Raw genomic sequence first — 57,671 nt, 5'->3', positions numbered from 1 at the left:
TATGACCCTTCCATATAGGCTTCAACGGTCAATTTTTCAAACGCATGTTGGTTTTCTATAAGCCCTTTATAGAACGTGCCAATCTGACCAACCGCATAAGGTTGTGGCCCATTGGCACCAAGCGTTGCTGCCACTTCAACCATACTATCATCTGGTAAGTTCGCAATGATACCATCATTTCTCACCATCACGATAAAGGTTTTCCGCTCATTATTGGCAATCGATGCGGCGACTTCAACCATCATATCACCATGAGCATCGTTATGAACGACTTTTGAGTCACGTGCGGTGCCATTGTCGACAATACGACGACATTCCTCAAACACTTTCTTCTCTCGACCTTCTCTTACCTCATCCGTTCTCGTCCAGTTCGGATCTAGTTTTTTCACTTTATACTCTGGATAGAGATAATATTGTAAATACGTATTCGGTAAATAATCAGGAAAATCTTTTAACATGTCCTCTACCATCGCATACGTCTCAAGCCACGATTGATCACGTTGTTCCGCATCAACCGGTCTAAAGCCACCATTTAAAATGATCTCTTTTAACTCTGGTGCCCGGTCACGTCCTGTTTCATCATAAATATGTGTAAACCAACCGAAGTGATTGAGACCAAAGTAAACGGGCTCTAATTTATTCACATCATGATCAATCAGTTTTGAGTACGATCGAAGTAAGTTGACCGGTTGATCGCAAATATTTAAGATTTTGTCTTCTTTCGGGAAGATTTTATCAAGCGCTAACGCGACAATCGCCGCTGGATTCGTATAGTTCAAAATCCAAGCATCTGGACTTAACAGGCGTACGTCACGTACCATCTCTTCCATATCACGAATCGAACGCAATCCGTAACTAAAGCCCCCCGGTCCACACGTTTCTTGACCAATGACGCCATGTTGAAGGGGAATCTTTTCATCTTTTTCACGCATATCAAATCCACCCGTACGCATTTGACAGAAAACAAAGTCAACCTCTTTATAAGCGACTTCTTTATCGGTCGTATACACAACCTCTACCTCCGGTGCTTCTTCTTTAAAGAGGATCTTCGCAAACTCACCAATCACTTCTTGACGCTTTTGATCAACATCATATAGCACGACCTGGTTTAAGCCGAACTGATCTAAATGTGTCGTCATCGCTTTTAAAATACCTGGTGTCCACGTTGAACCGCCACCGACTAAGACAATATTATTTTTTTTCATCATCAACATCCCTCTTTTATTTATTAGTGACTGACGGATGACTTAGCATTAATCCGTCAGTCACTGCTTTGCTTTTATTTGTGTGTTTAATTCTTGTGATAGCTCATTAACGCTTACGCTTTTTGTTCATACATATAGTTATCAACAATGTTACGCATCTTAGAGACCCGGCCACCATAGACAACATGTACGGTGTTAGCATCCGGACGCACAATACCATTGGGGTTGGTTTTCTTTAAATACGCTTCTTTCACAAGCTCGCCATTTTTCACTTCTACACGCAAACGACTAATACAGTTATCGACATCGACAATATTGGTAAGCCCCCCCAATCCTTCAATGATGTTTTCAGCCGTCTTACGATCCTGTTCTTTGACTGGCACGTTTTCCGTATCATCCTCTTCATCATCTTCAAAGTCGGTCTTTCGACGACCAATTGTTAAGACGTTAAACTTACGGATAATAAACGTATAACTGAAATAATACATTGCGAAGAATATCGGACCGGCAATTAAGTAAATGTACCATTTCGTTTCAAGTCCTTGGAAGACACCAAAAACTAACCAGTCAATGATTCCCCCTTGAATATTCCCAATTCCTGCATCAAAAATAGCTGGGACTAAGAACGCTAATCCCGCAAAGATCGCATTTACGATCCAAAGGACAGGTGAAATAAAGATAAAGGTAAATTCAATCGGTTCGGTAATACCGGTTAAAATCACCGCTGTTAAACCGGCTAGGAAGAACTTTAAGACTTTCTCACGTTTTTCCGGTAACGCCATCCGGTAGATCGCCAAGACGGCTGCTGGCATACCGAACACCATGTGTAAGATCTTACCTTGTGCTAAGAAGCGAGTCGCATCTGTTGAGAACGGTAAATTTTTATCTAATTGATACAGATAAATCTGTAAGGCACCGACAAGTGAATGACCATCAATATTTTCTACCCCACCCAGAGCGGTGAATCTAAACGTTTGATTTAAGATGTGGTGCAAGCCCGTTGGATTAATGATTTTTTCAGTAAATCCATAGAGGAACGTACCAAACAATCCTGTTTCACTAATTAATTCACCCATATTGATGATACCTGCGTTAACAATTGGCCATACAAACGTTAAGCCAATACCAACCACAACCATCACTAAAGCCGAGATAATCGGCACAAAACGTTTGCCGCTGTAGAATGTCAGCGCCGCATGCAGTTCTGTTTGTCTAAACTTATTGTGTAAGTAGACGCCCATTAAACCAGCGATAATACCACCAATCACGTTCGTGTTATAAACAAAGATCCCAAGCGTACTTGTAAAACGGGCATTGAGTAACGTTGCCTCCACTTGACTTAAACCTTCGGTTTCCATTAAGTAGGCAATCGATGTTGTCTCAGGCGTATATCCTTGTAACGAAAGGAAATAGTTCATCCCGATGAGCATCGCAATATACCCAACAGCGCCTGCATAAACAGCCACTTCTTTATCACGCTTCACCATGCCAAGTGGAATCGACATCGCGAATAATAACGGTAAATACCCGAATGGGAGGGCTGATATTTTTCTAATCATACCTAAAATGTTTTGTAAGAAGGTATTATCTAAAAAGGGCATAAATTCAATAATATTCGGATTTTGGAGCGCTGCGGCAAGTCCAAGGAATATCGCCATAAATGACAGTAAACTAATCGGGAATAAGAGCGACTTTCCGAAGCTTTGGAAATTCTTTTTAAAGTTTGTCATATAACTGCCTCTTTTCTTCTTAGTGATGTAATATAAACTGGATAATTTGTTGGGGCCTAACCTCTACTTGTTCAACAACATGAAGGGATTCTTCCATCGCATTCGCTATTTGCGTACCTGGAGGTAAGGTTAAGTTCTCTGTTTCAAACATTGGATTATATAACCGGACAAATAACTGATTGTCTTCTGTACATTTCACCGCTGAGACCACACACTGTCCTAAGTCTAGGGTGACATCAGCTTCGTCTAATGCAACGTTAGGTCTTGGATTAATATTAAAGCGATTAAATGCTTTTCGTTGGTAAGCAACAAATGGTGTGAGATAGCTTTTGGCTTGTTTGTTTTGCGTCTCGATTTGTTCAAAATCAAACGCACAGTTAAACGTAAAGGTTGTGTTGGTTAATTGATTATCTGGTGTTTTGATTTCAATACCTGACGGACGACCGGGTCGATTCACAAGATTTCGTTTACCTAGGTGAGAGAACGTTCTAAACAAGGTAAGATAAGCGCAATCACCAACTACTTCATATTCTTTTAGCCCTTTCGTATAGAGGTTAAATTGATCATCAGCTGTTAATGATAAATAACTTTGCATCGTTTCGATACTGACTGGTTTTTCAACCCAGTTGTCTTGTTCCCAAATCGTTAACGGTTCTGTTAAATACACTGGTTTAAATTGATCAGATAAATAACCATCTACTTTCACTTGATTGGTGACTATTCCCGTGTGAAACACAAGTCGGTAACGACTATCAGCTGTTACGTTTGTGTGATTCAGTTCAACGTATACTTTCGGATCATTGTTAAATAATCGACACGTCCCAGTAAATTCTACCTGCGTCGTTGCTTGTTTGTTTTCTCGTTCTGTCTGATGACTCGGAACATCAAAAGCAATCGTTAACTGGATCACCTCTGATAGATCTCTTTTCTCAACCTGATAGGACAGCTCACCCACGTCCTTACTGTTAAGCACCCAATCATTCACCGGTGGTGAGTAATCATAACTGTCACCCGCATCCCCACTATTTTCAATCGAAAGGACGTTGGTAAAGAGGCGATTCGTTGCTTTATGGCGGTAATGTAGTTGATTGTTTTCAATAAATAGTTGACCAAATTGATTTTCTATCATGGACTCTATTGATTGTACCTCTTCAGCTCTTTCTGTCTCAACTTCTTCGTAAGTGACGTAACGCGCAGATAGCCCAAGCATCTCGTCCACGCTCACATAGACTTTCGTGCGGTAGACTTGAATGTCTTTAAGTCTCGCCGCCACTTGACGATCAATTAAACCAGCATCTTCTATTTGTTGATGTTCAATCACGTAGTCAATCTCTTGTCCCGATTCATCATAAAGAAGAAAGTTTTTTGTACGCGTGATCATCTCAAGTGACACCATCTCATCGGTGCGCTTTTCTGGTAGTGGGTTCACAATCACGATTGTCTGATCCGTCTCTTTATTAGCCATCGTCAGTAGTCTTAAATGCAGGTCAATTTGTGTGTCAACCATTTCTTTTGCGTTAATGAGACGCTGCCTAATATCTTGATTAACCGCATCACTATTACACCCACCAATCGAGTCATGCGCATGCGCACCGAATAATAGCTTGGCGACTTTTTCAACCACACCGTGGGGGTACGGGATACCGACCCGTTCACCAATCACTGCCAGTGGCTCTAAGGTGTGATACAACTTCGTTTCAATCTCATTGTTTAAGAGTTTAATATCCATCCGAGTTGAGCCGATCGTGCGGTGGATACGCGCATGTTTACTATCAGTCAGCTCGCCTTTAACAATCTCAAGGTCTTCTTTATTTAGTGTGTGAAGATAACCTTCAAAATCTGTGAGTGAGAAGTTATCTTCTGGATACAGCTTTTCTAGCGCCGTTATGACTTGTTTAATGTCACGTTGAAGTGGCATTTGATCGTGTCCATTCATAATTAAGCGGCTATTTGAAGCAGAATAAGCATCAAGGACACTCATTAACTTTGCCATTCTCTCACTTAGTAGTGAAGCGTCACTTTCTAAATACTTTGCCCCCTGATACCCTGTCGCTAAGTTCACACCGAAAATTTGTGTCCCATCAATACCTTCCCACAAAAAGTCGGACTTCTTTGCTTTTAACTCACTAAAGCCCCGCCAAAAGAAAGTTGACTCTATACCGAAATGTTGATAGATTTGCGGCATTTGACTCGCATGTCCAAATGTATCTGGTGCATAACCGACAAGCATCGGCTCACCAAATTCTCGTGCGCGTTTAATGCCGTAATAGAGATTTCTAAAAATGGATTCCCCGTGGACAAGTAATAAATCCGTTTGTGTATACCACGGTCCTACCCTTAAATTGCCTGATTGAATGAGTCGCTTCAGCCGTGGTTCTTGTGTTGGTTCCAGTTCTAGGTAGTCGTCAATCATAACACTTTGCCCATCTAAAATATAAATGGTCTCTGGATTTTCTTCTAAATAGTCCATGACATCTTGCATATGGTTTCTTAGTAACACCTTTGTTTCATCTTTTGTAAAGTACCACTCCCTATCCCAGTGTGTATGCATTAAAATTCTAATATCTCGTTTCATGATATCCCCCTTATGTGTTGATGACACTCTAAGTATAGCGCTTACATTTATCCGTGCGTTTCAAAGAGACGGATAATTATCCAAAACAAAAAGATCTCTTTTCACACCTTTAGCATAAGCAATTAAAAGGCGTGAGATAGAAGATCTTTTAAATAGTTATTACGTCGTATGATGAAAGTAATTAAGCTTTAGTTTGTTAATGACTTCATTGATCATTAAAATCATATGTAACTGTTGTTCACGAGAAATACCCTCCATTTTATCTACGGGGACATCATGAACGAAGGTATACGTGCTGTTTTCACTAATGGAGGAAGCTTTCTTTGTGATAGATAAAATGAACATATTGGCACGCTTAGCATTCTCAAGCATCTGGAGGCAGCGCTGCGTTTCACCAGAACTGGAGAGAATGAGTAAGGTATAACCTTTAAATTGATTCAACATTTGTAGTTCAGAAACAACAATCGCCGGAATCCCAAAATATAAAAATTGTCTAGCCATATATTGAGCAGAAACATTAGAAGCACCTAAACCAAAGATGAGGATGGTGCGACGGTGCTGATAAAGATGTTTAACCAAGCTATCTACTTGCGAGAAATTAATTTTTGATAAAATATATTCTGTATTTCTAATGTGTGTTTGTGTTTCACTCGACAGTAAATCTACATCTTCTTTAATCGCATACTTTAGTTCACTAAAGCCCTTAAATCCGAGTAATTTTGCGGTGCGATTAATCGTCGCTTGAGACGTATAACTTTCTCGTGCGATTTTTACGACCGTATATTTCGGGATCTGATTGAAATGGGCTTCTAAATAATCAAGGACGGCTTTTTCGCTTTTCGTAATCGTTCGGTCAAAGTTTCGTTCTTTTAATTGATGAATGACCCGGTACATCTTGTTTCCTCCCTTTGTCAGTTCCTATGGTCACATAAGGCACTCCTTTATAGATTACCGCTTCAAGAGGGACCTGACAAGACGAACGTCAGTAATTTCACTGTTTTTTGTTTCCTTCGTCAGTGCTTTTCACATTATTTTCAGAATAGATACTAAATATAGTAACGCCTTTAATCCGTCCAGTTTTCAATGTATAATGAAAGGTGTAAATCACTTTCATTTTTTCCATGCTATTTAACATGGCCATGAAAACCTATGTAAAAAGGGAGACAAATAATGACGTCTGTATTAAATCAAATCCAACTACATTATCAATCATTAAGTAAATTAGAAAAAAAGGTCGCTGACTATGTGTTAGCCCACTACCCTAAGATTGCGAATATGCATATTAAAGACTTAGCTGAATCCGCTGGTGTATCGGTTGCGACGATTACCCGCTTTAGCCATAAAGTTGGCGCAAAAAACTTTGTCGAACTGAAAATCTCTTTGCGTGATGCGATTGAAGAAGAGGTTGAGTCGGATGATGCGATGGCCTTAGTCAATCATATGTACCAGTCGGTCGTTGAATCATCAGAATCCTTATCAACGATTGAGACCTATATTGAAGCGGTAAATATTATTAAGCAAGCGAAACGGATTCATATCTTCGGACTTGGTAGTTCGGGGTTATCAGGGGAAGAGTTTAAACTAAGACTCCAGCGGATGGGATACAAAGTCGATACATACCATGACTCGCATAGTATGATTCTCTCCAGTGCGATTATGACAGAAGAGGACTGTGTGCTCGCGATTTCGTCTTCTGGTGAGACGAGTGAGATCATTGATAGTTTTGAACTCGCCAAACAAAACAAAGCCAATATTTTAGTCATGACTAACTACGTCGATACAAAGCTAACCGCCTTTAGTGATGTCACCTTATTCACCTACAGTATGCGTGCTTTTAAAACAAAAGGCTTACTCAATAGTCAGCTCTCGATTTTATATGTGATTGATATTTTAACGCTGCTGTTGATGCAAGATGACACGAGTCAATACAATTACGATAAAACCTTAACGGCGTTAAAAAATTATAAATCGAAAAAATAAAACGAGCCTGATGCGTGTCACTACTCACGCATCAGGCTCTTCATTTATCAAATGAGAAAAACATTATTATCTTACAATAGGTGTTGTTAAGGTAAAAGCTCTAAGAATTCTAGCCACAAAACTCTTTTGTCACATTAGCCATTGTGACGCGTGTCAATCACTTCTTTAAAGCGCGCAGTAATCAGTTGTGGGCGGGTAATCGCACTACCGACTACCACAAAATCTGCGCCGTTTTCCAGTGCTTCTTTCGCAAGCTCTGGTGTGTTTAACTTACCTTCTGCGACAACAGGGATCGATAACTGTTGTTTCATTTCCTTTAATCGTCTAAAGTCATCATCAAACAGTGATTGACCTTCTGTTTCTTTTGTGTAACCAATGAGCGTGGTCGAGACACAATCAAAACCTAACTGTTCAGCCATGACTGCTTCTTCAACTGATGACACATCCGCCATTAGTTCAATATCTGGACGCTGCTCTTTCGCATAACGTACCAAGTCTTCTAACGACTCACGACCTGGACGCGTGCGTCCTGTCGCATCAAGGGCGATCATATCAACGCTTGACGTAAAGAGCTCATCAAGCTCTTTTTTGGTCGCGGTAATAAAGACGTCTGAATCGTCGTAGTCGCGTTTTAAGATGCCGACGACCGGAAGGTCAACCGCTTGTTTGATCGCATTGATATCTGATACCGAGTTGGCGCGAATACCGTCCGCTCCGCCCATCTGTGCGGCAATGGCCATCTTCGCCATAATATCAGATGAGTGGAGAGGTTCGTCTTCTAATGCTTGACAAGACACCACGAATGGTCCTTTCAACTCTTTTAAAAAACTCATATTAATTAGCTCCCATCGCTTCTTCTACTTCATTTTTAATGTTGCTGACTTGCGGTCCGTAAATAACTTGAACCCCGTTGCCTTTTAAGACAACCCCGTGAGCACCCGTTTGTTTTAATAATTGTTGATCGACGATTTCGCCATTAAAGACACTAACACGCAAGCGTGTCGCACAGTTATCGACATCTTTAATATTTTTCTCGCCGCCAAGACCTTCAATGATTTTTGACGCGCGTTCTGTTTTTGAAAATTCGACTGTCTCTTCTTGTTCGTCTTCACGACCGGGTGTTTTAAAGTTGAATTTCTTGATTAAGACTTTGAACGTGAAGTAATACAAGAAGAACCAAGGAACACCGACAATTGGTACGTAAATCCAGTTTGTTTTTTCTACCCCTTGTAAGACACCAAAGAGTAAGAAGTCAATGAAACCACCTGAGAATGTTTGACCAATTGTAATCTCAAAGATATGTGCCATCATAAAAGCGACACCATCAAAGAAAGCGTGGACAACATAGAGAACCGGTGCGATAAAAAGAAACGAGAATTCAATTGGTTCTGTGATACCAGTTAAGAATGATGTTAAACCAGCTGACAGCATTAAACCAAAAACTTTCTTCTTGTTTTCTGGTTTAGCCGTATGATAAATCGCTAAACATGCCCCGAGTAAACCGAACATCATCGTAATGTGACGACCGGACATAAAGCGTGCCGTTCCGATAAAGAACTGGCTCACGCTATCAGCTTGAGCTAATTGCGCAAAGAAGATATTTTGCGTCCCTTCGATTAAAGCACCATCGACAACCATTGATCCACCAAGTGACGTTTGCCAGAATGGCAAGTAGAAAATGTGATGTAAGCCAAATGGTCCAAGGAGACGTAAGACAAAACCATAGATTAACGTCCCTACATAACCCGTAGCTTCTACTAAGTCACCTAATCTAAAGATACCTGATTGAACGATTGGCCAAAAGAAGAACATAATAACACCAAGAATAATAGCTGAAAACGATGTAATAATTGGCACAAACCGTGATCCACCAAAGAAACCTAAAAAGCGTGGTAATTCAATCTTGTTGAAGCGTTGGTGTAACATATACGTCATGATCCCGACGAGAATACCACCAAACACGCCTGTTTCTAATGACTGAATCCCTAAGACAAATCCTTGACCGACTCCGGCGATGTTTGTCTCTGCGAGCTCCCCGCTGATGATCAGGACCGCATTAATCGTCGCATGCATGACGAGGAAACCAAGGACAGCCGCAAGGCCTGCCGTTCCTTTATCACTACGTGCTAATCCAATCGCAACCCCAACAGCGAAGATGATTGGCAAGTTACCAAAGATAATACTACCGGCTGAACTCATCACTGTAAAGATCGCTTGTAGCCAGGCGACATCTAAAAACGGATAAGCGTTTACAGTTGCTTGATTACTAAAGGCGCCACCAATACCGAGTAATAACCCTGCTGCAGGTAATACGGCAATCGGCAACATAAAAGATTTACCAAAACGTTGTGCTTTTTCAAAAAAAGCGTTGTTCATGTGACTCACCCCTAAAAGTTTTATTTGATAACAGTTTACAACTTTATTTTTATTTTGTAAATAGTTTTTATTAAATTTTTAAAACGTTTTCTTTTCTTGCTTTTTCTAATTTCAACGATAGCTGATTGACACTCCTACTTAACAATACGTAAAAATCAAGTCACTCACACTACAATTATCTTCTAGATGTCTGTTGTATCATCGCCAAATCATTTAAAAACTATTCATGGATTCGTCATATTTACACTCGCCAAAAACGATCGGTCTATACTATAATGAGAGACAGCTTTATTTTTGTGAAAGATTGTACAAAGTTGTTACTGCGTGAGACATGATGAAAAAACATCGAGAAAGGAACACCTATATGCCGAAAATGACTCTCCTCACCTCCCAACCATTTATTAAAAAATTTATTATTAGTGTGAGTTTCGGACTGATTGGTCTATTATTTAGTGGCTACGCGATCCGGATTCCGTTTGGTGATTTTCAACTTAATTTCATCTGGAGTATCGCCTTCCCCCTTGTTATTACATTAGCGTACGGGTTACGTTTTGGTCTTCTTAGTATTACCTGCGGGCTTACTTTCTTATACCCGTTTATCTTAGGATATATGAATGGTTACGGCTCATTTGTCGGGATGTTGGTGTTATACGTTTGGATTGTGTTCCACGGCTTAGGGAAGTATTGGCGCGAGACGTCACCAACACGACTCAATCACCCAATCACGATTCAACTAGCTTATTCTGTCGTGCGCTTTATTATTTATGCGACACTGTTTCAACCATTGATGACACTTAATCCACCACCGTGGAATCTAGAGGCTTTCCCTTCGATTCAATCAGAGATTGTTTGGTACTTTTCTGTGCGCGGTATCTTTATGGAGATGATGTTGTTACTTATTGTGGACACGGTACTTTTATTACCTCGCATTCGTCAACTGTTTAATTTAGAAACAGATGAGAGTATGCGTTATAACGGACGCGTTCTTACTGGATTTTTAGGCGGCGGCTTACTCTTTATTTCGTTCATTTTAGCTGTGCAATATACTCTGATTGATGAGGTCCCTTTAACTGAGTGGCTCTTACCACCAAATCCAAAGACTGCATTGACATTATTTCTTTCTAGTTTTCTGTTTATGATTATGGCCGGTGTCACAATGCGGTATGTCGAAAAGACGCTAGCGAATGAACGCGCCTTTAAGACGACCTATGAACGCTATCAAGCCATTTTTGAACAGATGCAGGATATTTATTTAGAATTAATGCTAGACGGAACGATTGTGAACGCCTCCCCTTCAATCTACTCAACCTTAGACTTAACAGAAAACCAACTGATTGGCACAAATTTTTGTCAGTTATTTAGCGAAGTGAAAGGAAAAGCTTGGCTACAAGAACTGGAACAGCAAGGTGGCTTTATCGAAAAGAAAATGACGGTACTAGCACACAGCGGTAAGACGTTAGTTTGGTCGATTCACTTGAAAAAAATCCAGTTAAAAGAAGGTGAGCCTAGGCTCGTCGCGATGATTCGGGATATGACGGATATTGAAGAAGCGATGAAGGAAGTGACACGCTTAAATAGTGATTTAGAACGACGGGTCAACAAGCGTACGAAAGATTTACATGCCTCAATTGAGACACTCGAACGCTTTAACTATGTCGTCTCACACGACTTAAAAACACCGATTCGTGCGATTGATGCGTATACGGAAATGATTGAAGAGGATGAACATAATCTATCAGGTGAGACTAAAGATGCTCTCGCTTCTATCCGTCACATTGTTGCTGATATGATTCGTCTGATTGAGCGGTTGCTTCACTATTCACGCGTCAATCAAGCAACGATTGAAAAAGAGCGTGTCCCACTACAACCGTTCATCACCGAGGTGTTAGATCAACTCCGTCTCTCACATGACTTCACGGTTATATTCAACAAGCCGTTACCAACCGTATTAGGTGAGGCGGTGTTAATCAAACAAGTGTTTCTTAATGTTTTAGATAATGCTGTCACCTATAAAACAAAAGACGAACCGCTATTACTTATGATTGATTCCGTTGAAACAGAAGATACACTTTCTGTGTTGGTCACGGATAATGGTTGTGGGATTGCCAAGGATGATTTACCACATGTGTGGGACTTGTTTACAACGGGACATCAGAAAGGCACCGGTATTGGTCTTTCAACGGTCAAACGGATTATGGAAGCGCTCGGTGGTTCGGTTCAGCTTGAAAGTCGCCTGAAAAAAGGAACGACGGTAACGTTAGTCTTTCCAAAAGCGTGATGAAGGCATTGAATTGACTAACTGAAAGTAAAAATTAAAGCGCCAGACTATATATATGTATTTATATCTATCAAAGCGAAAGGATGTGTCGGCCATGTATCGGGTGATGATTGTCGATGACTGGGAGATTTTTTTAAAACAACTCAAACGAAAGGCAGACTTTGAAGCACATGGCTTTACCGTTGTCCATGAAGCCGCTAACGGACAAGACGCCTTTCACTATCTGTTGGAACATGATGTCGATCTCATTATTACAGATATCAGGATGCCAGGTTGGGACGGGATTGATTTACTCAAAGCGATGCGCGAAGCGTCGATTCATACGCATGTCATTTTCTTAAGTGAATATGAAGACTTTCAATATGCTAAACAAGCGATTCACTACAACATTACGGACTACTTAGTGAAACCGGTCAATGCGCATGAATTACAACGGTGCTTAACCGCATTAAAACAACAATTAGATCATCAAGCTATCCAGCAACATGTGGTTGATGATGAACAAATAGCCGCTATCATCCAATGTATCACCCTTAAGCAAGACGCTCTGGCATGGATCCAACCATTTCTTAAAGACTTAGGTGAAACGACTGACATGGAGCGTCTTAAAGTACAAATAGACACGTATCTCGAAGCCGTGACAGAAGGTATTCTAAAGAGATTTCCTTGGTACTTAAGGTTTCAACTGCCTTTTACCGTAACAATAGATAACAAAGAAGCGATCAAACAAGTCCTTACCGATGCGATGGAAACCATCGCTTGTCCAGTGAAGCGGTTGTTTTACACATCCGCTAAGCAGCCTCTAATTGAAAAAGTTTGTCAGTTTGCCTTAACAACGGATGATAAAGTAACGATTAAAACGATTGCGGATGCGCTATTTGTCAATAAGAACTATTTAGCGGATACGTTCAAAAAAGAAACCGGACTCACGCTTGGTGACTACTTGATTCAGGTGAAAATCTACCGAGCGAAGGTGTTACTTCTCACAACAAAAGAAAAACTATATGAAATTAGCGACCGGCTCGGTTACCGTAATCCTGACTACTTCAGTCGTGTCTTTAAAAAAGAAACCGGACTCACGCCTCTCCAATTTAGAGACAAAGCGTAACGTTTATTTTACTTTCCTATCAGACCTGTACATTTTAACGGGTAGAACTGGACATAATGACTTAAAAAAATTGATTAACTCCTTTATGATGAGAAGCGTACACAACATGTGCAATACATCACAATATAAAAAGGAGTTTTTGACATGAAAAAATATCTTGCGTCATTTATGATGATTTTGGCTTTTAGCGCGTTGCTTTTACTTAGCGCTTGCGGGACAGAAAGCGATAGTAACGCTCAAGCAGAAGAACCAGAAACAGACAAAGAAGACACCACCGCCGATACGACAAGCGCGGCAACAGAAAATGGGGAATATGAAATGACCACCCTTGATTGGTCCGCTCAACCACCAAGTGGGTTAATTAAAGGGAGCTACTACTACACCGAAGAACGCTTTAGACAAGGTCACCTTGGGACACTTGAAGTTGTTAAAAACGATGACGGGATTGCGTATATCGAATTTAACGAAATGACACGCCCGAACTACTATAACCGTTTCTTCCAAAACGTACCGAAACGTCTATCTGAATATAACTTCAGTATGGGTGAGAAAAAAGGTGCGGCTTGGATTCAAAGTGTTGTCTTAGTTGAACAACAAATGCTAGAAAATCAAACGTTAACAGGTGAATTTGATGTGGTGAGTGGGGCATCAAATAGTATTCATCAATCCATGTTACCAATGGCTGAAAAGATTGATGCGCAAATGAGTGAAGAAACAAGTCAGGTCTACTACGGGATCGCTGAAGAGATCGGTGGCGGCTTAACCGGATTCTTACAAGTTGTGTTAGACGGTGAGACCATTACCTCTGTCCGTTATGATGAAATATTTGCCGATCATCCAGATGATATTGAAGACCCAGCGTTAAAACAATATTACCGCCAATCAAAATATGAAAGTGTCATCTATGATGAACCATCACGTATTGGTTTCAACGTACAAATGGATGCCTTAAATGAAAAAGTAGTCAAAACACAAGACTTACTTGACCTTTCTGAGTTACCAGCGATTGACGAAAGTGGCGATTACGCTTCAAGCGGCTTTACCATTCGTAACGATGCTTGGGATAACTACTTAATGTTAGCGGAAAAAGTACAAGCAGAATTAGTTAAAGACGGTTTACGTTAAGACACTGACGTTTGTCCTGACACCATAAACCATTGACTATCTTCTCCTTACCCTATAGATTCGGTGTCAGGCACAGCTTTGTCTTATGTAATAGATATGAAGAAAGAACAACCAGCAAAAGCCCTTTATTAGCACATGCTAATAAAGGGCTTTTGTCATGAATAGCATTAAATGATTAACCTTTCACAGAACCAGCTACAACGCCTTCAATGACACGTTTTTGCATCATAATATAGAAGACAACAAGTGGTAAGACTGATAGGACTAACATTGGGAAGAACGATGTCCAGTTCGTTGAGAATGGTCCGACGTTTTTATAGACTTCTTGGAGTAAGACCGCTTTATCTGGTGACTGCAGGAACAGTAACGGTGTTAAGAAGTCATTCCAAATCGCCAACGCATTCAGAATAACGACCGTTGAAATAATCGGTTTTAATAATGGGAAGATCACTAACCAAAACGTTTTAAACGTCCCGCATCCGTCTAGAAATGCCGCTTCTTCTAATTCAACTGGGACGGTACTAATGAATCCCCGTAATAAGAAAATCGATAGCGGTAAGTTAATACAGAACACACTGACTAAAATTACGCCCGTATGGGTATTCATTAAATTTAAACCAGAAATGATTTGATATAACGGTACAATCGCAATTTGAAACGGAATAATTAAACCGACTAAAAAGATATTGTACATCGTTTTAAATAGTTTCGATTGACTGCGAGAAATCACATAGGCAGCCATAGAGGCGAAGACGACTAACAAAATCACGGCGGAAACGGTAATGACTAAGTTATTCTTTAACGCATTCCCGTAATTCATCGCTTCTAAAGCCCGTTCATAATTCGCAAAGTTTAAGGAACTTGGTAATCCAAGAGGACTTAACGCCGCTTCTTCTGGCGTTTTAAATGTCGTCACGACTAAGTAATAGAGGGGTAAGCCGACGACGATTGAAATAAGCACAAAGCCTAACCGATATAACCATGTGGTCGCTTTTTTTCTCATCATGATATTTTTCGCTCCCATCTATTTAAGAAGATAATGACTATCCGTGATAGGATAAAGACGACAATAAAGAACACGACTGCTAAGGCCGAGGCATAAGCATTTCGTCCACTGTTGAATCCTTCTCTAATCATCGTTGTCATGATGGTCTCTGTCGCATAACCCGGACCACCTTTAGTCATCGCAAAGATGACATCAAAGACTTTCATACCACCAATTAAGCTCATTAATATATTAAACGAGACAGCTGGATAAAGTAGTGGTAATGTCACCGTAAAGAATTTACGGACACTGCCAGCGCCATCGATATCTGCGGCTTCATATAGAGCAGAGTCAATGCTTTTTAAATTCGCAATATAGATCACCATAGACCAACCGGACCACTGCCATACTTGCGTAATTAAAACAGAGTATAAAGCAAGATCAGCATCCCCTAGCCAGTTAATAGGTTGACCACCAAAGAACTGAATAATGCGGTTAAAGAGTCCAAAATCAGAGGAACTCATAATGTATTGGAACAAGAAACCTGTGACTAAAATACTTAACACGGCTGGAAGAAAGACAAGTGACTTAGTAAAATTAGCCCCTTTCATTTTCTTATTCAGAAAGACCGCCAGTAAAATGGCGACGATATTTTGGAAGATAGTGATTAACACCGCATACTTGACGGTATTACTAATACTCGCCATTGTTTTTGTATCACTAAATAACTGCTTATAATTCGCTAAACCAACAAAATCTAAATCGGCATTATAAACAGACCAATTCGTTAAACTATAGAAAAATGACATCAGTGTCGGAACAATAAAAAGAATAAAGAAACCAACAAAGGCTGGTAAAATCATCAGTAGAAATACACGTTCTCTTTTCTTACCGTACATAAGAAAACCCCTTCACAGATTTTTAACGGTTTATTTGTGAGTGAAAGGATCGGGTCTCTGACCGATCCTTTCTGTCCACATCCGCTTAATTTAGCGTATCAATTAATGTTTGGTTCGTCTCATCGGCATCTTGAAGTGCTTCTTCTACCGTCTTCGTGCCACTTAATACCTCTTGAAGTGACTTACCGTATGATTCAACAATCGGGTTACCTGAGAACCATGAGGCAGTCCAAGGCGCATAAACATTCCCTAACTTGAACGCTTCTTCACTATCGGCATACACCTCACCTAAGTCAACTTCTACCCCTGTTAAAAATGAGCTACCGGCATTATCTGCGACAAGTTTATGTTGAGCTTCTTCAGTTGCGGTGAGTTCTAATACCGCAAGAGCTTCATCGACATGTTTTGAGTTCGCATTAATCGCAAGCGCGGAACCCGGGCCACCAATCAGCCAACCTGGACCTTCTTCTACCCCTGGAATAGGGAACATTCCTAACTCAATATCACTATTTTTCTCATAGATCGTTTCAATGGCCCACGGACCACTTTGCCACATCGCTGCTTTACCTGTCGCAAAATCATCTAATGCTTGATCGTAACTTAAGCCAAGCATCTCTTCTTTTAAGATGCCTTCTTCAATCAGGCGGTACCATTCTTCTACGTACGGTAACCAAGCTTCAGAAAGCTTTGCTTCACCTTCGTTAAATTGATCGTTAAATGCCATGTTGTCTTCGTTTGAATAGAATTCATTGTTCACAATCCCAATGCTTTGTTTCATCATCGGTTCCCAAGACTGCGCTCCCATTGCTTGTGGTGTCATGCCTTGTGCTTCTAGTTCTTTACTGACCGCGATTAATTGATCCAGTGAACGCGGAACCTCTACGCCGTATTCATCAAAGATGGCTTTGTTGTAGAAGAAACCTTCAAACCATGATTGTAACGGTGCGGCATAGACACTACCGTCAACAGAATACGGGGCCGTTCCTGAGGCAGCGTATTTTGACATAAAGTCATATTCCGTTAAATCTAATAAGTAATTAGCACGCGCCAATAGTTTTGCTTCGCCACCGACTTCAATAATGTCAGGACCTTCTCCTGCTTGAAGTTGTGAATTTAACACGTTGTTAAAGTTATCAAGTGCCACAAACTCAAATTCAACCTTGATATTTGGCAGTTGTTCATCAAGATAAGCTAAGTATTGTGCGCGACTTGATTCTGGGTTATACCCCATCATTCTAAGGGTAATCACTTCTTCATTTGTCTCATCTGATGAAGGGGTATCAGCATCACTTGAGGTATCCTCTCCACCACACGCCATTAATAATAGCGAGGTTAATACTAAACTAATCAATAGGGTAAGCGTTTTCTTTTTCATGTTCATCTTCCTTTCAAATGTTATACACTCATCTTACAAAACTCTCAGTTGTTAATAAATCAAGGATATTATGCTCTTTCTATCAACAAATTACGTTCGTATCATAAAGCGATACGCGATCGAGTTAATCACGTGCTTAAGATAAATAAAAGCTACCCTAACGTACATTAAGGTAGCTCGTTAATTAATGCGCCTGGTACTCTAAAACGATCGGCACGCCAAACGTATTCGTTAACGTCATCATTTCTCCCTGGCTATCAATAAGCTGATCCGCCATTTTCCACGTCCCTTTCGGTACATAGACAGATCTGTTCGTTGCGCCCTTTTGATAGATTGGAGCAACAAGTAACGTGTCCCCTAACATAAATTGATCGGTCACCTCAGCAACTTCTTCATCTGGGAACTGATACACCATGTAGCGAACAATCGGCTCACCGGTTGTTTTTGCTTGTTGAACCGCTTGAAGCAACACCTCACTTAAACGCGCTCTTTCACTGACACCATTCAGAATCGCCGCCATATAATCCTCAGCTAAAAATCGGTCCGGTCGAGCTGAAAACTGCATCATCGGCATCAGTGAGGCAATCTCACTATGACGCACGAATAATTCTTGATCTAGGGCACGTGACTCCAGTTCTAAGAAGTTTAAATATTCGCCCCCGCCAATCATATCCGGTGAACAAAACGGATGCCCGGTAATGCCTTGTAGGAGACTATTAGGAATCAGTGAGGCAATACCTGTCTCGCCCCAATCATGGTCTTTATCGCAAAGTCGCTGCATTAATGATAGGCCACCGGCATGTGTCGTCACCCGAAATTCGTTAAAAGCGAAACGCGAGCCAAACTCTGCCCAAAGTAACGAATGCTCATCTGGCGTTACCGGTCGGTAAGTAACGTTATCCTCGCGGTAATATAGACTGTCTCCCCCATCAAATTTAAAGCCAGCCACCCCTAAGTCTTTAAGTTGTTGTAGCTGTTGGTCAAGCCAGTGACGCGTTTTTGGATTAGTCAAGTCGAGTACAGCGGAGTGTCCGTTCCACCACTCGGTGATAAAGATAGTCTGATCTGGATTCTTCACTAATAAATCATGATCTTTTAAATAACGGTACTCGACCGTGTCCGGTGTAATATAAGGACATATCCATAACATCACGTGAAAGCCTTTAGCGTTTAACGTTTGAATCATTTTCTTCGCATCAGGAAATTTCCCTTGGTTAAATGACCATTTACCGTAATAATCTGACCAACCATCGTCAATCATTAAAACACCAGCCGGAAGACCACTCGAAAGAAGACCGTCGGCATAGCGAAGCACGTCTTTTTGATTTTGATTAAACGTTAATTCAATCCACGTGTTATAGACCGGTTGAGTAAACAATTCCTCGGCTAATGTGATGGATTGAAACGGGAAAAAGTGTTGCATCGCATATACATAAGCCCCGCGCAAATCTTTTTGTCCTGTAATCACCTCTACTGTATCAGGTAGTTCAATCGTGCCCTTATTAAACCTTACGACAAAACCTTCTTTCTGATAGATGATCCGTCCTTTCGTTGATAAAAATAACGGCATCAGTTGATTGGGGCTTGTATTAAGACGCGAGTCACACGTATAGTCATCTCGCGCTGAGATGGGTTGTTTGATCCCATCGTGTACATAACCGCCGTACCAATATTCATTTGGTTCCATTGACATTATCATGCCATTTCCCTCCATTTATCTTCCTTTATTGTGTCTCTATTTAACCTTAATCGTCTTTTGAGTGAATAAACAGTCAATCCATTCTTGATTTCTTTTACTTTATTACGTTATTTTGTCGATATTGATTTGGCGTCATGCCTTCATATTTCTTGAACACCATCGAAAAATAACTCGGGTTATCATAACCGACTTGAAAAGCGATTTCATAACTTTTTAGCTCTGATTCTAGTAACAGTCGTTTCGCTTTCTTTAACCGGTACTCGGTTAAATATTGCCAAAGGTTCATACCGACTTCGCGTTTAAATAAATAACTAAAATAGTTTTTACTTACCGCGATTTCATCACAAATCGTCTCTAAGTTTAAATTCTCTTGGTATTTTGTTTTAATCACCCGAATACCATCTTGAACTAATCGACTGTACCGCGCATCTTGATGGTCATGATCATACAGTGCCACATACAGTAACTGATGCATAAACGCTTGGAGTTGTTTTAAATCGGTTAACTGTTTGATTTCCTCATACGATGTTTTAAGAAGACGGGTCGTCTCGTCATTCTCTATGTCTTGAGCAACTAAAGTGCTTTGAATGAGTGTCGTAATCTGATAGCACGTCTCATAAATCGTCTCGAGTGCTTCAGGATTAATATGTTTGGAGACAGCAAACAAATCATCCAACACCTTTTTCGCCTGTTGAAAGGACTTTTGTTTGATACTGTCATGAAGTTCTTTTAGTAAGCTTTCTGTATTTAGTTCTTTAAATGCTTTAGAGTCCATGTTGTAGCTAAAGCCAAGAACCGTATCGGTATCTAAATACATCGTATACCGTGTCAAAAGCTTCGCTTCTTCATAAGCTTGATTAAGGTCGGTTAGCGTATGATAGACGTGACTAAAACAAGCATGAAAGGATAACGGACTCACCTCTTGTAGCTGTTGCACGATTAGTTTGGCGAGATGACCCATTTCAGAGGGGGACACCTGTGAAATGAGACATACCCAAGCCTCTTGGTGATAGTCAAAGATGACATGCCCCGTATCACCTAACACACCTGACATCGTCCGCTCTACTTTCTGCTTATGATCCTGACTCATATGACCGGCTTTATTGAACTCCTCCATGGACTGATACTGTAGTTTAATAATTAAAACAAGGTAGTGACGAAAGTCCACCGGATAATCCTCAGCACGAACCGCTAACAAGTCGATCGGTTGGCCTGAGAATAAGTAATTTTTCAGATACAACCGTTTTAACTCTTGGTCATGTTGTTCAATCATCGTCTCAATCTGTCGTTCACCTAAGATTTTTTCGATAACATGGGTAATGGCTTGAGCTAATTCATGTTCATCAATCGGCTTTAAAATATAGTCATGACAATCGAGCTTCATCGCCTCTTGGACATAACGAAAGTCACTGTAGGCGCTAATTAAAATGAACGCCGGTTGGTGTGAGGCTGTTTTTGTCTGTTTAATAAGATCCAGTCCCGATTGCTTAGGCATATTAATATCGGTGATCACGATATCAGGCTTGGTTTCTTCCATCACTTCGAGTGCTTCCACCCCGTTACTTGCCGTACCGACGAGTGTTAAGTCAAGTGATTGCCAGTTTATAAGGTGCGTGAGTAATTGAATCGTTAAAGCTTCATCATCAACGAGTACGACAGATAGTGTCATCATTTTCCTCCTTATGCTGGTTTAATAATCGTTTAGGTAAGCTAATCACAACGGTGGTACCCGTTCCTTCCGTTGCATAGACAGCTAAATAGGCGGCGCGGGTAAATTCATGCGTCAAGCGTTTATATACGTTCGCTAGTCCAATGCTTTGAATATTCGTTTGTGACGCATCTACTTGGTCTAAACTCACCCGTAACGCCTGAAGTTCATCAGCTGACATGCCGCGGCCATCATCCGTCATTACGAGGACTAAATCGTCGCCTTCTTCTTCTACGAGTAACGTGATTTGGCCCGTTTTTTTGCCACTGAGACCGTGTAAGATGGCATTTTCAATCAGCGGCTGAAGCAGTAACTTTGGAATAAGAATATCTTCGAATTTTTTAGGTAATACAAGATCGAGCCTAATATGAGCATCAAAGCGAATGTTTTGAATCGCCAAATAATGTTCTAGATAGGTGAGTTCAACTTTTAACGGCACACGGGCATACGGTTGATAGACCGCGTACTCCAACATTTTACCGAGCAAGGTCGATAAGTGTGAGATTTTCTCACTTTCTTTATTTATGGCCAGTGCCTTAATCGACTGGAGCACATTATTTAAAAAGTGTGGATTAATTTGATTTTGAAGCACCCGCATTTGTTCCTCCGATACTTTTTTCTGTTCATCCACTAAGTGCGCCGTTAGAGAGGTAATGTTATGGACCATCGTTTCAGCCGCATCTGATAGTTCTTTAATTTCGTCACTGCTTGACTTATCAAAAGTGACGTCATAATGCCCTTTTGAAATCTGATGAAAGTTATCGATCACATGTCTCATCGGCACTAGCATACTTTTTGATAACAGCCCTGAGACAATGGTAATTAAGATCGCGGAAGCGATGATGACGGTCAGAATGACCGTGAGTAAGTTCCACTCAAATGCGGTCACACTGGACATCTTCTTTACCCCAATCATTTGCCAACCGGTTGGCCTGATCACATTCGACCTAACGAGTAAATCAGCCCCCTGTCCAAATGGTTCTTCTATCACCGTATCAACGTCTGAATCAGACAATGTCTCCCCTACGGCCATGAGTTGTTGATGTGACAACGTCAGTGATTCCGGTAAGTAGACCCACTCTGTGCCATTACTAATTAGAATATTTAGGTCTTGATCGAGTGTATTTTCTAATAGAATGGCGGATAAATCGATATCGTAGACTAAGTAAGACCGGTCTGTCGGCGCAAATAAAAAGGTGTTTTGAATCTGCCTAATAATTGAAATCGTTTGTTTTTCTTGGTGATTGAGTAAATAGTCGGTTGGATGAAAGCCGGTAAAATAATTATCACTAAATCGGTCATTTTCAATCACATCGCTAAACCAAGGGGCATCATAAAAGTTATATTCATTCCGCACGTTTTTCTTATAAGAATACAACATATGACCAGATTCGCCGATAATATAAGCGTTTTTAATATAAGGCACCAGCGTAAGTTGTTGAAGGCGTTCATGAACGAGTCGTTGATTCTTTAACTCAATCGCGTAATCAATTTGTTCTGTCCGATTGCGATACCCGACCGCTCGCTGGACGTCTGGGTCATTGGCGATCAGGTTGGTGAAGCGGTCCAGATTATCTAAATGATTATGTAATAAATCTAAATTCGCCTCGACGACATGACCAAGGGTTTGGTCACTGTGCGTACGAAATGACTGATTAATCATATGAAACATAATCATCCCGACTAGAGAAATGATAACAATAAAAATGAGCGAAAAAGCTGTACGCATCTTCGCCTCGAGTGTGTTTTTCATTAACATACGTGACACCGCTTTCAGTTTAATCCTTATATCATAGCACACCTCGGTCAATGACCACATCGGCTTTTTTTACTGATTCATTGAACATTTGTTGAGGCTATTCTTTCCATCCTTCAGTGACATCCCATGACTTAAACAGGATAAGCTGCCACGCTGCCTTTATACAACGTGGCTCTTTCCTGTTTTAGAATTCATTCTTGACTACTAAGCGCGTTTCTTTTTTGTATAGGTAAAAACCATCACGCCACTACATATCAACATTAAACCGAACATGACAAACAGATACATGTTGGTTGCCGTATTAGGAAGCGTGTGACCTGTTGAATCATCATCTGACGTTGTATCATCTGTTGATGATGACGCCTGGTCTTCCGATGGTGTCGTTGGTTGATCATTAGCTGTGTGATCTTCTTCGTCCGCACCATTTATGTCTTCTTCTGGTTGATTGTCTGAATCAGGTTCATTAGGTACGACCGGTCCTTCTTGGTCGCCTTCATCAGGACTTGAGACAAGGGTTAAACCATTGAGCGCAGTTTCTAAATCAGCTAATAACTGAGACAATTCAGACTCTGTTGAAATACTGTCCGTCTCGGTTTCAACGAGTCGGATTGCCTCTTGTAAAGCTCGGAACGATGGATCAGTATACGTTTGTTCATCATTACTGATTGCTTTCGCTTCTTCTAATCGCTCCATTAGAAGAGATTTATCTAGCGGTGGAATGGCTGGAAGTGTTTCGAGTGCATTCATCGCTGTTTGTAGGGCTAAGACGTGTGCATCAATGTCTGTTTGCGTGACATTCTCTTTCACTAGAAGTGCCTTAGCATCGTTAAGTACGTCAGTAAAGCTCGCGAATGAGGTTTCTGTATAGCCATCAGGCGTGTATTGATCTGCTTCATTTATTAACGTTTGTAAAGCGATCCAATCAAGGATCACGTCGTGATCCGCAAAGGATAACTCCCGCATCGCCATTTTATTGACCCAACGCAGACCGACATCAGTTAAGATCATTTTGACTTGTGTCGTTTCTGGTACAGAAACTTCCACAACAAGCGTTTCACCACGTTCCGAATTACCGGCAGGTGTCCAAGGAACGGTATACGTGTCTTCTAACGTTATCCATGTATCTGTTTCGGCGTCATAGTAGGCCAGTTGGAAGGCTTTGATCCCTTGGTCATTCCCGTAGTTTGTCGATAGTTCAATGGTATGGAGTTGCACTGTCTGTTTAAAGTCATACGTGATACTTACTTCTTCATTCTCAGGTAACGTATTTGACTCGAATATAAACTCCCCACTATTACTTTCATAGTTGCCATCAAATAATTTACCGAGTTGGGTCTGATCATTTTGGCTACCGAGATTGATACTACTATAAGGAGGCAGCGGCGGTGCTTCTGTTACTTCTACTGTTAACAACGCCTCTGTTAAACCAGGCGTATTTTCTGGTAGATTAACTAATCGCCCGCGTTTCGTTAATCCTTCACCGTTATTGAGCTCGGCTAAGTCTGTTTCTGTGATTGGGTCCCACTTCACAAATTCTTGTGTCACAACGCCGTCGTTCCATTCCACATCAACATAAGATAAGGTGTTTGGTAAGTTTGGTTCAACATACTCTGTACCTTCTTCTCCTAATACAAAAGAGGTGTAGGTTGTCAGTTCAGCTTCACCTTCTGTCACAGTGACTGTAGACGGGTGAATCTGCGTTATTTCAAGTTCGCTCGCTGAGAGGGCTTGATTTTCTTCTGGTATCTTTTTATAAACCCTTACATAATCAATATCAAAACTATTTGGATAAGGCATCCATTCCCATGGACCTGTCCAACCACCGGCACGTTTTTCATACAATGAGAACAATTGAATCATAGGGTAATCAATTTTCGTATTGACTGCGCCAATGTCTTTCCCATCAACGTAAAAGACTAAGCGGTCAGGATGCTCCCCAGCACCTGTCCCCTCTTGCCAGTCAAAGCCATACGTGTGCCATTCATGATGAAAGTCAGCCGTTGGATCGGTATACGTACTCGCTCCACCGCTAAAAGGTTGTGATGGATCATTCCACGCGTGAAAGGCTCGTGGTACTCCGTGTTTGTTGTTACCTAACACTTCAAAAATATCAATTTCAGCTGAGTGTTCCGGACGGTCTTCAAAGCCGGTTAACCACCAGGCTGAATGTCGTGATGAACCTGGTTGAGTTTTCGCACGTATTTCATAATAACCATATTGATTAATATGTGTCACTTCTGTTTCAACAGGGTTTCTTACGACATTATTTTTCGTCCAATTATGAAGACCATTTCGGTTCCCAGTCGTAAAACCACTCACGACCGTTTGACCATCGTATTCTTCCGCCCACGGACGGGTCTCTTCATAAATTTCAAGTGACATAACGCCCTCTTCTAATGTATACGTCGGTTGAGCTAAAGCCGGCTCTCTTGTCCATGATGATAAATATTTATCCACCCAAGTGCCATCGTTAAGGGTCCCATCCATATTGTTGAATTCATCTTGGAAGATTAAGCGGTAGCCATCTTTTTTTACTGGGCTTGGTGGTGTATGTACGCCCCACTTGGCAGTTAACACGACATCTTGATTAATCGTCAGCGGGAAAATCACCTCATACTCAAGATCGTCTCCGTAAAACCATCCTAAAAAATCATAGGCGTCATGTGTGATTGCTTCAAAAGGTACCTCTGTTTCTGTTAAGGGTTGTCCACTTGTTATTACGACACTTGTCTCTGCTTCGCCATTGTTAGGATCAAAGGTCACCGTGTGACTTGCGGCATCGGCTAAGACTGATGGTGTTGCTAATACAATAAAAAATAAGACCATCGCTATGAGCGACCATACACTACGTTTCATCATCTTCATTTCATATAAACCTCCTTTAGATTTTCTACCCGGAACATTGAGGGTAGTCTTTATCCAATAAAACTTGTCGTCAGATAAGTTAGATTAAGTTAAGCGTTTACATTTTTAAATTTCACCTACCTTGTTTGTTTTAACTTATCTAACAGCCATCGTACCAAAGGAAGGCAATCAGATACATTCAGAATATTATTCGATTTATATGAATATATTATGTTCGTCGAACATAACCAATCAAGATTGATAACCACATAACCAAAACACACACGAATCAGTGTACCTTTTCTCTCATTTTGATCAACAAAAAACCCTAACCCCGTTGAAGCCTTCGCTCTCAACGTTGTTAGAGTTTTTATCATCGTATTCTATATATTTAAATCAGGCTGTTTATCCGCAGATTACTTCCACTCTGAAATCACCTCAGGTGCCAGTCGCACTGACTCATAACCTGTTTCTTTAGCCTTACCAATGGAGAGAATCATAACAGGAACGTAACGTTTTGGATCGAGGTTAAAAGCTTCTGCGAGTTGGTCAGCTTCAAATCCACCGATCGGGTTCGTATCATAACCATACGCACGCGCCACTAACATGAGTTGCATCGCAAACAGACTTGAGTCAATTTTGACGATATCACTCATAACGTTTGTCGGTAAGCTCTCATAAAGTGGGACAATGGTTTGAAGTTGTTGGTCACGAACTTCTTCAGGCATTTTCCTTTCACTGACGGCTTGGTCATAAATCATCTCACCGTACTTATAGCACTCTAAGTCACCAAAAATCAAAAGCATCGCACTTGAGGTATCGTTTTGTTTTGTGTTAAAGCGAATCAGTGGTCTAAGCGTATCTTTTCCTTCATCACTTTCAACCACAACCATCCGCCACGGCTGCATATTGACTGATGACGGTGCTTTCGCCGCTTCTTTAATCATTGCGGCCATTTCTTCCTTCGGTATCTTGAACTCTTTGTCATAGACGCGAATGGAGCGGCGGTTATCTAAAATATCATAAAAATCATTGTTTACAAATGGGTGGGTCATGTTTGTTCCTCCTCTTGATCAAGCATATGACGTGATGCACTTTTTAATGAATGTAAGAAGTTAATCACGAAATCAATATCTTCATCGGTATAGTTTTCAAACAGTTGATGCATCATCGTGACTTTACTTAATTCACACTGGTCAAGTAAGTCTTTTCCTTTAGAGGTTACTGTGACGAGTACTTCACGGTTATTATCTGGATTACGCACGCGTTTAAGAAGTTCTTTTGTTTCAAGCACTTTCACATGCCGTGTAATGGCCGCTTGGTTAATCATTAGCTTACGCTGTAAGTAGGTTTGTGTGACAGCTTCTTCATGATGAAGTAGACGCATGATTTCATAGCGGGTTAAACTAATATCAAGCTTGTCATCGAATAGCTGGGTCAACTGTAAATCGACTTGTTTTAACAGAAAAAACAACTCGGTGTGATTGTGGTTCATCGCATGCACCTCCATATATGATAAGTCAACTGTTGATACGTCAATTATAAATCTTCTTAAACGTAAGTCAACTCATTTGCACACCTACTCACTAAAAATTCACCTGCGTAAAAAAACGGTCGCAACAATCGAGAAAACCAAAAAAGCTGATCACTCTCATAATGAGAATGATCAGCTTTTTCATTATTCACTTTATATATCAATGATTTCATTCAAATGAAAGACAATCAGGTTTATGATGACGTTAATGACAGCGAATGAACGACACCTTTGGCGTAACTCGCTTGAATGATCCGACTATGTTGATCATAGCTTGAGAGTAATAATGATTCTGTCTGATAGACAGCTTCTTTATCTAATTTCACCCCTCGCATGATGATACTATCGGTAATACCGGTACCGACAAAGATACAGTCATCACCACTCACTAAGTCGTCATGTTCGAGTGTCGTGTCTACATCATTGATGCCCATCATCAGACAACGGTTCACTTGGTCATCCGAGATTGGTTTGAGTTTCCCTTGCATGTTACCACCGAGACATTTTAATCCAACAGCGGCGACGACACCTTCCGGTGCACCTCCTGTGCCGATGAATAGATCAATGCCGGTGTGTTCCATCGCGGTTGCGAGCGCATAAGTCACGTCGCCTTCATCAAAGAGTTGTACCTTTGCCCCACACATGCGTACGCGGTGAATGAGTGATTCATGTCGTGGTCGATTTTGAATCGCGACATTTAATTCTCGGACTTCTTTATTTAGCGCGATACTTAGATTGTGAAGGTTTGTCTCAATCGATAAGTTAATATCAACCGCTTCTTTTCCTTTTGGACCAACCGCTAACTTCTCCATATACATATCCGGCGCATGAAGTAACGTTCCCCGCGGGGCGAGCGCTAACGTCGTTAACGCATTGCTTTGGTTATTGACCGTAAGTACCGTCCCTTCAATCGGATCCACCGCAATGTCAACAGGAATACCACCACGACCTAATAATTCATTGATGTGTAACATGGGTGCTTCGTCTAATTCCCCTTCACCAATCACCACTTTCGCATCGATGGGTAAAACATTTAAACCGTCACGCATCACCGTTGTCGCCGCACCGTCTGCGCCATTTTTATCGCCACTACCGATAAAAGGGAAACTTGCGATGGCGGCTTGTTCACTAATTTGAAGGAGTTCTAACGCAAGAGATTTTAACACAGGTTCTCACCTGTTAGATCAGCTGTGTCTACATTTCGCTCGCTAAAAAGCGTGCTTGTCGATGAGTGGTTACCGTCTGTTTCAAAATCGGTTACTTCTAAGAAAGCAAGGATTGTTTTCACCATTGTTTGTTTGTCCATTTTGTCCGTCGCAATAATTAATAGATTGGCCCCATCATTATTCACCGCAGCTTGTGCCTCAGCGGCATCTAAACAACGAACCGCGTGAATCCCAGGTTGGTTAAATGACACGTCTTCATTTGATGTCGTCATAAGAATACCTCTGTCGACATTCCCACTTTGAAGTACTTCTGTCATTTCTACTAATGATTGTTCAATTGTTGTCCCGTCTTGTGTCATACCACCTAGATTACTTATATGATGCGCTGTTGGGCGTAAATAACGATTCATTTCACGTTTCATAAAAAAGCTTTGATAGTCACTTGCGATAGCTACCTTCATTTATCATTACCTTCTTTCGTTTGATTTCGTTTTATGATTTTAATATATCATTATCTTTCGTTTATGTAAATATATTTTTCTTTTATTTTCGTTAACTTGTGAAATTACTTGTTCATTTTCGTTTTTATCCTTATACATGTTAAAATGAAACCATCACAATGGATGGATTACTTTCACATGAAGAGGCAATCAATGGTATAATAGGGATCACACACTGTTGGTATTCAAATAACCTTAACTGATGATAAATGATTTTGACTAAACTAAAACGCACGTTAACATAAAACATAAACAAACGTGGACCGTAAGGTCTACACTTAAGAGGTGACAAAATGACAAAACGATTTACGAAAGAACGACGCGAACATATACATGACCTTATTCTTGAAAGAAAGCGGGTCACGGTGAAACAACTATCCGAAGAACTTGATGTATCTGAAGTGACGCTGCGAACGGATTTAAAAGAAATGGAAAAGGAAGGTTTACTGACGCGAACACATGGCGGGGCCATTATGAAAGAACAAACGACACCGACAGGGAGCTTTAAGAAGCGGTCAGAAACGAACTTAAAAGAAAAGCAAATCATCGCTAAGCGCGCCCTCTCACTCATTGAAGATAAGAGCTGTATTTTACTTGATGCCAGTACAACGGCGTTAGAGCTAGCGAAGGAAATGAAAAACTTAAATATGAAACTAACGATTATGACAAACGGGATGTCGAGTGCGATTGAATTAAAAGAAAACCCGTACTTTAATGTGATTTTAATTGGCGGGATATTAAGACCTGGTTCCATGGCCTTAGAAGGTTCTGTCGGTATTCAAGCGATGGATATGTTAAATAACATTGACTTACTGTTTACTTCCTCAAGCGGCTTCTCTTGTGAGAGTGGCTTAACGGACTTTAACTTCTATGAGACGGAATTAAAGAAAAACATGGTCCAAAGAGCGAAACATGTCGTAGCTTTACTCGACCATTCAAAGTTTAATACGAACTCTATTTCATCGTTTGCGACGTTAGAAGAGATTGATACGATTATTACGGATCATGTTGTGGAAGAGGCAACGGCAGAAAAGATCAACACTGCTGGTGTTCAATTAATTGATCACTAAAACAAAAACAGCTAAACCAGAGTTCAAAAAGGTTTAGCTGTTTTTATGTCTATAAGTGAACATTTTCTAAAAAATAATTCATTCTCCGATTTCTAATAAGGTTTGATTTATATGTGCAAATACCCTTTCTACTTTAGACCAATCTTGTTTCTGATTTGTATAGAGTAATGTGTTGTGTAAATCTTCATAGCTCGCTTTTATATCATTTGAAAGTTTTACTTTCCAAGTTATAAAATCATAATCGTCTTCTGGATTATACCCTTTGGCGGTGTTTCTTTTTTCTAAATAGATAGCATCGGTTTGTTTTGTGATTTGAATATTATTCTTTAGATTTTCTTTATCCTCTAGAAAGCTTTTAACCTCCTTCATTTCGCTAAGTTTAACGACATCATAAATATGTCTAACTTTTTCATGAAGCGTTCCACACATGGCATGTCTCTTAATAGACAATATTTTATCTACAAATGTTCTTTCAATACTCAACACATTTATCCGAAGCTTTTCTAACTGAAATTCCTCAATAGCTTCACTTTCATCCATATGCTCCAAAAAATCCTGGATATACGATTGAAGTTGCCTTATGCTGTATGGGTGTGGTCTTACACTGGAACCTATTTCTAGTTTTATTCTCTCGATCTCTTTATGTTCATCAGTGAACCAAACATAGCTTGATTTGTTTCTATCATTTCGTTCTGCACCTATTTTTTCTACATTTCCACTTCCCACAAGTACCCTCTCGATGGCTTTTAGTTGTTTGCTTACCTGCTTATTTGACATGTCATCTTCAGGGATATAAGTTAAATCAATATCCTCAGAAAATCGTTCTATCGATCCTGGATAGCATTTACTTAATGATGTTCCCCCTTTGAAAACAACTTGATTGACATAAGGGCTGTTTTGTAAATGACTGAGAATCCGTGTTATAAAATAGTCTTTTCTTACTGCATTTGAAGGAAGATTATAATGTTTCGCAGTTAATTGAATAAGTTCTTCAAAGATTTCTTCATTATGGTGTAAATTCATATAAGTCCTCCATTCTCATCGATTTATATTTTGACAGGCCATTTAAATACTTTCCAATGGAATGGTTAATTTTATAATAATTTAAAACATTTCTTAAAGAAGCAAGCGTACTCTTTTTATAACCAATGGCTATCACGAGTTTTTCAAGTAATTGATCATTATATAATGCTGCAGCATCTTCAATAAATCGAATAGCATGACGCTTATTAAGTTCTTCTATCTTGTTAACATTCTCAAGAAAATCTAGTAATTCAATCATTTTAATCGAATCAGTGTCAAACCTTATATTTGCCTTTTTTATTGTAACGTCTAATACTTTCTTTTTTTCTTGTTCACTTACATTTGAATAAACGTCAATACTTTTAGAAAACTGTGTTGTCAATTTGTACTTATTATACATGCGATAACCAACGATCACGCCATTCTTACCATCTTTCCCAAGATAATGCTCTAGAATATGTTTTTCTGATGAAATGCGTCGGCCAAACCTTCCGGTTTTAGGTTTGCAATAAATACCTTTTGTCAACCTTGCTATCTCGCCACTTTCTGTCATCCGAGAGATTGTTTTATAATACGTTTGCTCCGGTACATCCTTACATTTACTTATATAAATTTGGTGCGCATCAATAATGTCAAGTTCAGCATATTTACTGATTGTTTCCTTTATCATTGTTGCGTAACTCATCACTTCTCACCACCTTAACTAACTTTAGAATATTTCTATTTTATTATTTTGTCAAGTTTTTATGATTTTTACTTGACGATTTACAAGAAGATAACTTGTAATATCAAGGATGATAGGAACTTTATGAATCCCAATAACCTTATCAATACTACTGTAAAATAATGTTGAGTCATGTAGAGCGCTATATATTGCAGAACAATATATTTTCGATATTTGTGGTATGTCAACACAAAACTGTACAACTTTTTTAAGGAGCACAACTCGGACTATCGCTTCTTAGTATTTTAAATTCTTATATTAACACTGCTATCTTATTGTCACTTGACTGTCGCTCTGCTCACATGCGATTGAGCCCGGCAACCAGATGATGAAAACATCTGGCTCTGTCATACAGACTAGCACGCTCGCCTCTCCAAATAAAGTTCGCGTCTTTTATGATGCAGAATGTATTGCTCTATTTTTTATTTGAAAGAAAAAACTACGATATCTTTCTCACAACAAAAGACTTACCTTTCGGTAAGTCCCTGTCGAGAGAATTATAAAGTAACAGAAATAGGTGTGGTATTAAACATCCATTACTTTATATGAATAGGGTTATTATAAAATTCTAATTCCTCCTTCCTTTCAAAAGAACGGTCTGTAACGTTCTAAAGATTTTCACCAATGTAGCATTGGTTATATATGAACGTAATAGCGATGTTAACTTAAATGATCATCTTAACCATTACGTTTCTTATTGATAATATCAAAGGCTACAGCTCCGAGTAAGACGAGCCCTTTGATTGCTTGTTGCCAGTCAATCCCAACCCCAAGCAGTGACATCCCATTATTCAAGACACCCATAATTAAAGCACCAATAAGCGCACCAATGGCTGTACCAACACCACCCGTAAGTGATGCCCCACCAATAACAGTCGCAGCAATGGCATCTAATTCAAATAAGTTACCCGCTTGAGGCGTAGCAGCATTTAAACGTCCTGAGAAAACTAAACCAGCTAATGCGGCGAGAACGCCCATGTTGACATAAATCCAAAACTTGATTTTTTGTGATTTCACACCGGATAATCGCGCCGCTTTCTCATTCCCTCCGACGGCATACACATGGCGCCCTGGGATCGTCTTCGACATAAAGAACGTATAGCCGGCAATCAATGCAACAAGAATCATAAGAATATAAGGAATGCCTGCATAGACCGCTAATCTTTCCGTAAATAATCCAATCAGTACTGAAATAAGAATCACTTTCGTTAAAAATAACGAGTATGATAATTCCGTTTGATTAAAGGCTGCTTTTATTTTTCTTGCTCTAAACTCACTATAGACATAAACAATGATTGCAAAGATACCAATAATAATAGCCATCATGTTGTAACTTCCACCATTTAGAAGATCTGGCATAAATTCAGAACTCATGATGCGGAAGTTACTTGGAAATGGTGCTAATGTACGCCCATTTAAAACAACCATCGTTAAGCCTCTAAACAACAGCATACCGGCTAAGGTCACAATAAAGGCTGGTACTTTGACATAAGCAACCCAAAAGCCTTGCCATGCGCCAATCACCGCACCAACAAGCAGTGAAATAATAATAGATGGAATCACCGGTAGTTCCCATGTAATCATCAGCGTTCCCGCAATCGCCCCAACGAAGGCAGCAACTGAGCCAACAGATAAGTCGATTTCACCGGTAATAATCACAAGCACCATTCCGATAGCTAAAATGATCACATAGCTATTTTGCATAATGATATTCGTAATATTTAGTGGGGTGAGTAAAATCCCCTGCGTGAGTATTTGAAAAATAACGACAATCCCTACTAGGGCAACAATCATGCCGAATTTACGGATATTATTTGTGATTAATTGCTTAAAGTTGTTCATTTTTTACCACTCCCATCAGCTGTCATATATGTCATTAGCTTTTCTTGATCGGCTTCATCTACCATAAAGTCTCCGGTAATGTGACCGTTATTTAATGTGTAAATACGATCACACGTCCCGAGAAGTTCTGGTAATTCTGATGAAATCACAATGATACTTTTACCTTCTTCAGCTAGTGTGTTCATAATTTTATAGATTTCATTTTTAGCACCAACGTCAATGCCTCGCGTTGGCTCATCTAAAATCAAGATATCAGGATTTGTAAACATCCACTTACCTAAGACGACTTTTTGTTGATTACCACCACTTAAATTCACGACGTTTTGTTCGATACTCGGCGCTTTAATTTTTAATTTATTTCGGTAATCTTCCACGACGTTGACCTCTTTACCTTCATCAATCGTCATCCCTTTAGCTAACGTTGTTAAATTCGCGAGTGTGACGTTCTTTTTAATCGTATCATCTAAAATTAACCCGTATTCTTTACGGTCTTCTGATACATAAGAAAGCCCCTGCTTTATTGCCTTGTCTACTGTTGAGACATCAATCACGTGATTATTTTTTAATATTTGACCTGATTTGACTTTCCCATAACTTTGACCAAAAATACTCATCATCAACTCTGTTCGACCGGCTCCCATGAGACCCGCAATCCCTAGCACTTCACCTTTTTTTACGTGGAAGTTGACGTTGTTGGCAATTTTTTTGCCAGGCAGATGGGCATGCTCAACAGTCCAATCTTTGACTTCTAATTGAATGTCTCCGATAGTTGCATGACGTTCAGGGAAAAGGTTGGCTAAACTGCGCCCAACCATACTACTAATAATTCGGTCTTCTTTTAACGTATCATCATTGACTAAGGTTTCAATCGTTTGACCGTCACGCAACACAGTCACGTGATCAGAGACTTTTAGTACTTCTTTTAATTTGTGTGAGATTAAAATTGAGGTTAAGCCTTCTTTTTTAAATTCTAATAACAATCGAAGTAAGTTTTCACTTTCTGCTTCATTTAAGGCGGCGGTTGGTTCATCTAAAATAAGCAGTTTCACACGCTTGGAGAGAGCTTTCGCTATCTCAACCAATTGTTGTTGACCGACACCAATATTTTGGATTAATTCCGTACTATTCACCCGCATGCCGACTTTCTTGATTAATTTTTCAGTTTCAGCCGTCGTTTCTCCCCAGTTAATGATACCTTTTTTGGCGCGTTCATTACCTAAGAAGACATTCTCAGCAACAGATAGTTCTGGTATAAGTGCCAGTTCTTGATGAATAATCACAATCCCCTTCGCTTCACTTTGATTAATCTCTTCAAATCGACACGTCTCACCTTCAAACACGATATCCCCATCATATGTACCATATGGGTGAACACCACTTAAGACTTTCATCAAAGTAGATTTCCCAGCACCATTTTCACCGACAAGCGCATGAATCTCGCCTTTTTCTACTTTGAAATTCACACGATCCAGTGCTTTAACACCCGGAAATTCTTTCGTTATATTGTTCATTTCAAGAATGATGTTACTCAAGGTTAGCACCCCTTTATTATTAGGCGCGAATATATACTCGCGCCTAGTTATCGTTTAGTTATTGACTGCCTCTCTTATACGTGAATCACTTACAGTTCGTCTTCATCGTAATAACCTGAATCAATCAGTACTTCTTGATAGTTATCAATATCAACTGATACAGGATTTAATAGGTATGATGGCACGATTTTGACATTATTGTCATACGTTTCGGTATCGTTGACCTCGGGTTCTTCACCATTTAAAACACTATCCGCCATATTGACCGCTTGTTCTGCGAGCGCGCGTGTATCTTTAAAGACGGTTTGTGTTTGTTCACCAGCGATAATCGAACGTACAGATGACCGCTCAGCATCTTGACCGGTCACGATTGGTAACGGACGGTTCTCCGAACCATAACCAACCGCTTGTAGCGAGGAAATAACTCCTAAGCTAATCCCATCAAACGGTGAATAAACAACATCTAATGTTTCATCTGAATAATGAGCACTTAAGATATTATCCATCCGCTCCTGAGCTTCAGCTCCACTCCAACGCAAAGTTGCGGCTTGTTCAAAGTCTGTTTGACCACTTCTTACCACGAGTTGACCATTGTCAATATACGGTTGTAAGATCGACATCGCTCCGTCCCAGAAGAAGTAAGCATTGTTGTCATCTGGTGAACCGGCAAATAATTCAATATTATAAGGGCCTTCACCATCAGCTAATCCCAAGCTGTCTTCAATATATTCCCCTTGAATAACACCTACACCGAAATTATCAAATGTGGCATAGTAACTCACATGATCATGATTCATAATTAAGCGGTCATAAGAGATAACCGGAATATCTAAATTTTCTGCTTGGTCAAGCACATCTGTTAAGGCTTCACCATCGATTGATGCAATGACAAGAATATCAACCCCACGGGTGATCATATTTTCAATTTGTGATAATTGATTCTCTACAACATCTTCCGCATACTGTAAGTCTGTTTCATAGCCTAGTTCTTCGAACATGGCGACCATATTATCACCATCATCAACCCAGCGTTCAGACGATTGTGTTGGCATCGCAATACCGACCGTCTTCGTTTCATCATCGCCGGCACTCCCTGCATCACCACACGCCGTCATAACAATGAGACCTAAAATGGCAACCACTAATATTCCTAGCTTTTTCATACATCATTCCTCCGTTTCAATAAGTGTTATCTTAAGCTGTTTTCTCAAGATAGTTTCACTTTAACATTCAAATAAAGCGTTTTCACAATCCTCTTTCTGCACATTTTTGCGATGTACTAGACAAATTAGTGGTAGCGCTTACAAAACGATCTATTATCTTAAAATAGGACAATATAAAAAGCCAACCAACTAAAGCTGGCTGACTGAGGTGATCTTTTGTTACTTTCACATATAAGTTGAAACGAATTTTGATGGCGGCATCCCTTCTGTTTTCTTAAATAGTCGACTGAAGTAATTAGGATCACTAAAGCCAGATTCATAAGCAATCGCTTTAAGGGGCATTTCATTCTTCCTTAGTAATTGTTTCGCATGCGTCAATCTTTTTTCTCGCACATAGTCGACAAAAGACAGGTGATTCTTTTGTTTAAAAGCTTTACTTAAGTGATACACACTTAAACCGACAATCTCTGCCAATTGTTCAAGTGTCAGATTCGGATCGGTAAAGTGCTCATCAACATAGCGAACGGCTTGTTCAACAGGTGAAGCCATCTCATGCTTCACTTTTAACGCTTGGCTATTTTTCACTAAAAAGTCTGTGAGCAATGTATGAAAGACTTCTTTACTTGTGACTAAATCAAGCTGTTGTTGAATGGATAAAGTAGAATCAATCAAGCCAAAGTTAACTAATTGGCCTAATAGAACATCACTATACCGCCGCATCTTTGTTAATTGATGCTGAGTCGTTTGTTTGAGCTGATAAAAATATTGATCAATCGCGCGTTTTAAAGACGGGACCTCACCTTTCTCAAATTGATGAATCACGTCTTGTTGATACGTATCAAGTGCTTTTAACTTAGGCGTAAAACCTAATTGATACGTGCTGTAGCTAATATCCTCACGGTCGATTAAATCATAGTAACTAAGTAAAGCTTCTTCATAACTTTGTCTTAAGTTTTCACCCTTAACAACACGTCCTAAACTAAAACGTATTACCGGGTCCGTTAACAAAGTCTCTTTTAAAATCTTCAGCGCATCCAGCGTTTTTTCTACACCGGTAACCGCAACTGGAATGTGCGCACCAAACGTTGGGCCAACAATGAGTCGCTCATTCTGAGCTTTTTCAAAGAGGACTTCTTCGTTATATTCAGCACTGACAAGCGCAATAGCAATGGTTTTAAACGTCTCGCTTTCTCCCCCAATTAAACCTTCCACTAATTGTGACCGGTCCCTCATTTGTTGGAGCTGTTGTTTTTGATGATCGGTTGATTTACGCTTTTCCATGACTTTATGATAGACGCTGATGACCTCTTCTTCAGGGGCCGGTTTTAATAAATAAGCATGAACCCCGTAATCAATCGCTTGTTTCGCATACGAAAACGTATCATACGCACTGACCATGATAATGTCGACTTCTTTGTCTGTTTGTTTTATCTTTTTCACAGCTTCAAGACCGTCAACCTTTGGCATATTAATATCCATGAAGATTAAGTCAACGGGTTGTTCTAAACAAATATGAATCGCTTCTTGACCATTATTCGCATGGAGAAAGCGGATGGCCTGTTTCGTTGACAAATGATTCTTTAACATTTGTTCAATAACTTGACGTTCAATTGCTTCATCATCGACGAGTAAGATAGCGTGTGTCATCGTTTATCACCTTCCATTCGTGTCATAGGTAAGATAATCTTAATATGTGTGCCTTGATTCAGCTTGGACTGAATATCAAAACGCATGTCGCTATAGTAATGACGTAACCTTTCTTTGACGTTCGTCATACCAAGGCCTGTTGAGTGACCTTTTGTATCAACGATTGGTTGAGTTGTATCAAGTAATCGTTTGACTTTAACTTGATCCATACCAATGCCGTTATCAATGACTTCAATTACCATTGTCTTTTTCTCTCTCGAGACTTTCACGATAATCACGCCTTGTTCATCGAGTGGCTCAATACCATGAATAAACGCATTCTCAACAAGCGGCTGTAAGGTGAGAGGCGGAATGTTGCTATCAAGACAGTTCTCATCAATGAATGTTTGAAAACTAAACCGCTGACCAAACCTTGCCGCTTGAATTTGAAAATATTTTCTCACCGATGCGACTTCAGCTTCAATCGTTGTGAGGTGATCAAGCTCACCGATATTATGGCGTAATAATCCTGATAAGGCATGGATTAATTGATCGGTTTCTTTTGCCTCTTCTAAGTATGCCGTTCGAGATATCACATTAAGCGTATTGAAAAGAAAATGGGGTTGAATCTGATTTTGAAGTGATTTAAGCTTCATCTCCCTTAACAATTCTCGCATACGCGCTTTTTCTTTCATCTCACGCATCGCTTCTGTGATATTGTACCGCATTAAATTAAAGCTGTCCGCAAGGACAGATAGCTCCTTCGTATGACCACCATCGACATTATTAATATAATAATCTCCCTCGGCTAAAGCTTCAGCGGATGTCGTTAAAGCATCAAGTGGGACAGTGATTCTTCGACTGACATTTAAAGCCACAAACAAGGTCACAACAATCCCCAATAACACTAAAGTTAAGACAAGGGTATTAAATTTCTCTAAACGCCTTGCCTCTAACTCAGCTAATGCTTGATATTGAGTTAAGGTCTTATCTAATAAACGAAAGATTTCTTCTTCTATGTACTGCACGCGTTGTTCGACCTCGCGAAAGGTTTGGTTATAAATATCTACCGGTGCTTGGTCAACGTGAATAATGGTTTGTCTCGTGAGACGAATCATATTCGAGACGTATTGGCGTAAAGGAATGACATCAATCGCATCTCTAGCTCTTTGATTAAACTGACCAATATAGACTTCAAACGCGTCGAGATTGGTTGCGAGTGGTTCGTGATTATCTTCTACAGGTTCTTCCACATATTGTTCCAGTTGTTGAAGAATCGTTTGCGTCTGTTGATTAATGGTGTTTAAATCATTTGTCTTTTCTGTTTGGTCTTGTTGTAACTCGGTACTGTATTGATAGGAACGGTACTGAATATAGATAATACCTAAGGCGAATGATAAGGTAATCACAAAATACAGCAGTAATTGTCGTTTCACGCTTAATTTTTTCATTGCGTCACGTCCCTTACTAACCGACTTTCCGTATGAATCATCTCAGGTACGTCATGACCGTCAAGAATGGTACGGATCACGTCCATACTTCTCATGCCCATTTCATAAGGTTGTTGACTAACGAGTGTATCAACGCGTCCTTTAGCTAACAGCTCTAAGTTCTCTTTTAATGTATCAAAGCCAACGACATAAATATCTTCTCGTCCTAACACATCCATTGCTTCTGTCATACCAATCACATCAAGCGCACTGACACCTACTAACACATTGATTTCAGGATAGTCTCTTAACATCTGGTAGGTTTTTTCTCTTGCGTTGACGCGTTTAATATTTGATACCGCAACGGAAAGAATTTCCGCTTGGTCTGACTCATTTAAAACTGATTCAATCCCGGCTAGTCGTAACTGATGATGATCATTCGTTTCACTTCCTGTTATAACACCTGCTTTAATTGTCTCGACGTGACTGAGCACATCACGTGCCATCGCTTGTCCCATCGCATAATTATCCGTTCCGACATAGCTAATCCGGTCACTATCAGGTTGATCACTATCGACGGTCACAACCGGGATACCACGCGCTATCGCTTCATTGATGAGGGGAATGAATGTATCAGATATCCCTTGAACAATTAATCCATCCGGCTTAATATCAATGGCTTGACGCAATAAATCACGTTGGTCATTAGGATTTGGGTTCTCTGGTCCCATGTAATGGAGATACATATGATGTGCCTCGGCATAAGCCTTACCACCATCTCTCACCAGGTTCCAATACGCATGGTCTTCTACTTCGCCAATCATAATGATATAGGGCCGTTCACCTAAACTTTCTCTTATTTTCTCATCTTCTATCTGTCCATGAATGGCACGCATATCGAGTATCAGAAAAACACCATAAAGTGAAAGCGCTAACATTATTATCACCGCAAAAATCGTCCATTCCTTCTTACGCATCCATTCATCACTCACTTTCATGATTTAACTATCAAAATGATAACATTCTTATTTAGACTGTTTTCCGTTAGTATAACATGGGTATCGAGAGATGTGCACGTAATCATTGAACAATAGTTTACTCATGTTTTTCTAGTAACTAACACATTTCATTATTTACAATACTTATCTTAATTTTGATGCCAAATTAATCGAGGTGTATATGGCATAATTTAAATATAGGTCTGTTGTAAAATGAAATGCATAATCCTATTAGATATTAAAAAAGCCATGTAGATGCGCTATACTTATGAGTGACTAAACAAATAAGTTAGGAGCGCTCTACATGACTCAACATCATTCTACCACAATAAAACGCACATTTAAACACTTATCGGATATCGATCGTGGCCAACTTCAAGCCATGTATCGATCTGGTCTATACACTCAAAAGGAAATGGCTGACATACTAAGGGTGAGCTAATCAACGATTTCTCGCGAACTACAACGCGGGATGACTGAACAGGTCAAGCTCGTAAATCGTAAAAGAGAACATTATGAGAGTTACTTTGGCGACGTCGGTGCACGTGTATATCAAGAGAATCGCGAGCGCTCTCGTCAGAAAGGTATGGAGAAATATGACCAGGGTTTCTTCAAATTACTGCCAGAAGCACTGAAACCATCAAAAGGTGAGCTGCGTATTCATAGTGTTGACACCTTTACACATCAGTACCAGAAAGACAATCCCGATAAGCGTGTGCCATGTATGAAGATAGTCTATAATCTTATTGATCGTGGTGAGCTTGATGTCAGAAATATTGATTTACCACGAAAAACCAGTTTACGCCCTCGGCGTAAAAAGCCAACCGATCCACATGGAACGAATAAACGTAAGATTGGTCGCAGTATTGAAGAACGCGATCCTGCTGTTTTAACGCGAGAAGAATTCGGCCACTGGGAACTAGATTTAGTCATCGGTAAAAAGACCAAAGGCGAACCTGTTATTCTGACGTTACTTGAAAGACAAACACGACACTATGTTACTAAGAAGCTGTGGGACAAATCATCGGAGTACATCCGAGAAGCCATGCTTAAGATTATCAAGGAACATGGGCCCCAGAACTTTAAAACCATTACGACGGATAACGGCTCAGAGTTTGCGACACTGAATAAATTAGAAGATACGTGTGAACATCTTGGCGTGTATTACGCACATGCTTACGCTTCTTGGGAAAAAGGCTCGAATGAGCGTCATAATGGTATGCTTCGCGAGTTCATACCGAAAGGTCTATCACTTCGAGATTTGACTTACAAACGATTAAAGCAGTTCACAGATGCGTTAAACATGAAGCCAAGAGGGACGCTAGGATATGTTTGTCATCAAGAACTATATGAACAAAAGCGTCAAGAAATGGCGCAGGCATCCTAATTCTGCCACTCTTGACGACGTTTGTGACCATGGTAAGCAGTCCTTTGGCGGATGGGAAAAGTTCTGCCTTGTAGAGGCACCATCCGCGCTTATAGCATACCATGGCCAAGCTCTTCTAAGTTCTCATTCGTTGGGACCCCGAACCCAATAAATGAGAACTTAGAAGAGGCACTGACGTCAAGAGCACGCCGCAAGGCGGTGGCTAGTATGGCATAAAAATCAAGTATCCGTATCAATTAAAACACTATAAGCATAGCTTTTTGAATATATTGGCATATCTTTTAAAAAAGTTTATGCATTTGACTTTACAATTTAGGAATGGATTATTTTAGTCTAATTCTGCGACTTATTTTATAACAGTACTTCCCATTATGAGCAAAATCTAATGCTTTTTCTAGACCTTCATTTAAATCAATCATCACAATATCTAAATTAGAAATTTTTATACTATCTTTATTCTTTAAACTGCTGAATATTTCTTTAAAAACTTTATTATCATTCATGTAAATTGGATTTCGTGTTATCATATTTTTATTATAATGATGATCTTCATAAATCAGCTCTGTTTTTATCTTTTCTGTATAAAGGTTCTCATAAAAAGGAATCTTATCTTTTAAAATATATCCCGCACAATGAAAAAGAGAGATTTTTGTTGGTCTTGATGATAATCCTAAGAATAACACTTTGCTATTATCATAGTCACTCAATAAATAGTATGGTGAGTATTTATCAAAACCATATATGCTATTGATATGCTGTTCTGTTAACTCCTTCGCATACTTTCCAGAAGCTGCGACGGAAAAATTTGTGCAAGGACTTCTATAAGTATCTGGTTTTCCTCTAAAAACTTCACTAATTACTCCCGCAGCAGATGGCGTATTTTTTACATCAAACAAGAACTTATCATGTCCATAAGCTGGCATTAATAACGTCCCACTTTCACCTACGGCTTCTTTGAGTATGTCAATAACATCATCTGGTGATCCCTTAAAATTATAAAACTGACGCCATGACGCATGAACAATAAGTTGTGTGCCTTCGACTACCCCCATATCATTAAGACTTCTTCTTAATTCCTCTTTGGAGAATTTTGTTTTATAAAAATGTTTCTCAATTTCGATTCTTTTTCTCAACAATGCATCTTCCATTGATTCATATTCTCTAGCACTCAATATTTCTCTTATTACTTTTCTAAAATTTTTCATTTAGGTTTTCACCTCCATACATCATTCACTATTCTAAAACAATCATTTCATCTTTTGAAGTTGCATACACCAATAATAGCATAATTACCTTGATAATTTTGCTAATCATTACTCCAATACAGAAACCCATAAGTCCATAAGTGTTTAACAATAATAATGATAATCCTGTATATATAAACACATCAACTGAATTAATAACTATTTGAAATTTCATACTACAAAACTTTAGAACAAAAGGCTGAATAATTGATCCTAACACATGTAATACAGTAGAAGCTGATGTTATATAAATATATTTAATTGCTTCGTCTACAAACATAGGATATAAGATTTCTAATATTGTTCCACTTAATATAATAGAAAGAAAATATCCAATAAAACATACAAAAACACCTAATATAAATACTTTCCAAAATAGTTTTTTAGGCTTTTCATTTAATTTTGAAAGATAACTTAGAGCAACACTATTTATAGGAGTGATTGCTAGAGAAACCATTTTACTGAGAATCGTAGCCGAATAGTATACTGCTACTGAAGCACCTCCCAAAATCGGATATAATAGCAATTTATCCGCGTAAGAAGTTAATCTTAGTAAAAATGCTCCTATCAAAAACAAAAAGCTATCTTTTAATATAAAACTAAATAGCGGGGTTTTAATTCTATTTTCTTTCAAAAGAGATGTTTTGAATGCAACAAATATAAAACCAATAAAATGAGCAATTAAAAAAATAAAGTACCAGTTTTTTGTAAAGATAAATATAATCATGCCAATAACGTATCCAAAAGACACTATTAATCTATCAAGCAGTATCAACTTGTAGTTAAGTTTTATCCTAAATTCAACCATTAAATAATCATGGAGCAAAGCAAATATAGAAATCGCAATTACGATTAAGCTATTACTTATATTGAATCCACCTTCAATAATAACAGTTCCAATCGATATAGCAATTATATTTAATACACTACCTATAAATACCAAAATCATGAAATCTCCAACATAATTATTTTCTGAGTATTTATTGGAATGAAGTAGTCGTATATTATTTAGTGTTGTACCAATAGTACCTGGAATTATATTTATCAATGAGTAGATTGCAATTAGTAGACCATAGCTACTTTCACTTATATGGTTAGCTACATTAGGGAAAACCAATATTTGTAGTACTACAATTGGCACTGTTGCTGCAATAATATTTAAAAACATATCATTTAAAATTCTGAATTTAGTCATACTTACACCTTGCTTTGCTTAAAATTATTTAATAATTTCTTTCGAAGTTTAAATGCTTGTTTTGATTTCCTTGGCAAAAAATAGAAAATAAACATCATTGCAAAAAATCCATGAGTTAATAATGATGTAAATAAAAAAGAGCTTATTAACACATAAGATATATATATGCTTGGAATTATAAAAATTCTATTGTCCAAACCAATTGTAACATCATCAAATATTTTTAAAATAATTGCTAAAACCATAGGCGCTATTATAACTCCAACTAGACCTAGATTTGTTATGGCATCACTAATTAATCCACTATTAGCTGCCATGCCTGGCCTACCAAAATACTCCATACCTATTAAGTTTGGAATTCTTGTATAATTAGATTGAAATCCGAAGTACCTTAAAAAGCTTTGTTGGAAATAATCAGGCTGATACTTTGTGAAAAAATCAAAATAGTAATAGTTTAATAAATTTGGCACAAAATTCACTCGTCTTATTATGAAATTAGTAATTAAACTAGTTTTTAAAATACCCGTCTCTAATATAGCTGCAAAACCTAATAAGGTAAAATATTGAGGTATTTTTTTAAAGAAGGTGCTTTTAAAAAACATAAATACAAATATAGATAGAAGTGTAATGAAGAAAACACTCTTGCTTCCATTTATACTAAAACTTAGCATTTGGACAAAAATAATAAACATCGCCAAAAAGTGATTTCTTTTTATAAGTGCATATACTAGTATTATTGGATTAATCGCATTTGAAGCGGAATATAAATAAGAAATGATAGTAGGTAAGTTAAAGTTACCAGCTTCTTCTCGAAATTCATACACTTCAAACAAATTAAAATTTAATCTAAATCCTGTAAACCTCCATGAAATAAAGATGACTACTGATAAGAAGACAGCGCTCATTATCCAAATAACAGTATTGTTTAAACTTTTATTAAATCTTTTGTATTCTAAAAATTTAACATTTGCGAAAACTTTAGTGAAAATCAAAAGGCTTAGCCAATAAATAATATTTGCAATGTAATATGTGTTGGTGAAAGAATGAAACCCTAACATTGTTGTAAATGGCACAAACGAAAGCAAAAGTAAAAATAAAATTACTATTTTTGATGGGGATGTTTTCCACCTGAATATTTTTGTAATCACGGGAGCAAATACTAGGAGCAGGATCCACGAAAAAAAATAATGTAAAGGGCTATTATGATTTTTGAATCCATAATAACCAAACGATGTTACTATAGATCCCTTATATATAAAATCCAGCATCAACCTATAAATGATAATATAAATATAGCTCGATTTATTTGTATCAAATCTCTTCATGTAATAGCCCCTTTCAGCTAAACTATTATATTAAATCTTTAAAACAGCTATTGGATTCTTATAATCTCCAATAACTATATCCCTTTGTCTCAATTTCTTTTTTATCCAAAATACTTTTTATATCAATAAGGACCTTCTCTTCATTCTCAACATTTCCATATAGATTGTCAATATCTCTCCAGCTCATTTGTTTGAAGATGTGATGAGCTACTGCTAATACTAAGCAATCAGCATCATTAATTTCCTTGATATCTACTAAGTCAACACCATATTCATGTTTTGCTTCAGCTGCATTAGCCTCTGGGTCAACTACAATAGGTTCAATGCCATACCCTTTAAGACTGTCAATAATATCTATCACTTTGGAGTTTCTAGTATCTGGCGTGTTTTCTTTGAATGTTAATCCTAGAATAACTACTTTAGATTGTCTTACTACTTTATTCGCTAAGATTAATTTCTTAATGATTGCATCTGCAACAAATTTACCCATACCATCATTAATCTTTCGTCCTGATAAAATAATCTGACTATGGTAACCCAACTTTTCTGCTTCATATACAAAATAATAAGGGTCTACACCTATGCAATGACCACCAACAAGACCAGGTGTGAATCCAAGTGCGTTCCATTTTGTGTTCATTGCCTCAACAACTTCTTTAGTATCTATTCCCATTCGATCAAAAACCATAGCCAACTCATTCATGAAAGCAATATTAATATCACGCTGGCTATTTTCAACTACTTTAGCTGCCTCTGCAACCTTAATAGCTCCTGCTCTATGGACACCTACTTCAATAACCAACTCATAAACTTTTGCAATTTCATCGAGACTCTCTTCATCCATACCTGAAACAATTTTTGTAATGTTTTCAAGTCTGTGTACCTTGTCCCCTGGATTAATACGTTCTGGCGAATAACCAATCTTAAAATCTAATCCACATTTTAGGCCTGATTCTTTCTCTAATATTGGAACGCAGATATCTTCTGTTACCCCTGGATAAACAGTCGATTCGTAAACAACAATAGAGCCTTTAGTCAAATTACGACCAACAATTCTACTTGCGCCTTCTACTGGTGAAAGATCCGGTGTTTTATCTGAGTTAATTGGTGTAGGAACGGCCACAATGTGGAACTTTGCTTCCTTAAGTTTTGTTTCATCTGAAGTAAACTCAACAGCCGTATTCTTTATTTCATCATTTCCAACTTCATTTGTTGGGTCAATTCCGGATTTATACAATTCAATTTTCTTTTTATTTAAATCGAAACCAATAACATTTACTTTTTTTGCAAACGCCACAGCTATTGGCATTCCTACATAGCCAAGTCCTACTACTGCTATTTTCTCTTTATTGTTTAAGATATCTTGAAATAATTTCATATTAAACCTTCCTTATATTATATTTTTTATAAATTACTTAATAAAGATTCCCACCGCGAGACTATATTGTGTTTGTTTGTTTTTCCTGATAATACCATAGATTTATCAGACATATTTTTACGTAAATTGGGGTTCTTAATCATCTCAATAATTTTATGTGCCATTTCCTCAACATCATTAGGCTCAATTAAAAATCCATTAATCTCATTTTTAATAAGTTCATTTGGACCATAAGGGCAATCGAAAGAAATTATTGGGAGGCTATTCTTCTGAGCTTCAAGGATTACCATCCCAAAAGATTCGCTTCTTGATGTTAAAACATAAAAACTATAATCTTTGTAAATATCCTTCATTTTATTGGTATGTCCCATTAACTTGACTTGATTCTCTAACCCATTCCTCGTTATTAATTCTTGGAGATTTTCTTTTTCCTTACCCTCTCCATATATATGCCACTTCCAGTCTGGATACTCGGCTAGTGCAATACGTGCCACTTCAATAGCCATATCAAACCCTTTGATGTTATCTAAAGCACCAGCAGATAGTATTTTCTTTGAATTAAGATTATAGTTGTTTTTTCCATCATTTAATTCATCGATTGTATTATAGATTTGTACTATTTTCTTTGATTTCTTATATTGTTGTAAGTAAACACTCTTAGCTTTTTTAGTAATTACTACAAGTGTATCTGATTTCTCCGCTGCTATTTTTCTGATTAAATACTTCAAAGAAAAAACATCTTTTTTTATTGGGATACTAGCATGATCCCACGCAATAAGATTCAGCTTTTTATTTTTCCAGGATGCAAAATATAAAATATAGAAAATTAATGCGGGTGCTATTACTACATCAAAATTGTTGTCATTGAGAATTCTGTTAAGCTTAAAAATGATTTCAATTAACCTTAATTTCAAATTAACTTTTTCATCAAATATTTTGATAACTTTTACATTTTCGCTTACGTTCACAAATTGAGTATCTGATCGATCTGTCAGAGTAATTAATGTAATATTAAATTTGTTTGTTTTTGATAATTCATTAGCTATTAGAGCAGTTGCCGATGCAATGCCACTAATATGGTGTATTCCAGTTATTATAAATGCAATATTCTTAATTAAAATCACCTACTCCCGATAGAATTATATATTTCTTTATATTGCAAGGAGATTGATGCCCACTTAAATTTGTCTACTTCAACTACTGAATTCATTGATAATCTTTTATAACCGTCGATAACCATTTCAATTTTTTCAGCAATATCTTCCACTGAATTTGATTCTGCAGCGTAACCAACATCTCCATCTTTAAAATAACCATCAACACCTTGACTTTTCGTATATACAATTGGTGTGCACTGTAACAAAGCTTCAATATACGATAATCCAAATGTCTCTTTATGTGATACCATCGCAAAAATATCTGCTTGACGATATTCTTCAATTAATTCTTCTTTATTCTTTCTTGGTATCAGTTTGATAAACGAATGACTTTCGAGTTCTTCTAACAATTTTTTATAGGTGTTATGTTTTTCTACACCACCGACAATCCTATATTTAATATTGAAACCTTTCAAATTTAGAATTTGAATAGCTTTACAAACATTTATCTGGTTTTTGTTTTTGTTTATCCAAGCAGCTGTCAATACTGTTAGTTCATCGCTTGCATCAATTTCTTTTGGTTTATTTTTATTTTCAAAATAATACTCATCAATTCCATTTGGAATAATACTAGTTTTTTTTATAAGCATCTCTGCATATTTGCTTGGAATATATTTATTAAAAAGCATTTCTTTATGCGCTGGAGATATAAAAATAATTTTCTCTGCATTTAGGAGTATATTAATTCCAATCTTACGAAGATGAACCATAAGTCTAAAAAACACATTAACATCAGTATTTCTGACCGTTACAATGTATGGAATGTTTTTTCTTAGGTATGTTTGATAAGCTATATATCCGTTGGAAAAAAGAGTATGTGCATGCAAGATATCTGCATCTTTATCTGATAAATATTCGAAAAAGTCTTTAACAACTTTATTATGTTTTACATGAAAAAAATAACGATCAATATTATTATAATTTAGCCTGACATCAACATAATCGTCATATCCACTAGCAAGTGAATTGTTAGGTCTAACAAATTTAAAGACTCGCTGTTCTACTCCTAGTTCAAATAATTCGTCAGACAAATTCTTATAAATTGTATTACCATAATCTGAATTTATATGAATTACTTTCATTTCTCCACCTCAAATCTATAAGCTTATACTTAGGTTTATTCTTCTATAACTCGAATTAAATCCTCGGTCAACTTCGTAAAGTCAAATTCGTAAGCTGCCTTTCTTGCATTCACACCCATTTGTTCAGCTTTTTCATTATCTTTGCATGCTTCGAGTATAATTTCTGCAATTTCTTTAGGTTGCTGCTCAATAGCACTTACTCCACACTTATATTTTTCAAGAACACTATAACCAGTTGTATAAGTTTGTATTACACATCTACCAGCAGCCAAATATTCAAAGAACTTATTCTGGCTTTGTCCGTAATTATCGAGTGAAGTGCTTGAGTTGTGCAAGATATTTGCATAAGATTTTTTTAAAATTGAAGGGATCATCTTTTTCTCGACCCTACCTTTAAAAACTACATTGTTTATGTTCTCCTCTTTGCATCTATTCTCGAGCATTTCTTTTTCATCACCGGTTCCATAAATCAAAAATCTAATATATTGATTTTTTTCTTGTACTAATTTTGCTGCGTCTAATAAAAGTCCTAAATTATTCACCTTTCTAATCGAGCCAGCATATACTAAATTCTTATAATTATTGTCGTTCAAATCATCATCGTCAACCTGGTTTTCTTTTGAATTCCTATCAAAAGAATCGATTATCACTCCATTACTTATGTGTTTAACTTTACTTAAGTCAACCTGTTCATCCCAACCTTGATTTCTAATATATTGACTCCCGCCTTCCCAAGTCATGATTACTGAATTTGCCTTTTTATAAATCCATTTTTCGCCTTGGTATAATAACTTAGCTATCAAACTATTTCTCTTTAATGAGCTATAAACTACTATACTCTCAGGCCACAGATCTCTAACCTCACAAATACAAGGGATGTTAAACCTCTTAGCGATTTTAATCCCTGCAACTAAAGTAAGTGGATGTACACTTGAAGCTACAATCACATCTGGTTTACCATTTAACTCAGCATACTTCTTCGCAGTTTTAAAAAGCCCTCTATAAAACGAAATCACATTCAATACTCTTTTTTTGCCATTCCCTTCATACTCAGGTGTATTAACAAAAACAAAAGGAATACTATCAACTGAATCTGTAGAATACTGCTTCTCGTTAGTATCAATATGATAATCTGAAAAGTGATTAGTAGAGGCACAAAAGATTGTAGGCTTGTATCCTTTTTTTATTAGGTTTTCTGCAAACCAGTAATGTCGTCCAGCCTGATCAAAAAACATATTTGTTGCATAATGATTCCAAATCCACACATTCTGTCTCATCTATCTACTCTCCTCACCGGAACCCCAATATAAGTCCCAGGTTCAGTTATATCCTTAACTACCACAGCCCCTGCACCAACTTTGCAACCACTGGAGATGTTTACGTTATTGCTAACAATACTTCCTATCCCTAGCCAACTACCCTTTCCAACTCTTACAGTCCCAGCTAAGCCAACACTAGGGGAAATATGCACATAATCTTCAAGTACATTGTCATGATCCAAGTTAGAACTAGTGTTGATGATACACCCCTTACCAATTCTAGATGAGCTGTTAATAACAACCCCGGCCATTACTACTGAGCCAAGACCTAGCTCAACATCAGTACCAATAACTGCACTAGGATGAATCAAACTAACTACATTTAACCCTTCCGCAATCAACTTCTCTTGAATCTTCTCCCTAGTAGCATTACTTCCAATAGCCACAAAGAGATCAGCCTCATCTTTATATGTAAAAGCATCAGTAGTCTTACCAATGACTTCTAACCCCATAGATGTCTTAATAGACTTGTCATCATCGAGGAATGCGATGCTTTGCCACTTATTCATTTTTATTGCGATGTTAGCCACAACTTTTCCATGTCCACTGGCACCAATAATAATCAATTTGTCGTTCATGAACAGTACATTCCTCTCTGAAAAAGTGATTTTTAATTAAACTTTGCTGTCCGCTTATATGAAGTAATAAATGTATGATTACAATAATGTCAATACTTTAACCGTCTATTTGCTTCCCCTAAACGGCTCCATCGTAACCGATGTATCTGAACTGATACCTTCCTTGACAAAAACCTTCTTTATGGTAAGAAAAATAATCTTCCAATCGCCTATAAAACTAACACTATCCACATATTCAACATCAAGATTGAACTTATCCTCCCAACTGATAGCATTTCGCCCGTTGACTTGGGCATATCCTGAAAGACCAGGTCTGACCTCGTGTCTTCTCTTTTGATGGTCACTGTAAAGATCAAGATATTGAATCAGTAAAGGCCTCGGCCCAACAATACTCATATCCCCTTTAAGGATATTGAACAATTCAGGCAGTTCATCTAGTGAAGTTGATCTAAGTATCCTACCAAACTTTGTTAATCTTACACCATCTGGAAGAAACTCTCCGTTTTCGTCCTTCTCATCCGTCATTGTCCTGAACTTATACATAGTAAAAATCTTCTCATTCAGCCCTGGTCTTTTCTGCTTAAACAGTACCGGACTACCCAGCTTAAACCTGACAAGAACTGCAACGATTATAAGCACCGGACTTATAACAATAATTGCCATCAAAGACAGAATGAAGTCCATTGGTCGTTTAAAAAATCTTCTGTATATGCCTTTTTTAACACTTACTTCATCTTTAACTTTACTCACAGTCATATCAACCACTCTATTTCCATAATGATTTTATAATCCCACAAATTCTCTCAAGATCTTCATCCGTCATCTTAGTATCAGATGGCAAGCACACACCGTTCTCAAAGAGTTTCTCACTAACATCTCCACCAACACAATCATATTCAGCAAAGAACGGCTGCATATGCATTGGCTTCCACACAGGTCTTGATTCGATATTCCCTTTCTCTAATGCTTCCATGACATCAATAGGTCTTACTGAACCCTTCAATGTCATAACACTTAACCAGTAGTTCGGCTCATTCCAATCATTGATTGGCATAAAGTCTACGCCCTCAAGACTACCTAATTCTCTCTTATAAAACTCAAAGATATATTTCTTCTTGGCTACTCTTTGGTCTAATACTTTAAGCTGTCCTCTACCAATCCCAGCAACGACGTTGCTCATACGGTAATTGAACCCTAATTCGCTATGCTGGTAGTGCCTTGCTGCATCTCTTGATTGAGTGGACCAAAACCTAACTTTCTTTATCTTCTCTTCATCATCAGAAACAAGCATCCCGCCACCAGAAGTAGTGATGATCTTATTTCCATTAAACGAGAACACTCCAAACTCACCGAAGGTTCCAGTATGTCTTCCTTTATAATAAGCACCTAAAGACTCAGCGGCATCTTCAATGACCGTTACATCATACTTACTACAAATCTCCATGATCTTATCCATATCAGCTGATAGACCATATAAGTGTACAACTAAAACAGCCTTCACCTTATCACCATACTTCTCGAAGGCTGCCTCTAATGCTTTAGGATCCATGTTCCAAGTTTCATAATCATTGTCAATAAAGACAGGAGTAGCATTCTGATAGATGATGGGATTGGCTGTAGCAGAAAAAGTAAGGGTTGGGCAGAACACGATATCCCCTTCACCAACACCAGCAGCTTTAAGAGCTAGATGAATGGCTCCTGTTCCAGAAGTCATAGCTGCAGCGTGTTTTGAACCAACTTTAGCTGCAAGTTCCTTCTCAAACTCATTTACGTTCGGTCCAAGTGGTGCTACCCAGTTCGTATCGAATGCTTCTTGTACATATTGCATTTCATAACCTTCATCACTCATATGAGGTGAAGCGAGCCATATCTTCTTATTAGATGTGTTCACAGCCATATTACCGTCACCCTTCCTTATCTAAAGTCTATGTATTGTATAGAGGTGCTTTTATGTATTTAGCACCTTAATTTTCTTCTCTATATGTAGTGTATTGATTGATTTTCAGTACTATCTCTTGCATAAATATATGCTTTGATTGAATGAGACTACGCGTAATGCTTCTGTAAAATTAGTGCATTTAGTAGTTGTGCTGAAACCCTTGATATTGCTGCCTTGAACCCTCTTTACCCCTTTCACCATACTCACGTCGCTCTAACCATCCAATCAGAAAAAGAAGACCCCTTAATAGACAAGAGGTCACTAAAGCCAAGGAACTTCTGTTGAACCGTTATCTTGTTGATCATCTCCTTCGCTGTTTGTTGATGATATCGTTCCGTGTATATGACATTTAACACTACCATTCTCATAGTTATACAAATGTTCTTCTATATCCCCATCCACTTGTTCAAGAATAAAAACAGAAAACAAAGGTTCACTGTGCACCGATTTAGTTGAAATTAAATGATGTTGGTAGTGCCTGCTTATCTCTTCTACACTAAATTGACAACTGTTAATTTCAGATTATTTAATTAAGTGATTTATGCTTGGTATTGCTATCGAAACAATGATCGCAAGTATGGAGATAGCCGCTAGTCATTCAACTAAAGTAAAACCATCACTTTTCTTTTTCATCACTGTTATCTTCTTTCTGATAGTAGATTTTAATACGAAAACCTCTACAACCGATAATGAGCGATACTTTTTGATTTTGATAAGGTATTTAGTTTCACTTACTTATGAATGTATGTTATTTTGATTTAGCATAAAGAAAACATGCTTACATTAGGCGCTTTATCTTATCCCTAGCGCTTCATTAATTCTTGACTGATCTTGATGATAGACAATATTCATTAAGGCATGCCTTAACTCTGGAATAGTCAAATCTTTAAATATCGCGATTAATTGTAACACACTTTCAATCTCAATGTGACCCGTTCTTCCAACATAAATCTTCTCAAATACTTCACCGGGTAACACTTCTGTATCATCTAATAACTCTTCATACATCTTTTCACCTGGTCTAATGCCAGTAACTTTTATGCCAATTTCATCTACTGTATATCCCGATAATTTAATGACATTTTTCGCAAGGTCGATAATCTTAACCGGTTCGCCCATATCAAGAACAAACACTTCACCACCTCTTGCGAGTGTACTTGCTTGAATCACAAGTCGCGAAGCTTCAGGAATGGTCATAAAGTAACGCGTCATATCTTCATGTGTGACTGTGACTGGACCACCGTCGGCAATCTGTTGTTTAAAGAGCGGAATAACCGATCCTCTACTGCCCAACACATTACCAAATCGCACCGCCACAAAGGTTGTCTCACTTTTTTGACCGAGGTCTTGGACAATCATTTCAGCGAGACGTTTGGTTGCGCCCATGACGTTTGTTGGGTTGACCGCTTTATCTGTTGAGACTAACACAAACGTATCGACGTGATGATAATCAGCCGCTTCTGCGACGTTTTTTGTCCCCATCACATTGTTTTTAACTGCTTCGTGTGGGTTATATTCCATTAACGGCACATGTTTATGTGCAGCGGCGTGATAAATAAACTTCGGTTGATACTCTTCTACAATATCAAAAATGCGTTTTCTATCTTGAACATCAGCGATAATCGGAATGATTTCGGTGTCTTGGTTACTAAATGTTCTTTTTAATTCCCTATCAATCTTATAAATGCTGTATTCGCCGTGTCCTACGAGTAAGATTTGTTTTGGTTTAAAGCGCATAATTTGGCGGGTAATCTCAGAACCGATTGAGCCACCGGCACCGGTAACCATAACAGTCTCGCACGTAATATCTTCTTTAATCGAATTAATGTCTAATTCTACAGATGGTCGACCTAAGACGTCTTCGACGTCAACATTACGTAAAGCTTTAATCGAGACTTTTCCACTCGCAAGATCTTCGATCTTCGGTAGAATTTGCACTTTAGCCCCTGTATCATTGGCTAAAGTAATGATTCGTTTTAATTTACCGTTTGTGACAGACGGAATCGCAATGACGATATGCTCCACGCGCTCGCGCTTCACGATGGTCGAAAGCTCTTCTGTCGTTCCAATAACGGACAAATTATAAAGTTCTAATCTTTGCTTATTTGTGTCATCATCTACAAAACCAATAGGATCGAGTTCAGATTGACTTGCTTCGTACTTTAATTGACGGGCGATCATGGCACCAGCAGCGCCCGCGCCAACAATCAGTGTCCGTTTTTTATTTTCACCTGAAACAATGTAGCGATCTCGTACGACGCGCCACGCAAAACGCGAACCACCGATAAATAAAATATGTATAAGCCAGGTCACAAATAACCCACGACGGTAAATTGAAAAATCATTCACAAAATATTGAATGAATCCTGTCGTAAGAATAGTTAATGTCACAGCCTTCACAATCGCAACGAGTTCGCCAATACTCGCATACGCCCACACCTTATGATAAAGCTTAAAAACAAAAGCAAATAGATGGTGAGAGAGTAATAAAGTAACAGCTGATACAAGTAACGTATTCATGCTGAAGATTTCCATCGATGGATAAACAATCCACGAGGCAATATATACAGCTGATGCGACGATCAATGAATCTAGTAACACTAATAACAGCATCCGCTTTCTATAACTCATAGTATCCCTTCTTTCTCTTGATGATCAATCATTTCAAAAAGCCAAACAGACCTTTTGATTTTATTCGTGTTGGTTCATATAAATGGATCCGTTCACCATTTAAAATATCATACGCATTCTCAGAGAGCTGTTTGACATAGGATGTATCCATTCGTTTTCTTACACTCCGATAAGCTTCTTGTAAATCAAATGAGCGATGATCAATATGATGGGCGTCACTCGCAATCACATGAGCTAACTTATGTTCAATAAGTGATTCACTAAATTTACGTACCTTTTTACCTAACTTACCAGTTAAACTAGACGCTGTCACTTGAGAAAGAGCTCCATTTTTTACAAATTCATATAAAACATCTGGATCATCTATGATGACTTGATTACGTTCAGGGTGAGCAATAATCGGTATGTAGCCTTGTGTGGATAAATTATAAATTAAGTGATCGGTATATCTTGGCACCTCATGTGAAGGTAATTCAATAAGCACATAGACCCCTGTTTCATTTAAAGTCAGTAATTCAGTCTCATCAAAGGTATGCCCCATATGTTCAAATACCCGGATTTCTTGTCCGGGATGTACTTTTAATGGAATATGCTCTTCACGTAAGCGCGTATTAAGTTGATGAACTGCCTCCAGCACCGCTAACCGATCATTTTCATAACGCGTTGTTTTATGGTGCGGTGTGGCAATGACTGCATGTATGCCTTGATCAGCTGCTTGCTTTGCCATTCTAACACTTTCTTCCATATGTTTAGCGCCATCATCAAGACCAGGTAAAATATGACTATGTATATCAATCATAAGCGTTCTCCTCTATTTATTACATTCATTAAGAAAGTATAGCACGTTTTACCACCAATTGGAACCTTTCTCATGACAATTTTCTGTAATTTTTCAAGCGAACCGCGACCATCGAACTATCTATAATACTAATATTATTTTTTTAATAACTTCTCTACTAAATTTTCATGTTAATGCTTCAAATCCGAGTCTTTTCAGAGGGTTATTCTTATATGTAAATCATTTGTTTTCATCTCTCATAGTTCACAATTATGTCATATTTACAACTTAATCTTTATTTTCGGTTTATTTGTGATGTTTCATTATATATAATATCTTAACATATATTAGTTAGGTATATCGATAACTTTTTTCTAATAGAACTACTCTGCAATCACTTAAGGATTAAAAATGGTTCTCTGTCAAATGTGGTGGTACCTAAAACACCACTCATTTGATCAATAATAGTCGAGGTAGTATCCGCCATCCTTGACTTCAATAACGACCATGATGATTTTTCTTGTGTCGAATGGTTATTTTAATGCCTTTGAGGCACCATCCGCGCCTAAGCTTATCATGGTCGTTTTCTTCTAAGTTCGATTAAGTCGGGACCCCGAACCCAACTTACTCTCACTAAGAAGAAGTCTTGAAGTAAAGGACACGTTGCTTCGCAATGGCTAGAGTGTCTCTCTCATCTCTTTAACCTCTTGGTACCATAAGATTTTCTTGCGAAATCTTTGAAAGTCTTTGATTCCGAAGGAATGACGTTTAATCACTTTAATCATATTGTTGATTCCTTCAGTTACGCCATTATTATAAAGATGGCTAAACGAATTGTTAATCTCAAGACGCCACCGTTCGAAAGTACGAGCGACCCTATTAAAGCTTTCATAAGGCGAATTTCCTAGCTTTTCTATACATTTCTCAAATCTTTCTTTAGCGGTATGCAGATCACTGTTTTTGAACCGATCATCCAATTCATCTTTTAATTCATAAGCATGTTTTAATTTTGATGAGATACTTAACATTTTATCTGCTTTTTCTTTGGTTTCTGACGTTATTTTCTTGCTAGATTTCCACAACATTTCTTTACTGCGTTTCATGTGTTTGCGTTCCTCATCTGAGAGTTCATTCTGAACGTCTCTACGTACTTCATCAAAAGCGTTGTACACTTGTCTCATGTAATGAAAGCGATCAGCGATAATAATCGGATTGCCTAATATCTCTCGTACAGCCTCTTTAAACCCACGTGACAAGTCCATAACGACGGCTCTCACTTGTCCTGTATCGCAGGATCGTAAATAGGAGGTAATGGTCTCTTTCTTTCGATCAGGCAAAACATCAATAACCTTGCGATTATCGGCATCAACAATCACCGTCTGAAATTTCTCACCACCAGCGTCC

The 57,671-nt window shown here is 38.4% G+C and carries 45 protein-coding genes (1 of these 45 running past the window's edge); 7 read left to right on the top strand and 38 right to left on the bottom strand.

Features of this window, described 5'->3' with window-relative positions:
* The 4 genes from BM390_RS08055 to BM390_RS08040 all read right to left on the bottom strand — a co-directional run.
* On the bottom strand, window positions 1–1,205 hold the 5' portion of the coding sequence (locus tag BM390_RS08055) for a 6-phospho-alpha-glucosidase (protein ID WP_089854259.1). Its footprint begins 118 nt before the window's first position; 1,205 of the gene's 1,323 nt are visible here — the first part of the coding sequence; the start codon lies at window positions 1,203–1,205; the stop codon falls past the left edge of the window.
* Window positions 1,206–1,318: 113 nt separating this feature from the next.
* Window positions 1,319–2,935: a PTS transporter subunit EIIC gene (locus BM390_RS08050; protein WP_089854176.1), complete on the bottom strand. Its 1,617-nt coding sequence runs from the start codon at window positions 2,933–2,935 to the stop codon at window positions 1,319–1,321.
* 19 nt (window positions 2,936–2,954) lie between these two features.
* Window positions 2,955–5,510 (bottom strand): glycoside hydrolase family 38 N-terminal domain-containing protein, encoded by a 2,556-nt coding sequence (locus tag BM390_RS08045; RefSeq protein ID WP_089854172.1) that lies wholly within the window; start codon window positions 5,508–5,510, stop codon window positions 2,955–2,957.
* 159 nt (window positions 5,511–5,669) lie between these two features.
* Entirely contained in the window at window positions 5,670–6,404 is a 735-nt protein-coding gene (locus tag BM390_RS08040; protein ID WP_062320490.1) for a MurR/RpiR family transcriptional regulator, read from the bottom strand.
* A gap of 276 nt (window positions 6,405–6,680) precedes the next feature.
* On the opposite strand from BM390_RS08040, the gene BM390_RS08035 reads away from it, so the two are divergent.
* Complete coding sequence (locus BM390_RS08035) at window positions 6,681–7,490, top strand: MurR/RpiR family transcriptional regulator (protein ID WP_089854168.1); 810 nt, start codon at window positions 6,681–6,683, stop codon at window positions 7,488–7,490.
* Window positions 7,491–7,624: 134 nt separating this feature from the next.
* Here the strand turns inward: BM390_RS08035 and BM390_RS08030 are convergent, their stop codons facing one another.
* Together BM390_RS08030 and BM390_RS08025 are read right to left on the bottom strand one after the other, a co-directional pair.
* Window positions 7,625–8,323, bottom strand: a complete 699-nt coding sequence (locus BM390_RS08030) for an N-acetylmannosamine-6-phosphate 2-epimerase (protein ID WP_062320484.1) — start codon at window positions 8,321–8,323, stop codon at window positions 7,625–7,627.
* Window position 8,324: 1 nt separating this feature from the next.
* Window positions 8,325–9,866 carry a PTS transporter subunit EIIC gene (locus BM390_RS08025; RefSeq protein ID WP_089854166.1) on the bottom strand — a complete coding sequence of 514 codons (1,542 nt, stop codon included), beginning with the start codon at window positions 9,864–9,866 and terminating at the stop codon, window positions 8,325–8,327.
* 364 nt (window positions 9,867–10,230) lie between these two features.
* On the opposite strand from BM390_RS08025, the gene BM390_RS08020 reads away from it, so the two are divergent.
* From BM390_RS08020 to BM390_RS08010, 3 genes are all read left to right on the top strand, one after another.
* On the top strand, window positions 10,231–12,144 hold the full coding sequence (locus tag BM390_RS08020) for a sensor histidine kinase (protein WP_177220680.1): 1,914 nt from the start codon (window positions 10,231–10,233) through the stop codon (window positions 12,142–12,144).
* Between the two features lie 94 nt (window positions 12,145–12,238).
* Complete coding sequence (locus BM390_RS08015) at window positions 12,239–13,252, top strand: response regulator transcription factor (RefSeq protein WP_177220679.1); 1,014 nt, start codon at window positions 12,239–12,241, stop codon at window positions 13,250–13,252.
* Between the two features lie 144 nt (window positions 13,253–13,396).
* Complete coding sequence (locus tag BM390_RS08010; protein ID WP_177220678.1) at window positions 13,397–14,377, top strand: FMN-binding protein; 981 nt, start codon at window positions 13,397–13,399, stop codon at window positions 14,375–14,377.
* Between the two features lie 175 nt (window positions 14,378–14,552).
* Here BM390_RS08010 and BM390_RS08005 read toward each other — a convergent pair whose 3' ends face one another.
* From BM390_RS08005 to BM390_RS07955, 11 genes are all read right to left on the bottom strand, one after another.
* Complete coding sequence (locus BM390_RS08005) at window positions 14,553–15,383, bottom strand: carbohydrate ABC transporter permease (RefSeq protein WP_062320476.1); 831 nt, start codon at window positions 15,381–15,383, stop codon at window positions 14,553–14,555.
* Window positions 15,380–16,261, bottom strand: a complete 882-nt coding sequence (locus tag BM390_RS08000; RefSeq protein ID WP_062320474.1) for a carbohydrate ABC transporter permease — start codon at window positions 16,259–16,261, stop codon at window positions 15,380–15,382. The genes BM390_RS08005 and BM390_RS08000 overlap by 4 nt, the downstream gene beginning before the upstream one ends.
* A gap of 85 nt (window positions 16,262–16,346) precedes the next feature.
* Entirely contained in the window at window positions 16,347–17,636 is a 1,290-nt protein-coding gene (locus BM390_RS07995) for an ABC transporter substrate-binding protein (RefSeq protein WP_177220677.1), read from the bottom strand.
* Window positions 17,637–17,820: 184 nt separating this feature from the next.
* Complete coding sequence (locus BM390_RS07990; protein ID WP_089854152.1) at window positions 17,821–19,335, bottom strand: glycoside hydrolase family 31 protein; 1,515 nt, start codon at window positions 19,333–19,335, stop codon at window positions 17,821–17,823.
* A gap of 94 nt (window positions 19,336–19,429) precedes the next feature.
* Entirely contained in the window at window positions 19,430–21,004 is a 1,575-nt protein-coding gene (locus BM390_RS07985) for a response regulator (RefSeq protein ID WP_177220676.1), read from the bottom strand.
* Window positions 20,979–22,802 carry a sensor histidine kinase gene (locus tag BM390_RS07980; protein WP_177220675.1) on the bottom strand — a complete coding sequence of 608 codons (1,824 nt, stop codon included), beginning with the start codon at window positions 22,800–22,802 and terminating at the stop codon, window positions 20,979–20,981. Before BM390_RS07980 ends, BM390_RS07985 begins: the two co-directional genes overlap by 26 nt.
* Before the next feature lie 204 nt (window positions 22,803–23,006).
* Complete coding sequence (locus BM390_RS07975; protein WP_089854144.1) at window positions 23,007–25,667, bottom strand: family 16 glycosylhydrolase; 2,661 nt, start codon at window positions 25,665–25,667, stop codon at window positions 23,007–23,009.
* A 395-nt stretch (window positions 25,668–26,062) separates the two neighbouring features.
* A complete protein-coding gene (locus tag BM390_RS07970; RefSeq protein WP_089854141.1) occupies window positions 26,063–26,701 on the bottom strand; it encodes a nitroreductase family protein in 639 nt (212 codons plus the stop codon).
* Window positions 26,698–27,141, bottom strand: a complete 444-nt coding sequence (locus BM390_RS07965; RefSeq protein WP_177220674.1) for a MarR family transcriptional regulator — start codon at window positions 27,139–27,141, stop codon at window positions 26,698–26,700. Before BM390_RS07965 ends, BM390_RS07970 begins: the two co-directional genes overlap by 4 nt.
* Window positions 27,142–27,374: 233 nt before the next feature.
* A complete protein-coding gene (glpX, locus tag BM390_RS07960; RefSeq protein WP_089854134.1) occupies window positions 27,375–28,346 on the bottom strand; it encodes a class II fructose-bisphosphatase in 972 nt (323 codons plus the stop codon).
* Complete coding sequence (locus tag BM390_RS07955) at window positions 28,340–28,807, bottom strand: RpiB/LacA/LacB family sugar-phosphate isomerase (protein ID WP_062320457.1); 468 nt, start codon at window positions 28,805–28,807, stop codon at window positions 28,340–28,342. Before BM390_RS07955 ends, glpX begins: the two co-directional genes overlap by 7 nt.
* A gap of 332 nt (window positions 28,808–29,139) precedes the next feature.
* On the opposite strand from BM390_RS07955, the gene BM390_RS07950 reads away from it, so the two are divergent.
* Window positions 29,140–29,916: a DeoR/GlpR family DNA-binding transcription regulator gene (locus BM390_RS07950; protein WP_089854131.1), complete on the top strand. Its 777-nt coding sequence runs from the start codon at window positions 29,140–29,142 to the stop codon at window positions 29,914–29,916.
* A gap of 78 nt (window positions 29,917–29,994) precedes the next feature.
* Here the strand turns inward: BM390_RS07950 and BM390_RS07945 are convergent, their stop codons facing one another.
* The 8 genes from BM390_RS07945 to BM390_RS07910 all read right to left on the bottom strand — a co-directional run bounded on the left by BM390_RS07945 (window position 29,995) and on the right by BM390_RS07910 (window position 40,233).
* Window positions 29,995–30,939, bottom strand: a complete 945-nt coding sequence (locus tag BM390_RS07945) for a nucleotidyl transferase AbiEii/AbiGii toxin family protein (protein WP_089854128.1) — start codon at window positions 30,937–30,939, stop codon at window positions 29,995–29,997.
* Window positions 30,923–31,624 carry a type IV toxin-antitoxin system AbiEi family antitoxin domain-containing protein gene (locus BM390_RS07940; RefSeq protein ID WP_089854125.1) on the bottom strand — a complete coding sequence of 234 codons (702 nt, stop codon included), beginning with the start codon at window positions 31,622–31,624 and terminating at the stop codon, window positions 30,923–30,925. The genes BM390_RS07945 and BM390_RS07940 overlap by 17 nt, the downstream gene beginning before the upstream one ends.
* Before the next feature lie 717 nt (window positions 31,625–32,341).
* Window positions 32,342–33,505 (bottom strand): multiple monosaccharide ABC transporter permease, encoded by a 1,164-nt coding sequence (gene mmsB / locus BM390_RS07935; protein ID WP_089854122.1) that lies wholly within the window; start codon window positions 33,503–33,505, stop codon window positions 32,342–32,344.
* The gene (gene mmsA, locus BM390_RS07930) at window positions 33,502–35,037 is read right to left on the bottom strand and encodes a multiple monosaccharide ABC transporter ATP-binding protein (RefSeq protein ID WP_089854118.1); all 1,536 of its coding nucleotides are present in this window, start codon (window positions 35,035–35,037) and stop codon (window positions 33,502–33,504) included. Before mmsA ends, mmsB begins: the two co-directional genes overlap by 4 nt.
* A gap of 89 nt (window positions 35,038–35,126) precedes the next feature.
* A complete protein-coding gene (gene chvE / locus BM390_RS07925; protein WP_089854115.1) occupies window positions 35,127–36,200 on the bottom strand; it encodes a multiple monosaccharide ABC transporter substrate-binding protein in 1,074 nt (357 codons plus the stop codon).
* A gap of 225 nt (window positions 36,201–36,425) precedes the next feature.
* Window positions 36,426–37,847: a response regulator transcription factor gene (locus BM390_RS07920; RefSeq protein WP_089854112.1), complete on the bottom strand. Its 1,422-nt coding sequence runs from the start codon at window positions 37,845–37,847 to the stop codon at window positions 36,426–36,428.
* Window positions 37,844–39,277: a sensor histidine kinase gene (locus tag BM390_RS07915; RefSeq protein WP_089854110.1), complete on the bottom strand. Its 1,434-nt coding sequence runs from the start codon at window positions 39,275–39,277 to the stop codon at window positions 37,844–37,846. Before BM390_RS07915 ends, BM390_RS07920 begins: the two co-directional genes overlap by 4 nt.
* The gene (locus tag BM390_RS07910; protein ID WP_177220673.1) at window positions 39,274–40,233 is read right to left on the bottom strand and encodes a substrate-binding domain-containing protein; all 960 of its coding nucleotides are present in this window, start codon (window positions 40,231–40,233) and stop codon (window positions 39,274–39,276) included. Before BM390_RS07910 ends, BM390_RS07915 begins: the two co-directional genes overlap by 4 nt.
* Before the next feature lie 325 nt (window positions 40,234–40,558).
* Here BM390_RS07910 and BM390_RS15645 point away from each other — a divergent pair, with 325 nt between their 5' ends.
* Together BM390_RS15645 and BM390_RS07905 are read left to right on the top strand one after the other, a co-directional pair.
* Window positions 40,559–40,696: a hypothetical protein gene (locus BM390_RS15645; RefSeq protein WP_218161154.1), complete on the top strand. Its 138-nt coding sequence runs from the start codon at window positions 40,559–40,561 to the stop codon at window positions 40,694–40,696.
* Window positions 40,697–40,702: 6 nt separating this feature from the next.
* On the top strand, window positions 40,703–41,641 hold the full coding sequence (locus tag BM390_RS07905) for an IS30 family transposase (protein WP_256212409.1): 939 nt from the start codon (window positions 40,703–40,705) through the stop codon (window positions 41,639–41,641).
* Window positions 41,642–41,964: 323 nt separating this feature from the next.
* Here BM390_RS07905 and BM390_RS07900 read toward each other — a convergent pair whose 3' ends face one another.
* From BM390_RS07900 to BM390_RS07835, 13 genes are all read right to left on the bottom strand, one after another.
* Window positions 41,965–42,846, bottom strand: a complete 882-nt coding sequence (locus BM390_RS07900) for an AAC(3) family N-acetyltransferase (RefSeq protein ID WP_089854104.1) — start codon at window positions 42,844–42,846, stop codon at window positions 41,965–41,967.
* A gap of 28 nt (window positions 42,847–42,874) precedes the next feature.
* Window positions 42,875–44,080 (bottom strand): MATE family efflux transporter, encoded by a 1,206-nt coding sequence (locus BM390_RS07895; RefSeq protein ID WP_089854101.1) that lies wholly within the window; start codon window positions 44,078–44,080, stop codon window positions 42,875–42,877.
* 2 nt (window positions 44,081–44,082) lie between these two features.
* Complete coding sequence (locus BM390_RS07890; protein WP_089854098.1) at window positions 44,083–45,405, bottom strand: oligosaccharide repeat unit polymerase; 1,323 nt, start codon at window positions 45,403–45,405, stop codon at window positions 44,083–44,085.
* A 58-nt stretch (window positions 45,406–45,463) separates the two neighbouring features.
* Complete coding sequence (locus BM390_RS07885; RefSeq protein ID WP_089854095.1) at window positions 45,464–46,783, bottom strand: nucleotide sugar dehydrogenase; 1,320 nt, start codon at window positions 46,781–46,783, stop codon at window positions 45,464–45,466.
* A 26-nt stretch (window positions 46,784–46,809) separates the two neighbouring features.
* The gene (locus BM390_RS07880) at window positions 46,810–47,907 is read right to left on the bottom strand and encodes a glycosyltransferase family 4 protein (protein ID WP_089854093.1); all 1,098 of its coding nucleotides are present in this window, start codon (window positions 47,905–47,907) and stop codon (window positions 46,810–46,812) included.
* Window positions 47,904–49,022 carry a glycosyltransferase family 4 protein gene (locus BM390_RS07875; RefSeq protein WP_089854090.1) on the bottom strand — a complete coding sequence of 373 codons (1,119 nt, stop codon included), beginning with the start codon at window positions 49,020–49,022 and terminating at the stop codon, window positions 47,904–47,906. Before BM390_RS07875 ends, BM390_RS07880 begins: the two co-directional genes overlap by 4 nt.
* Window positions 49,023–49,057: 35 nt before the next feature.
* Window positions 49,058–50,299: a glycosyltransferase family 4 protein gene (locus BM390_RS07870; RefSeq protein ID WP_089854087.1), complete on the bottom strand. Its 1,242-nt coding sequence runs from the start codon at window positions 50,297–50,299 to the stop codon at window positions 49,058–49,060.
* Complete coding sequence (locus BM390_RS07865) at window positions 50,296–50,919, bottom strand: acetyltransferase (protein ID WP_089854083.1); 624 nt, start codon at window positions 50,917–50,919, stop codon at window positions 50,296–50,298. Before BM390_RS07865 ends, BM390_RS07870 begins: the two co-directional genes overlap by 4 nt.
* Window positions 50,920–51,024: 105 nt before the next feature.
* Window positions 51,025–51,669: a sugar transferase gene (locus BM390_RS07860; RefSeq protein WP_501037319.1), complete on the bottom strand. Its 645-nt coding sequence runs from the start codon at window positions 51,667–51,669 to the stop codon at window positions 51,025–51,027.
* A 16-nt stretch (window positions 51,670–51,685) separates the two neighbouring features.
* A complete protein-coding gene (locus BM390_RS07855) occupies window positions 51,686–52,816 on the bottom strand; it encodes a DegT/DnrJ/EryC1/StrS family aminotransferase (RefSeq protein ID WP_089854077.1) in 1,131 nt (376 codons plus the stop codon).
* Window positions 52,817–53,650: 834 nt separating this feature from the next.
* Window positions 53,651–55,489, bottom strand: coding sequence for a polysaccharide biosynthesis protein (locus BM390_RS07845; RefSeq protein ID WP_089854070.1), 1,839 nt, complete (start codon window positions 55,487–55,489; stop codon window positions 53,651–53,653).
* A gap of 28 nt (window positions 55,490–55,517) precedes the next feature.
* Window positions 55,518–56,288: a tyrosine-protein phosphatase gene (locus BM390_RS07840; RefSeq protein WP_089854066.1), complete on the bottom strand. Its 771-nt coding sequence runs from the start codon at window positions 56,286–56,288 to the stop codon at window positions 55,518–55,520.
* A gap of 656 nt (window positions 56,289–56,944) precedes the next feature.
* Window positions 56,945–57,671: ISL3 family transposase (locus BM390_RS07835; RefSeq protein WP_143103155.1), on the bottom strand; the 727-nt coding region annotated here is incomplete at its 5' end.

Source organism: Halolactibacillus miurensis (assembly GCF_900116255.1).
Taxonomy (GTDB): Bacteria; Bacillota; Bacilli; order Bacillales; family Amphibacillaceae; genus Halolactibacillus; species Halolactibacillus miurensis.
This window is presented reverse-complemented; position numbering and strand designations above follow the sequence as displayed.

Coding starts and splice junctions, on each gene's coding strand:
- BM390_RS07855 (WP_089854077.1), bottom strand. CDS start 52,816: ATGGCTGTGAACACATCTAATAAGAAGATATGGCTCGCTTCACCTCAT.
- BM390_RS07940 (WP_089854125.1), bottom strand. CDS start 31,624: ATGAGTTACGCAACAATGATAAAGGAAACAATCAGTAAATATGCTGAA.
- BM390_RS07845 (WP_089854070.1), bottom strand. CDS start 55,489: ATGAGTTATAGAAAGCGGATGCTGTTATTAGTGTTACTAGATTCATTG.
- BM390_RS07895 (WP_089854101.1), bottom strand. CDS start 44,080: ATGACTAAATTCAGAATTTTAAATGATATGTTTTTAAATATTATTGCA.
- BM390_RS08035 (WP_089854168.1), top strand. CDS start 6,681: ATGACGTCTGTATTAAATCAAATCCAACTACATTATCAATCATTAAGT.
- BM390_RS07985 (WP_177220676.1), bottom strand. CDS start 21,004: ATGACACTATCTGTCGTACTCGTTGATGATGAAGCTTTAACGATTCAA.
- BM390_RS08050 (WP_089854176.1), bottom strand. CDS start 2,935: ATGACAAACTTTAAAAAGAATTTCCAAAGCTTCGGAAAGTCGCTCTTA.
- BM390_RS07915 (WP_089854110.1), bottom strand. CDS start 39,277: ATGAAAAAATTAAGCGTGAAACGACAATTACTGCTGTATTTTGTGATT.
- BM390_RS08005 (WP_062320476.1), bottom strand. CDS start 15,383: ATGATGAGAAAAAAAGCGACCACATGGTTATATCGGTTAGGCTTTGTG.
- chvE (WP_089854115.1), bottom strand. CDS start 36,200: ATGAAAAAGCTAGGAATATTAGTGGTTGCCATTTTAGGTCTCATTGTT.
- BM390_RS07980 (WP_177220675.1), bottom strand. CDS start 22,802: ATGTTAATGAAAAACACACTCGAGGCGAAGATGCGTACAGCTTTTTCG.
- BM390_RS08045 (WP_089854172.1), bottom strand. CDS start 5,510: ATGAAACGAGATATTAGAATTTTAATGCATACACACTGGGATAGGGAG.
- BM390_RS15645 (WP_218161154.1), top strand. CDS start 40,559: ATGACTCAACATCATTCTACCACAATAAAACGCACATTTAAACACTTA.
- BM390_RS07995 (WP_177220677.1), bottom strand. CDS start 17,636: ATGAAAAAGAAAACGCTTACCCTATTGATTAGTTTAGTATTAACCTCG.
- BM390_RS08015 (WP_177220679.1), top strand. CDS start 12,239: ATGTATCGGGTGATGATTGTCGATGACTGGGAGATTTTTTTAAAACAA.
- BM390_RS07965 (WP_177220674.1), bottom strand. CDS start 27,141: ATGAACCACAATCACACCGAGTTGTTTTTTCTGTTAAAACAAGTCGAT.
- BM390_RS07875 (WP_089854090.1), bottom strand. CDS start 49,022: ATGAAAGTAATTCATATAAATTCAGATTATGGTAATACAATTTATAAG.
- BM390_RS07865 (WP_089854083.1), bottom strand. CDS start 50,919: ATGAACGACAAATTGATTATTATTGGTGCCAGTGGACATGGAAAAGTT.
- BM390_RS08010 (WP_177220678.1), top strand. CDS start 13,397: ATGAAAAAATATCTTGCGTCATTTATGATGATTTTGGCTTTTAGCGCG.
- BM390_RS08025 (WP_089854166.1), bottom strand. CDS start 9,866: ATGAACAACGCTTTTTTTGAAAAAGCACAACGTTTTGGTAAATCTTTT.
- BM390_RS07870 (WP_089854087.1), bottom strand. CDS start 50,299: ATGAGACAGAATGTGTGGATTTGGAATCATTATGCAACAAATATGTTT.
- BM390_RS08020 (WP_177220680.1), top strand. CDS start 10,231: ATGCCGAAAATGACTCTCCTCACCTCCCAACCATTTATTAAAAAATTT.
- BM390_RS07950 (WP_089854131.1), top strand. CDS start 29,140: ATGACAAAACGATTTACGAAAGAACGACGCGAACATATACATGACCTT.
- BM390_RS08040 (WP_062320490.1), bottom strand. CDS start 6,404: ATGTACCGGGTCATTCATCAATTAAAAGAACGAAACTTTGACCGAACG.
- BM390_RS07890 (WP_089854098.1), bottom strand. CDS start 45,405: ATGAAGAGATTTGATACAAATAAATCGAGCTATATTTATATTATCATT.
- BM390_RS07945 (WP_089854128.1), bottom strand. CDS start 30,939: ATGAATTTACACCATAATGAAGAAATCTTTGAAGAACTTATTCAATTA.
- BM390_RS07920 (WP_089854112.1), bottom strand. CDS start 37,847: ATGACACACGCTATCTTACTCGTCGATGATGAAGCAATTGAACGTCAA.
- mmsB (WP_089854122.1), bottom strand. CDS start 33,505: ATGAACAACTTTAAGCAATTAATCACAAATAATATCCGTAAATTCGGC.
- BM390_RS07840 (WP_089854066.1), bottom strand. CDS start 56,288: ATGATTGATATACATAGTCATATTTTACCTGGTCTTGATGATGGCGCT.
- BM390_RS07970 (WP_089854141.1), bottom strand. CDS start 26,701: ATGACCCACCCATTTGTAAACAATGATTTTTATGATATTTTAGATAAC.
- BM390_RS07885 (WP_089854095.1), bottom strand. CDS start 46,783: ATGAAATTATTTCAAGATATCTTAAACAATAAAGAGAAAATAGCAGTA.
- BM390_RS07955 (WP_062320457.1), bottom strand. CDS start 28,807: ATGAAGGTAGCTATCGCAAGTGACTATCAAAGCTTTTTTATGAAACGT.
- BM390_RS07910 (WP_177220673.1), bottom strand. CDS start 40,233: ATGCGTAAGAAGGAATGGACGATTTTTGCGGTGATAATAATGTTAGCG.
- BM390_RS07975 (WP_089854144.1), bottom strand. CDS start 25,667: ATGAAGATGATGAAACGTAGTGTATGGTCGCTCATAGCGATGGTCTTA.
- BM390_RS08000 (WP_062320474.1), bottom strand. CDS start 16,261: ATGTACGGTAAGAAAAGAGAACGTGTATTTCTACTGATGATTTTACCA.
- BM390_RS08030 (WP_062320484.1), bottom strand. CDS start 8,323: ATGAGTTTTTTAAAAGAGTTGAAAGGACCATTCGTGGTGTCTTGTCAA.
- BM390_RS07900 (WP_089854104.1), bottom strand. CDS start 42,846: ATGAAAAATTTTAGAAAAGTAATAAGAGAAATATTGAGTGCTAGAGAA.
- BM390_RS07990 (WP_089854152.1), bottom strand. CDS start 19,335: ATGATAATGTCAATGGAACCAAATGAATATTGGTACGGCGGTTATGTA.